This is a genomic window from Sulfitobacter faviae (assembly GCF_029870955.1).
Lineage (GTDB): Bacteria > Pseudomonadota > Alphaproteobacteria > Rhodobacterales > Rhodobacteraceae > Sulfitobacter > Sulfitobacter faviae.
Map to the genome: position 1 here is coordinate 1,357,765 of NZ_PGFQ01000001.1, position 55,389 is coordinate 1,413,153.

The window sequence follows — 55,389 nt, forward strand, 5'->3', positions numbered from 1 at the left end:
CGATATTCTGATCAAGCTCTGACAGTTCCGCAGGTTCAGCTGCCTGATCGGCGGGTAGCGCCTGCATCAGCGCGTCTCTGGTGCGTTTTGCAGCCTTCCATTTATCCAGCAGCTGCATGGCACCTGTTCTTTGGCTGGCATCCTGTTCCGAGCGCCCCCCTCTCAACTCAACCAGTTCAAGGGTGCTGATCAGGTCACCAATCATGTTCCCCGCCAGCTTGACTGTATGCGCTGTTGCCTCTCCGTCTCCCGGCTGTTCTGGTGCATCTCCTTCGAGAGAGCGAACACACACGCGCAGAATGCTGCTGAGGTCATATGCATTTGAGATTGCGGCTGCGAGGTTCGTGTTCATTGGTTCGCCTCCAGTTGCGCCTTCCGTGCGTTAGGGGTGGCATCCACCAGACTGGACAAGTCAGCGGCCAAGCGCTCGCTCTTGCTGATCACCTCTTGTGCCAAGGCATGAGCGGCGTTCGATGCAGGGGAAGACACGCTTTCGGATTCACTGACCAGAAGCTCGAGGCCCTGCAATAAGCCGTGCAAAAAGATTGCGTCGAATTCGACATCGGCCAGCAAGGGGGCTTTGGGCTTGCGATGGGTCGGACCATTCCCCAAGAGCGCCCAGTCGAGCGTCAGGTGGTGCTTGTCGCAGTAATCGATGATTTCCCGGCTTGGTGCGCCATCTGCGCTTAGGATCATCGAAGGCGCGGTATCCCCTGCACTCTCTGCGAATTGGTTGAGCCGGAAGCGGATTGTTTCTAGGTCGTTCATGGTAGTCTCCTTTGGTTTAAGCTGACGAGGCACCAGCCCCGCCAAGCTTGCGTGTTCAGGCGCGGTATTCGTGGACAACACCATCAACCGCGATGCGTGAAATGGTCGCCAGATTCACAGAACGGGGCGCTCGGGCCTTTGCATCCCAAACGGGCAGCAAGTGAGGGTGGCGGGCTTTGCGCGTCTCTACGGCTCGTTTTCCAGCCTCTGTGGCAGCATCGCCTTTCACATGGCGCTGCAACGTCGCTGGCTGCACCTGCATGGTGCGCTCGGTGCCGTCAGCCTTTGTGAAGGTGACCGCGCAGAAGCGGCCACCGGCGGAGGCGATCAGGTCACGCTTGGCGGCATAGTCTGGGGCGGCGGCTTCATGCTCCTGTGCCGCCCTTAGAGCGGCTCGCAGGACGCCAATGCGGGCGTAGTCGGGCTGCTCCCAATGGGTCTTGCTTTCAAGAATGACGATTTCGTTTTGAATGCGGCTCACTTCGGGCGAAGCCTTCGCCTGCTTTGCCTGCCGTGCTTCCATCGCCCGTTCATGCTTGGCATTGGCCCATGCGGCTTTCAGTGCGCGGCGCATGATCACCCGGAACCCATAGAGAGCAACGTTGGCTTTGCGGACGATTTCCCAAGCGGCGTTCATAATGGCTTTGCGGTTGTATGTCATTTGCCGTCCCTTTCTTGCATCAGTAGCGTCGTGTCGATACACTGTATATATGAACCTACACTCTGTAGTCAATACGTCGTATCTACAAAAAGGACAAGGTAGCGATGAATAGCAGTCAGGCACGGATGGCGCGCGCTCTAGTTAAGCTCGGTGTGCGCGAAATTGCGTCATCCGCAGGCGTAACTCCGAACACCATCTCCAGAATTGAAAACGGCTCCGATGCAAAACAGTCGACCATCAACGCTGTTCGGGCGGTCTATGAGAATATGGGCGTCAAATTCTTGGCTGCCGGTGATGTGACGACCTCGGCGTCAATCTGCATGGAGGAACAGGAAAAATGAGGGATGATCGGGTTGGCGGGATACAAGAAGTAAGAAGGCTTGAGCGGGAGCGCGAATGGATTCCCATAATACTCGCGCTGGGGGCTGCTGCTGTTGGCTACTGGCGCAATGAAGGGTTCCAGCCGCCTACGGCTATGGACGCAATTATTGTTGCTGGCATGTTCGGCGTCCTGTGGAGTGTCCTTGACATCAGAGTCATGTTAGCGCGCCACCATTGGGCCACTCTACAGAAGTAGCTTCTGAACATAGTGGGTGGCGATGCAGCCATAAAAAAGGCTCGTGACTAGTCTGTACGGCTTCTCCCCCGTTACTCGCAATGTTGAGTACGACAAGACCGGAGGAATGTAACACAACATCGGAAGCGGAATTTCTCCGATGTTGTGTTACTTTTCTGCGGTATTGATATAACTGGATTCCGATAAAATGTTACTCTTGGCAGATAGCCTCGCATTCATTGGAACTCCGGTGCCTCAACCAGCTTGATGTCTCTCGACCTAATATTACTCATCCTCTAGCATTTTCGGCGACAATCGGTTGATTGCAAGCTGAGCGACTGAGGGCGGAATCTCTCTCTTTCCTTGCAGATATCCAGCAAATTTGCCGCCATTGAGATATTCGCTCTGTAGCCAGCGGCGGTACTCACCTAATGCGTCCAGGGGATAGCAGTTCGCAATCTGCGGATTGGATTTTGCTTGAGGATGATCTTTGGGATACCGATGCGGGAATTTCTCTCGGTCCCCAAAGCGCTCTCCTAGGTTCTGCGCATCCCAGTGCTTTGCCCAATGAATGCCAATTGAAATATCCGGAACCATCTTTTCGCCGATTTGTGCGCCAGCCATGATAAGCTCATAAATTACTGTGTGAGCTTCATTGAATATGCTGAAGTAGCCAGAGGGCGCGCTTTGGTGGTTTAACTCAATTCTTTCGTGCCACTTTCTAAGTGGTTCCGCTATGCTACCAGTCGGGTCGTACCCCACTTGGCTATATATCATCTCTCTGAGCTTTGAACCAGCAAGGACCCGGAAATTCTTGCGCGCTTCAGGCTGAACGTTCGCACCAGCATCAAATGCGTAGTATTCGAGAACAGCAAGGCATACTTCCGCCGGATAACAGTAGTGAACTACCCCCTTATGAGGAACTTCAATGTGGGCGTACTCCACCGTGGCACCAGCAGTCTCAAGGATTTGCTTGATTGACCTTATTCGGGGTTTCTCAACTTCATCACCCCACTGACTGCTGATCGTTCCAATGTGAGCGTTCTGAACGCCGCAGAGAGCGGCAAGACCCCGCTGATTGAGATATGGCGTACCATCGGAAAGGACACCCATTCCTATACCTTCGATATCGCGCTGGCGTTCGATTCCGAGATCAAAACTAGCTTGGGCAGAGGTGATTTCCTCTCTCCCTGCAATCGGTGCTAACTTTTTAGAAACTAAGTGTCCGTTGCGACCAACTCACAATCGAACTACATCAATACGGTGACATGGGACTGTTTTTGGAAGCTACGAGTCAACCCAATTCCCAAATTGGATCAGAATATTACCTAAGATTCCGAGGATTCTATCTATGCGACAGAGGCTTAAGCATTGGGTGCAAGCTAAAGGCATTCCGGACGCTGCCCCGACCTCCTATTGGATCGGGGCATTCTACGTCGTCTGGATCGGGGCTGTTTGGTACTTCGACTGGGGCTGGAACCTTTGGTAAGCTACGCGCTGGGCGGGGAAGCGTTAAACTCTGCCCTGCACACGTCTGTTGCCTCCGTCATGCCGAACTGCACTTCTGCCACCATTGTATCTGGCCCAAGTTCGCCCAGCGCATCATAGATATTCCAAGCCAAGCAGATCATGTATTCCTCGAACGTTTTACAATGTTCCGCAACTGCTCGCCCCACAGGATCGGCAGCAAGTGCCTCTGCGGCCTGTCGAATGGCATCCACCCGATCAGGCCGCATTGGTCGCTCAAAAGGTTCTCTCCCTGTGTGCTTCACTGCGCCACCGCACCAGTCAGGGCGCGAACCACTGCGCTTTGGTCACCTTCCGCGCCAAAGCTAGGCATGAGGGCTTTCTGTGCCAACAGAGCGGCTATAACGCGGCTCTCAAGGGCGCTGGCGGTTTTCTTGGGTAGAGGCTTGCCATTGCGGATTAACTCACCCAGCGCCGCGATTTTCTTGCGGGTGTTACGTTCGCCCAGATATTTCGCGGTCTGACCCGCTATACCGGGTGCGATGAACAGCGGGTTTCCGGTTGCTCCTGCTGCACCTGCTGCACCAGTGAAACCCCCAAGCGATAGAGCACCGGAAGTTGGCGCTAAGCGCCCAATGAGGCGCAAGGCATTCTGCGTGGGCGTCCCGTCTGCAATGTCACGCATGGCTTGCAATTCAGTTTCGCTGAACCCCCTCCGCAGCTTTGGGTTCTCCAGCACCCTGCGCACGTTCTGACGGATTGCGTTAATCTCATTGCCGCCGGTCCCGGTCGTGGCTGCACGGCGCAACCCTTTCGCAACCAAGCCAGTGTCTTCAGCTTCGAATAGCTGCGACTTGTGAACCCGCCTCGCTTTTTCCCGCGCGCCAGTCAATGCCTCAACTACTTCGTTCGCCCTATTGGTCCCGGTAACGTCGCCGGGCTGCAACTGATCTAGGTGGCTATCAATAGCGTCTTTCATCATCACGCCAAGACGGCGCTCGCCCGCCTCATTCGATCCAGCCACGTTGTCGCCAATCCACTGACGTGCCTCATCCACCTCAGCAATTGTTGGCGGACGCTGGCGCATATCTCCGGCCAGTTCCTCTGCGGCAATCGCTGCCTTGGGGTTCATGCGCCGAGTGGCTGGGCGGGTGCCAAACGTCCCTTCAATGCCCCCGGCCAAAGCATCGGCAGATTGGGGGCTGAGCGTTGCACCGGATTCCCGCACAGCGTCATAGCCAGCGCTACTCTGCGCCTGTAGCTCTTCAAGCGTGGGAGCCTTGGGGCTTGGGCGCATTGCCCGACTTGCCGCCACCGGAGACAGGCCACCAGCAAGGGAGGCAATGAAATCGGCAGTATCGTTTTCGGGCGCTATCTCCCGTGAGGTCTGGCCCGCAATCCCCGATCCCACTGCACTCGCTGCCTCCCCACCCGCTACGGCCAGAGGGGCTTTGGCACCGCGAAGCATGATACCACCCGGGACCGCCATCGCGCCAACTTCCATCCCGACCCGCCTTCCGAACCGTTCTGCCGCGTTCTGAGGTTCAACTTCTGAAATTGTGGGAGCAAGCAGGTCTCGGAATGTACCGCTGCCGCCCACCGGGTTTTCGATGGGTTTGAGGTCCGTGCCCGCCAAGGCATTCACACCCTGCTTGCCCATGTTGATCGCGCCGGTCATCAAATCCACAGGTGCGCCAAGAATTCCGGCAATGCCTTCGTTAACGCCGCTCATGGTCTGCCCAACCATGCCCGTCTGCTGCCCGCGATCCTCAGCGTAGCGCGTCCAAGGGCCATCAGTGGCAGGTGACTGGTATTTGTCCCAAGGCCCTGCCATCGCTTCGGCTTCGGCCTCAAGCACAGCAATCAGGTCAGCGTCGCTCATCCCCGACAGCCCCTTTTGCTTAATAAGCAACTGCCGCTTGAGCAATTCCGACTGCAATTCGCTAGGCTTTCCACCCGCGATTGCAGCTCTGCGCCGTTGTTCAGCCAAAGCCCGCGCTCTACGGGTCTCAGCGGCTTTTCTAGCCCGTTCTACGTTGTTCTGATCACTCGCCTGCTCTCTCTCATCCGCTGTCATACGGTTGAGCACCCGGCCAGACCGTGCTGCCGCCAGAAGGGCTGAACCGCCCCTGCTGTCCTCTGAGGTGGCCTCTACGCCGTTGGTCTTGCGCGTATGGTGAACCAGCTCTATCGCGCAGTTACACCGATCCGCCAGACGCGCCCATTCCTTGGCAATGAGATCAATGGCGACATTGTCATTCTCACCGGCCTGATGCGACGACACGAACGGGTCAACGACCATCACGTCAATCTGCCGCTCAGCAATTTCCCGAGCCAGTTCCTCAATCTCTGGCTTTACGATGACGACGCCTTCACGGGTCTGCACCGCAGTGCAAAGCTCGCGTTCGCGCCCGGTGTCTACGAACAACCGTCCTTCGACCTCACCGGACCGAACATCATGGTGCTGCATGGCGGCTGTGATGCGCAGGTTCATCTCGTCGCGAGGGTCTTCGAGATTGTAGAGCCAGACGTTCAAGCCCTTGGCTGTCCACTCCCCCAGCAGTTCCCGCTCAGAGACCATTGCCAGCCCTTCCACGATGGTCAGAGAGGACTTGCCCACCCCACCGGGGGCGACGGTCACGGCGACCTGTTTGCGCAGAAGGTGCCTCCCATAGACCCACGGGCGGCGGGGCAAGCTGTTGGGGTCCTGCCAGATAAAAGGCGTGGGCAAGCGATGAGTGTCGGTCGGATGCTCTGCCCGGTGATGATCCAGTTGCACTGCCATAGCTGTGAAATCGCGCATCAAGCTGCCTGCCTCCCTTGTACGAAGTCGAGGAAGGCCGCTTGGCGCTCGTAGGGCATCGCCTTAAAGCTGGCGAGGCAATAGGCCTCCCGCTCGTCAGGGACCGCCATATCGGCCCAGAATGCTGCCTCGTCCATGTGGTTGAACAGGGGCGCGATGGGTTGCCCTGCTGCCGAGGGCATAACGCCGCCCAGCGCCGCCTCTGCGACAGCCTCCGCATCCTGTGGCAGCAAAGCTTTCAGCGAAACATAGGCCAGCGCGGCCCGCTCTGTCGTGCTGAGACGGGCGCGCAGGATGGCGGGAAGGCTAAGCCACGCGTCAAGGTTATCCAGCAGCAAGCAGTAACCCAGCGACCGGGATACGCTATCGATACGGTGGGCGGTGCGGTTGACCGAGGCGCTATGGCCCCGGTCGTTCGCGGGCATGTGCAACCCGTCCATCAAACGCCCTCCCCGTAGTGCAGGCCAGCGACAAGGCGGGCTTGGGTTGCGGTCAGGCCATAGAGGCGTTGCAAGCGGGCAATCTGTATTTTGAGGGCCATCAGCATGCGCCCCCATTTCCGTTGATCAACTCAACTTTGCTCTTAAGGGTGTAGACCCCAAATTTGGCGCGGTCGGTGTCGCTGTCATTGGCGTAGAGGTCCATTGCGATGTCTACGCCGTAGTCACGCTTGAGGATGTGAACCAAGTCCGAGATGCGAACGGGGCTGGCACAGTACATGGGCGCTTGCATCAGCCCTTCCAGCACCCGACGCTTGTTCTTGGACACTGTGACAGTACGGGTCTCGCCATCTTCATCAGTGACCCGATACTGGGCCGGACTGATGGTGTTCGGGAAGTCGCGCCACCGGTTGTTCCGGCGGGCGTTTGCCGGGGGATTGCCGTTAATCGTTGTGTTGCTGCTCATTTAATCGGTCCTTGAGTTTTGGACCAAGCGCGGCTAAAATTCGGATAGTCCGCCAAGACTGTCGAATGATTAGCGCCCCTGCTTGATCCGTTGGATTCGGCGGGGGTTTGCATTAAGCGGCTTGCGGTTGGGAGGCGGCAATCGCGTCGTCAACTTCGCTTTCCACCCAATACAGGCGGCTCCCGATTTTGATGGGTGCCGGAATGCGGTTTTCGTCGACATCGCGATAGATGGAGGACCGCGAGCGGCCTCCCATTTTGTCAGACAATTGGTTCAGGTTGAGGTATTTCATGCTTCACCTTTTGTTGTCGTGGTGAAGCAAACTTGCGCTTTAGCTAGAGATGCTTGTAGTCAGTTCAGTCATCCGCGCTCAAGGGATGCCCCAGCATGGAAAAAGCATTTTTTATTGGTTCATCAAATTTTGAACTGTCTGCGTCAGCGGTCCAACCCAATAATGCATTCACCACCGGACTGGACGACGTGGGCACCCCCAGAACGTCGGAATGAGCTTCGGAATGAATCCTTAAGCGCTTACTTTCTCTAAGTATTTTTGAAATCTGTGACTTCGTAACGGGAACGCCAAACACTGTACCCGCAGCCCACAAGGCTTCGGCTGCGGAAAATTTTGCATCACTTACCCTGGGAAGACCGCATTTTTCTTTCATCCACTCTGCCATCATCACAAAAAGGATGTTTCGCTCAGCTACGTTCCTCATGCCGCCGTCTGACGGACTAGGCTCAGGACCCATTGATTATCGTGGAGCCGCATGATTCACCGTCCAAAAACGGAGCGGTGATATGTCTGATCTTTTCTGGCTGAGCGATGCGCAGATGGCGCGGCTGGAGCCCTACTTTCCGAAATCCCATGGCAAACCACGTGTCGATGATCGGCGGGTTTTAAGCGGGATTATTTTCATCAATCGCAATGGTTTGCGATGGCGAGATGCGCCTAAGGAGTATGGCCCCCACAAGACGCTCTATAACCGCTGGAAGCGTTGGAGCGATAAAGGCATCTTCGCACAGATGATGGTAGGACTGGCCGCCGAGCACAGCGAAAAGAATACCGTGATGATCGATGCTACCTACCTGAAGGCTCATCGCACAGCGTCCAGTTTGGGCGTCAAAAAGGGGGGCGTGGACGTCTGATTGGACGAACCAAAGGCGGCATGAATACCAAACTTCATGCAATCTGCGATAGCCGGGGGCGCCCACTCAACCTGTTCGTAACGGCAGGACAGGTGAGCGACTACATAGGTGCGCGGGCGCTTTGCGATAGTCTTCCGGATGTCGATTGGCTGCTCGGAGATCGCGGCTACGACGCCGATTGGTTCCGAGAAGCACTAAAAGACAAGGGGATACGCGCCTGCATCCCCGGACGAAAACAGAGAAAGGCGACGGTGAAGTATGACAAGCGCCGCTACAAACGCCGCAACCGGATCGAGATCATGTTCGGTAGACTCAAGGACTGGCGGCGCGTTGCCACCCGCTACGACCGATGCCCAAAGGTCTTCCTCTCAGCCATCGCTCTCGCCGCTACTGTCATCTACTGGCTATGAGTCCTGAGCCTAGCGGCTTCTCCGCTCAGTTTCTCAATGACTAGTTGCCTTAGCACATCCGGGAGTGGATATCCGAGACCAATATTAATTTTGGCAATATGCAAAAGAAACTCATGGGCGCGTAGGTTACCAAAGAAGGAGGATACAATCCTTTCACTATCCACTCCAACGATGTCGTATCCTAGAAGGGTTCTGTCCGATGCACCCCGCTGCTGGTACACAGGTTCAAATGCGGTGACGACTTCTCTGAGGGTGGGGTCAAGCGCCGGAACGCTGATCCTATTGTCACCCGCCCAAGTCCCAACGACACGTACAGAAAACTTCACAGCACTGACTTCGTTCTTCGATAGAATACGCGTCATCTTTGAGCACTCCTCACGTTAGTGGCCACCCGGCATGAGGTGACGTGATTTCGCCCCTGCGTCCTGCCAACAAACGCCTCTAATTGAACCTTTCCGCTTTGAAGCCGCCGCTTGCACTTACTGCTCATGGCACCGCCCCTCAATCCAGTCGGCAACCACGCTCTGACGCCAGCCAATGGCGCGAACTCCCAGCTTCGTAGCCTTTGGGAAGTCGTCCCGATCCATCATCCGGTAAATTGTTGACCTGCTGAGACCAGTCACCTCCTGTACGTCCCGGCAGCGTAGAATTTTATCAGTCATCGTTATCTCTTTGTTAAATGAATGATCCCATTCGTAGCAGAGAGCGATTAAGGGAAAATTTACGAATCTGGGACTACGCAATCTTGATCACCTTGCTGGCGTTCTTGCCAGTTACGTGGTTCGCCCAGCGCGCCATTAGCGGACGGCGGCGCTCTAGCAGGTCAGTACGGCGGTAAGACCGCTTGACCTTGTTGCCATCGACATGCGCCAATGACGTTTCAACAACCACTTCGGGTACGTCGGTAGTTTCTTCGCACCAGGTCTTGAAGCTTGATCGGAACCCATGCGGACGAGCCTCCAACCCCTGCCGCTCCATATGGCGGCTCATCGCAGCATCCGAAATTACAGCCCTCCGAACACCTGGGAACAGGTATCCATCCCGCGCCAGCGGCTTCGCCAGTTCTATGACAGCGAGAGCCTCTTTCGATAGCGGCACTCGGAAGTCGGTTACAGCACCCACCTGCCCCTTCATGTTATCTTCGGGTACGGTCCATACGTCCCCTTCGATTTGATCCAAATGACAGAAACGAATTCCATATGACCGAACCGTGGTGAGGATCAGCAGGCGCAATGCAAGATGGGTCGGCGTCTGCTCAGCAAGGCTTTTGTAGAAGGCTGGCACCTCAGGCCAAGGCATGTAGGGAATGTTCTTTGCCTTGTGACGCGACTTTCCCAGAAGCGCTTTCGCTTTCATGATTGCCTGAAGATCCACATTGAGACCCATCGCTGCTGCATGCTCAAGCGTGATGTTCAGGCGGTTCATTGCTTTGCGGGCCGTGTCCGCCTTCTCGTGCCAGATGGGTTCTAATGCGTTCTTGATATCCTGCTGGTCGATTTCCTCGACAGGAACCTTGCCGATTTTCGGAAGCACATGCAGTTCGAGCGGGGAGAACCAGCGCCCGGCCTTACCGTCACCCTTAAGCTGAGCCTTGCGAGCCTCGAATGCCTCCAGCGCCACTGATGAGAGTGTGTGCTCATCCTTAGCGGCCAATCGCTTTAGCCGGTCACGCTCTTTGATGGGGTCTTTGCCCTCTCGCACCACAGCCCGCCATTTCTCTGCCGCTGCTCTTGCTTCCTTCAACGAAACAGCCTGAAGATTGCCGATACCCATCTCGCGGCGTCGCCCATGAACAGTAACACGCAGCACCCACTGAGCGCCGCCATCTTCGCGCTTTACCAGCCAAAGCCCTCCCCCGTCTGAGTACTTGCCGGGAGGGGCGGTTCTGACCTTGGCCGAAGAAAGCTTGTTCAATGCTGCCAAATTCCTATCCCCCTCTCAATCCACCCCTATATGTAGCATAGCATGGGACCGGATGAAACAGAATGATACAACCAAACTCATTAAAAACAAAGGTTTGGATGTTTTATGAAACAGGCTGACACTAGATGATACGTTAGTTCAAGGCCTCTCCTGGGCACCATATTCCCCGACAAATGATTGACTGTAGATCAGGCATCAAACGGCCCCGACGCCCTACCCCTCGGGGTGCTGCGAGCCGCCGGCCTCGGACGGCCCTATTGGACGCGGACACCCGCATTTTGCAGGCAAAGCTGTAGCCGCGTAGCAAGCTCGTCCAAGCTGAAAGGCTTTTTCAAACAATCGCTTGCCCCCGCCGCCAAAGCGCGGCGCAGCAGATCGGCGTCTTTCCGGGTCGAGATCATGACGACCGGGATGCCCCGATAGAACGGCAAGCCTTTGACCTGGCTACAGAACTCAAGCCCATCCATCGCGGGCATCATGAAATCGGTGATGATCACATCCGTCGCGATCCGCTCCTGCGCCAGCGCGACCAGAGCTTGGGCGGGGCAGCCATAATCTGCCACGCAGGAAAACCCGACCTCGGCGAGGGACGCTTGAATGAACTGTCGTGCGATCTCAGAATCGTCGATAACGATAGCATTCCAGTTCATCGCGCCCCGCCTTACACTTTAATCACGCCCCAAGGGTCACCCTAGTGGTGAGGGACTTAATATGACGTGAATGCTTAAATGCGTTTGCCGACGAACATCGCCGAGTCGGAACGCACGCAGGCGATCTCACCCCTTTGCCAGATAAGCTCCCCCTGTGCGGTCGCGTATTTGCCCATGCTGACGCAGGCGGTGATCGGGGTGATTTCGCTAACGGCTTGGGCGGCGTCGAAACTGTTGCTGAACTGAATGGACATGGCTTGTGCTCCTGAGTTGACTTGTCTCAACCTTCACACATCTCGCCGCGCAATGCCTGCTGGCGTCGGGATAAGCGCCCTATTCTAAGGTATAGAGCGCCCCTCCCTCGGGCTGCGGTCAATGCCTGTTCAGCAGCTTTTGGTACTTCGATACAAAGAGATGCGCGCCCTTCATCTTTTGCGTCACCCAATCGCCCGCGGTGAAGAGCATCAAAAAGCTATTGCCGCGCACCGGCCCCAAGGGCAGCAGAATCGGTGCCTCCGCGCCCCAAGGGCGATAGGTTTTCATATCCGCCAGCTTGCGGCCCGTGATCAGCCCGGTGAGGGTCTTTCTCAGCCATGGCAACTGCCGGCTGACCGCGACGATGGTCATATTGTCGCCGGGGTCCGCCACATCCCCCGCGGCAAAGACATTGGGCAGGGATGAGGGGCGCAGATAGCCATCGGTCTTGATCCGCTCCGCGGCGGTAACCTCGGCCCCGGGCAGGTTCTTCAACAATTCTGACGCGGCGCGCGCGCCCAAAACGGGGAAGATCAGATCGAATGTCCGCTCCGCCCCGCCGTCAAGGGTGAGGCTGCCCGCATGTGGCTCTGTCATGGAGGCGAGCCCTTCGGCCTTCTTGCCGAGGATCAGCTCCACCCCGGCGCGCTTCAGCTTCCTGCTCAGCGAGGCGCCGAGGCTGTCGGGCTTTCCGGCAAAAAGCTTGTCGTCTTTGGTGATCAGGGTGATCTCTTTGTCGGGCATGGCATGGGCGATCTCACCGGCAAGCTCGACCCCGACGGCGCCCGCGCCGATGATGCCCACGGTCTTGGCCGCCAGCAGTTTTTCACGCGTCTCTTGGTTCGCGGCCCGCAGCCCGTCGATATCTGCGCCCTTGGGCTTGAACGGCGTCGCATAGTCCGAACCGGTGGCGACGACGATATAATCCGCCTCGACCCGCGTGCCGTCCTCCAGCGTGACACCCTCGCCATCGACAGCAGTCGCCCGCGCCGCAACAACGCGGCCCCGTTTCAACAAACGGTCATAGGGGATCAGCGATTCCTCAACCAAACTGGGCTGCACCACGGCGCGGATCATCGCGGAGGCATGTACGAAATGACTGCGCGGCTCGATCAAGGTCACCTCGGCGATCTGGTCCATCGCTTTGGCCAGTTCAGCCCCCAGATAGCCGCCCCCTACGATTGCGATACGCTTGCCCATCGGTGCCTCTCCTTTTGATCGGTTTCGCCTGCTGGACAGTCTGCCCGCGTGGTCAGCTTTCTACATAGGTGCTCTACCACCGATTTCTCGCAGAACGTGGCGAAAGCCGCCGATCTTGCCATCACCGGGGGCTAAATGCCCATGCGATAAGCGCCGGGAAGGGCGCGATTCTCTTAAATGGTGCAACATATTGTTTAGAATCATCGCACCTGTTTAACTCCCCCCAGCGACAGGGAGAGCCGCGACACAATGAAAGACACCAAAGCAGAGACTTTTCTGCGTTTCGATAACGTCAAGAAGAGCTACGATCAGGAAAATCTCGTCGTCAAAGGCTTCGACATGGATGTGCAGGAGGGGGAGTTCATTACCCTTCTTGGCCCCTCGGGCTCGGGCAAGACCACCGTATTGATGATGCTGGCAGGGTTTGAGAGCGTCACCTCGGGCGATATCGCGATCAATGGCCGGTCGATCAACAAGACCGCGCCGAACAAGCGCAACATCGGCATGGTGTTCCAGAACTACGCGCTGTTCCCGCATATGACCGTGGCCGAAAACCTCGCCTATCCGCTGAGCGTGCGCAAAATGTCCAAGGCAGATATCCAAGAGCGGGTGGCCGAGTATCTGTCGCTGGTCGAGCTTTCCGCCTTTGGCGACCGTCGCCCCGGGCAACTTTCGGGCGGGCAACGGCAGCGCGTGGCGCTGGCCCGCGCGATGATCTTCCAGCCGACGCTCATTCTGATGGACGAACCTCTCGGCGCGCTCGACAAGAACCTGCGCGAACAGATGCAGTTTGAGATCACCCGCCTGCACAAGCAGATCGGCTTTACCGTCATCTACGTCACCCACGACCAGACCGAGGCGCTGTCGATGTCCGACCGGATCGCCGTCTTCAACGACGGTGTGGTGCAGCAATGCGCCCCGCCCGCGGAATTGTACGAGCGGCCGGTGAATGCCTTCGTGGCCGAATTCATCGGCGAGAACAACTTCGTGCAGGGCCGCGTCACCCGGATCGAAGGCGAGATCGCCAAGGTCGAGACCGATACCGGCACGATCACCACGCAAACCTCCGAAGGGCTGACCGAAGGCGCGCAATGCCGCGTCTCCATCCGGCCCGAGAAACTGTTCATCCATCCCACGACCCACGCCCATGACAACGCGCTGACGGCGACCTTTGTCACGCGCATCTATGTGGGCGATTTCATCCGATATTATTTCCGCCTGCCGGACGGCACCGACATTATCGTCAAAGTGCTCAACGACCTGTCCGCGCCCGAGTTCGAAGAGGGCGCGACGGCGCAGCTGTTGTCCCTTACGAAAGACTGCATCGCCTTTGCCAATTAAGGGCGACCGGGGGCAAACCGGGGCCCCGCATAAAACCTGGACATGACAAGGAGAGACCGATGAAAAAGCATTTGAGTTATCTGGCCACCGCGGCGCTGATCGCCAGCCCCGCCTTGGCCGAGGACCTGACGGTGACGTCCTTTGGCGGGGCCTATGGCGCCGCGCAGATGGAACATATGATCCAGCCCTATATGGATAAATCCGGCACCAACATCCTGTTCGAAGATTACGGCGGTGGCGTGGCCGAGATGAAGGCGCAGGTCGAGGCGGGCAACATCCTGTGGGATGTCGTCGACATCGAAGTGATCGACCTCGAACGCGCCTGTGCCGAAGGCTATCTGGAAGTGATCGACCAATCGGTTCTGCCCGATGGCGACGATGGCACGCCAGCGGCGGATGACTTCATCGATGACGCGCTGGCCAATGAATGCGGCGTGGGCAATATCGTCTGGTCCGTCGTCTTTGCCGTGAACACCGAGAACGGCGAAGGCCCGAAAACCATCGAAGACTTCTTTGATACCGAGGCGTTCCCCGGCAAACGCGGTCTGCGCAAACGGCCGCAGGTCAACATGGAATGGGCGCTGCTGGCCGATGGCGTCGCCCCGGAAGAAGTTTATGAGGTGTTGGCCACCGAAGAGGGGCAGAAACGTGCCTTTGCCAAGCTCGACACCATCAAGGACGACATCACTTGGTACGACAGCTGGTCGCAGGCCCCCGTGCTGCTGAACGACGGTGGGGCGACCATGGTGCAATCCGCCAATGGTCGCATCTTCGCCGCGATCAAAGATGATGGCGCCCCCTTCGAGATCGTCTGGGACAGCCACATCTATGACCTCGACGTTTGGGCCATCATGAAGGGCACCGAGAAGAAAGAAGAGGCGATGGAGTTCATCAAATTCGCCACCGGCACCGTGCCGCTCTCGGGCATGCAGGACGTGGCCTATGGCCCGACCCGCGCCTCTGCCCAAGCGCTGCTGCCCGAGGACGTGAAACAAGATCTGCCCACCGCGCATCTTGACGAAGGCGTCAAAGCCGATGGCATCTTCTGGGCCGACTATGGCGAGACGTTGGGCGAGAAGTTCAACGAATGGCTGCTGCAATAAGCCCCCTGCCCCGCGCCTGACCGGGCGCGGGGCACCCAACCTCTATAGATGAGTAACCGCGTGTCCAGCCTCACTTCCCAAGACGCCGCCAACGCCCGTCGCCAAATGCGCAGACGCCGCCTGCAGGCGTTTCTTTTCGTGGTGCCGCTGCTGCTCTTCATCCTTTTCGCCTTTGTCGCACCGATCACCACGATGCTGTTCCGCAGCGTCTACAACCCCACCGTGGCCGAACTGGTGCCCGAAACGTTGGAGATGCTCGAAGGCTGGGAGGGCGAGAGCCTGCCCGATGCGGCGGTCATCACCCAGATGGCCATCGACATGAAGCGCATGGCAAACAACCGCACCTCCGGCAGGTTCGCCGATGAGATCAACCGCGCCCTGCCGGGCATGTCGAGCGTCATCAAATCCACCGCCCGGGGCCTGCGCCGCGCCGATGATGCCGAGCTTGCGGCCAATGGGGCAGAGATGCTGCTGGAAAAGAACGACCGTTGGGCCAAGCCCGCCACTTGGCGCGCGATCCGCAGCGCCGGGCAGGTCTATACGTCGAGCTACTACCTCACCGCTGTCGATATGGAATACAACTCCGAAGGGGACATCGTCCAACGCGACACACAGATTTACAAACAGCTCTACACTAAAACGCTGAAGATGGCGTTGATCATAACCGGGCTGACGATGCTGCTGGGCTATCCGCTTGCTTTCTACATGTCGCAGGCCAGCCCCGCGACGGCGAACTTCCTGATGGTCTTTGTCCTGCTGCCCTTCTGGACCTCGCTCTTGGTGCGCACCACCGCGTGGATCGCGCTGTTGCAAGCCGGGGGCGTGGTGAACTCGTCCCTCATCTGGGCCGGGCTGATCAACGAGCCCATTGAGCTGCTCTACAACGAGTTCTCCACCATCCTCGCCATGACCCACATCCTGCTGCCCTTCATGGTGCTGCCGCTCTACGCGGTGATGCGCGGGATCGATTCGAGTTTTATGCGCGCGGCGATCTCCATGGGGTCGAACCCCATCGGCGCGTGGTACAAGATCTACCTGCCAATGAGCCTGCCGGGCCTCTCTGCCGGGGCGCTCTTGGTCTTCATCATCTCGGTCGGCTACTACATCACGCCCGCGCTGGTCGGCGGCACCGATGGTCAGATGATCTCCAACATCATCGCTTTTCACATGCAGGTGTCCAACAACTGGGAACTGGCGGCGGCCTTGGGCTCGCTCCTGCTGATCCTGATCCTCGTTCTCTACTGGCTGTTCGACCGTTTTGTCGGCACCGACAACCTTAAGCTGGGATGACGTCATGAGCCAACTGCCCGACTATTACACGATCTGGCACAAGGCGGGGCACTATGGCCTGCGCATCATGGCGGGGCTGGTGCTGGTCTTCCTGATGCTGCCGATCCTCGTCATCATGCCGCTGTCGTTCAATGCCGAGCCCTTCTTTACCTTCACCCAAGGCATGCTGTCGCTCGACCCCGACGCCTATTCAACGCGCTGGTATCAGGAGATCGTCGATGATCAGAAATGGCGCATCGCGATCCGCAACTCCTTCGTCATCGGCATCGCGGCGGCCAGCATCGCCACCGTGCTGGGCACGCTGGCGGCGGTGGGCCTAGCCTCGCCCTGGATGCCGTTCAAACGGGTGATCACGGCGCTGTTGCTGTCGCCCATGATCGTGCCGCTGATCATCATCGCGGCGGGCATGTTCTTCTTCTACACGCAGTTCAACCTCGTGGGCACCTTCACCGGGCTGATCATCGCCCATGCCGCACTTGGCGTGCCTTTTGTCATCATCACCGTCACCGCCACGCTCAGCGGCTTTGACCGGTCACTCTTCGTCGCGGGGCTGAGCCTCGGCGCCTCACCGATCAAAGTGTTCTGGGACGTGGTGATTCCGCTCATTCGCCCCGGCGTGATCTCGGGCGGGCTTTTTGCCTTCGTGACCTCCTTCGACGAGGTGGTGCTCGTGCTCTTCCTCGCGGGGCCAGAGCAGCGCACGATTCCGCGGCAGATGTTCTCGGGCCTGCGCGAGCAGATCAACCCTACGATTCTGGCAGTGGCGACGCTGCTGGTGGTGCTCTCGGCGACGATGCTTTTTGTGCTGGAAGCCCTGCGCCGACGCTCGGCCCGGCTGCGCGGTCAAGAATAAGCAAAACCGCCCGAGGGCGGCACCAAACACCTGATCCATAACCATTTAAGGGGGGTGAGTGGTGAGCCGTGATGGGTTCGAACCATCGACCTACTGATTAAAAGTCAGTTGCTCTACCAACTGAGCTAACGGCCCACTAGGCGGGTAACTAGAAATTACGGGCGGCAGGGTCAAGCCCTTAATTACGAAAATCTTGCGAGATGCTGGATTAGTTTTCATGCCGGGGTTATATGCGCCGAATGTACAGCGATCAGACCCCCGGTTTGCCCTTCATGAAGATGCATGGGCTTGGCAATGATTTCGTCGTGTTCGATGCACGCGCGGAAGGAATCGACGTGACCCCGGCGATGGCGCAGGCCATCGGGCACCGGCAATTTGGCGTGGGATTCGATCAGCTTGCGGTGATCACGCGCGGGACGGGCGACGCGCATCTGACCTTTTACAACAGCGACGGCTCCCTTTCCGCCGCCTGTGGCAACGCCACCCGCTGCATCGCGCGCTATCTGATGGACGACACAGGCCACGATTCGCTGCATCTGACCACCGCGCGTGGCGATCTGGCAGCGAAAGACGCCGGGGGTGGCCTGACCTCCGTCAACATGGGCCATCCGCAGCTAAAGTGGGACGAGGTGCCGCTGGCGCGCGAGATGGACACGCTGCATCTGCCGATCGACGGCGACCCGACAGCCACCGGCATGGGCAATCCGCATTGCACCTTTTTCGTGGAAGACGCTGAGGCGGTGGACCTTTCCGACCTCGGCCCCGCGCCGAGCATGATCCGCTCTACCCTGAGCGCACCAACGTGCAGGTCGCGCAGATCGTCGGGCCGGACCACATCCGCATGCGCGTCTGGGAGCGCGGCGTCGGCGTGACGCTCGCCTCTGGCTCCTCCTCCTGCGCCACCGCCGTGGCCGCCGCGCGTCGGGGCCTCACGGGCCGTGCCGTGCGCATCGATCTCGACGGCGGCACGCTGCATATCGACTGGCGCGAGGATGGCGTCTGGATGACCGGGCCGACGATGCATGTCTTCTCCGGCAGCCTCACCCCCGCATTTCTGGAGAGCCTGACATGAGCGCCCCAATTTTCAGCACCATGGGCTGCCGTCTCAACGCCTATGAGACCGAGGCGATGAAGGAACTCGCCGAACAGGCGGGGCTGGAGAACGCCGTGGTGGTCAATACCTGCGCGGTCACGGCCGAGGCGGTCCGCAAGGCACGGCAGGACATCCGCAAGCTGCGCAAGGCACATCCCGAGGCGCGGTTGATCGTGACCGGCTGCGCGGCGCAGACCGAACCCGAAACCTTTAACGCCATGCCCGAGGTCGATGCCGTGATCGGCAACACCGAGAAGATGCAGGGCGCGACATGGCAGGGCATGGCCGCCGATTTCATCGGTAAGACCGAGAGCGTGCAGGTCGACGACATCATGTCGGTGACCGAGACCGCGGGCCATCTGATCGACGGATTCGGCACCCGCAGCCGCGCCTATGTACAGGTCCAGAACGGCTGCGACCACCGCTGCACCTTCTGCATCATCCCCTACGGCCGCGGCAATTCGCGCTCGGTGCCTGCGGGCGTGGTGGTGGACCAGATCAAGCGGCTGGTAGACAAGGGCTTCAACGAGGTCGTGCTGACCGGGGTCGACCTGACCTCTTGGGGCGCCGATCTGCCGGCGATGCCGAAGCTTGGCGACTTGGTGATGCGCATCCTGAAGCTGGTACCCGACCTGCCGCGTCTGCGGATCTCCTCGATTGATTCGATCGAGGTGGACGAGAACCTGATGCAGGCCATCGCCACTGAGCCGCGTTTAATGCCGCATCTGCACCTATCGTTGCAGCATGGCGACGACATGATCCTCAAGCGCATGAAGCGCCGCCACCTGCGCGACGATGCGATCCGCTTTGCCCAAGAGGCCCGCGCGCTGCGCCCCGACATGACCTTCGGCGCCGACATCATCGCAGGCTTCCCGACCGAGACCGAGGCGATGTTCGACAATTCGCTGAAACTGGTCGAGGAATGCGACCTCACGTGGCTGCATGTCTTCCCCTACTCCGCCCGTCCCGGCACGCCGGCGGCACGGATGCCCGCGGTGAACGGCGCGGCGATCAAGGAGCGTGCGGCACGGTTGCGGGCGGCTGGCGAGCTGCAGGTGCAACGGCATCTTGAGGCGCAGGTCGGGCGCACCCACGACGTGTTGATGGAGAACCCCCACATGGGCCGCACGGCGCAGTTCACCGAGGTGAGCTTTGCCGTGCCACAGGTTGAGGGGGAGATCGTGCAGGCCGAGATCACCGGGATTTCAGGCACGCAGCTGACCGCCTGAAAACGGCTGCTCTGCAGCGCGGAGGGCATTGCCCTCCCTGGGGGCGATGGAACGAGACTGCGGTCGGAATGGCTGCCGTACCCGAGACGACTCCGCATCATGGAACCTCGCAAAATCGCCCTCCGAGAGAGGGAGGGCGATGCCCGCTGTGCCGCCGGGCGGAACCTGTTGAGAGGTTCTAGGTCCAATGGACGCCATCATAACGCATGGCCACGAAAAAGGGCGCCGGTTTCCCGGCGCCCTTCTCATTTACAAAAGCCGTGGCCCGATCAGCCGTCCTTGCGGCGGTTCTTGACCGGCGCCCAAAGCTTCTTGTTGGTCAGATAGAGCAGGACCGAGAGCAGACCCAGCAGAACAACCCCGGCAAAGCCAGCCTGTTTGCGTGCGCCCAGCTTCGGCTCGGCAGTCCACATCAGGAAGGCAGAGACATCCTCGGACATATGCTGCACGTCATTGGCATGCTCATCCGCGAACTCGACCAGCCCATCGGAAAGTGGGGGCGCCATGGCGATCCAGCCGCCGGGGAAAACGGTGTTCTCGTAAAGAACCGTGCCCGCCTGCTCTTTCTCTTTGCCGGTGTAGCTGGTCAGAAGCGCAGTGATATACTCCGGCCCGCCGATCCCTTTGAGGAACTGGTTGATGCCCAGACCATAGGGGCCGTGGAACGCGGCGCGTTTCTTGGCCATCAGCGAGAGGTCAGGTGCGTTCGGCAGGTTGGACCCGGGGAAGTGGTCAACCGGGGTGCCGGGACGGGTGTCGTCCAGCTCGGCGTCATAGACGTCATAGCCTTTGGCGTATTCGATCACCTGCTCTTCGGGCATGTTCGGACCGGTTTCGTCCGACAATGTCCGCATCGCGACATACTCCAGACCGTGGCAGGCCGCGCAAACCTCGGTGTAGATCTGCAGACCGCGCTGGAGCTGGTTTACGTCGTAACCGCCGAACGGACCATCGAAAGAGAAATCGATGTTGTCGATATGCGGTGTGGCGTGGGAATCGTCACCCTGATCGTCGTCACCGGCGTGATCTTCAGCGGCAGTTTCCTCGCCGTGGTCTTCCGCTTCCATGACACCCACGTTGGGGTCATCACTATGCGCCTGACCGGCAACATCGTCTTCGGCGATCACTTCGTTTTCAGCGTTTTCCTCGGCTGTCGATTGCGCTTCGTCCGTGGCTCCGACTTCTTCGGCAGGCGCTTCTTCGGCGTCTTCGGCAGAAACCTCTTCGGGCGCTTCCTCGGTGGCAGCATCCTCAGTGGCGGTTTCTTCGGCCGGGGCCTCTTCCGCTACTGGTGCTTCCTCGGCAGGCGCCGTTTCAGCCGGAGCTTCTTCGGTTGTCGCCTCTTCAGCTGGTGCGTCTTCAACCGGAGCCTCGGCAGCAGGTGCCTCTTCGGTTGCGGTGTCCTCAGCAGGGGCTGCCTCAACCGCGGGTTCGTCAGCCGGGGCCGCGTCGACCTCGGGTTCGGCTGCGGGCGCGTCAGTTTCAGCAGGTGCCTCTTCCGCCGCTGGCGCTTCAGCAGGCGCGGTTTCGGCTTCGGCCTCCGGCGTTTCCGCCGGAGTTGTTAGCAGTTCTTCTTCTGTCGCTGTGTCCTGCGCCAGCACCGCCGTCCCCGGCAGGGCAAGGCCCAGAGTTACCACGGCAGAAAGGAGGTTGGTCTTCATCATGGTCATGATCCTTATTCCGCCGGGTTCACAAGCGTCTTGGTGCCGCCTGCCTTGGGCGCGTAATGCGCGTCAAAGTCGGCTTCGATGGTTTCAGGCTGCGCCAGCGGCTTCTCGATCACGCCCAAGAGGGGCAGAATCACGAGGAAGTAGGCGAACCAATAGGCCGAAGCGATCAGTGAGAAGCTCGCATAGGGCTCTTCTGCGGGCATCGCACCCAGCCACATCAGGGCGAAGAAGTCGATCACCAGCAGAGCGAACCACCATTTGAACATCGGACGATACCGGCCCGAACGTACAGAGGATGTGTCCAGCCATGGCACCAGCGCCATCACGGCAATCGCACCGAACATCGCCAGCACGCCGAAGAACTTGGCGTCGATGATGCCACCGGTCACGAAGGACGCGATCTGCACAACCCAAACCTCAGAGGTGAAGGCCCGCAGGATCGCGTAGAAGGGCAGGAAGTACCATTCCGGCACGATGTGTGCAGGCGTCGCCAGAGCGTTGGCTTCGATGTAGTTGTCCGGGTGGCCCAGATAGTTCGGCATGAAGCCAACAACCGCGAAGAACAGCGTCAGGATCACGGCCAGCGCGAACAAGTCCTTGATCACGAAGTAGGGCCAGAACGGCAGCGTGTCTTTCTTGGCGTCTTCCTTCGAGGTGCGGCGCACTTCGACCCCGGTGGGGTTGTTGTTGCCGGTCGTGTGGAAGGCCCAGATGTGCAGCACCACAAGGCCCGCAATCACGAAGGGCAGCAGATAGTGCAGCGAGAAGAAGCGGTTCAGCGTCGCGTTATCAACCGCAGGTCCACCCAGCAGGAAGGTCTGCAGTGTTTCACCGACAAAGGGAACCGCGCCAAAGAGGCCGGTAATCACGGTCGCGCCCCAGAAGGACATCTGACCCCAAGGCAGAACATAGCCCATAAAGCCGGTGGCCATCATCAGCAGATAGATCAACATGCCGATGATCCATGTGATCTCACGCGGGGCTTTATAGGAGCCATAGTAGAGACCACGGAAAATATGCGCATAGACCGCGATAAAGAACAGCGACGCGCCGTTCATATGCAGATAGCGGATCATATAGCCGCCGTTCACGTTGCGCATGATGTGCTCAACCGACGAGAAGGCCAGATCGACATGCGGCGTGTAGTGCATCACCAGAACGATGCCGGTGATGATCTGCAGTGCCAGACAGAAAGTCAGCACGATGCCCCAGATCCACATCCAGTTCAGGTTCTTGGGCGTGGGGATCATCAATGTGTCGTACAAAAGGCCAACGATGGGAAGGCGGCGGTGCAGCCACTTTTCGCCGTTCGAATTCGGCTCGTAATGGTCGTGAGGAATTCCAGACATCTTTCTTCCGCTCCCTTAACCCAGTTTGATCGTGGACTCGTCCACGAATTCGGCGACAGGCACCGGCAAGTTGCGCGGCGCCGGCCCTTTACGGATGCGGCCCGCCGTATCGTAGTGCGACCCGTGGCAGGGGCAGAACCAGCCGCCAAAGTCGCCAGCATCACCCAAAGGCACGCAGCCAAGGTGCGTGCAGACGCCCATCTGAACCAGCCACTCGCCGTTTTCGTCCAATGCGCGGTTGGCGTCCGTGGCGGGCACGTCGCCGCCCAGGTTGGCATTCTGCGCGATGGGGTCAGGCAGGCTGGACACGTCGACAGCGCTTGCCTCTTCGATCTCGGCCTCGGTGCGGCGGCGAATGAACACCGGCTTGCCCAGCCATTTCACGGTCAGCTGCGTCCCGACTTCGACGCCGGACACATCCACACGAATGGACGACAGCGCCTTTACGTCGGCAGAGGGGTTCATCTGGTTGACCAGCGGCCAGACGGCGGCACCAACGGCGACGGCACCTGTACCGGCTGTCGCGTAATACAGGAAATCCCTCCGGGTGCCTGCGTGTTCTTCTGCTTGGGACACGGGTTTACTCCAATTCTTGGCCAACTTTGGCCGACAGACATAGGGGTGGCGTCACCTTGCCACCTGACTTCTCGCCGCTATCTACCGGGATGGACCGCGCCCGTCCAGATGTCAAAGCCGCGCATCTTGGATCAACCGCGCCACAACGCGGCAAAAATACCGCGATTGTGGCAATATCATTACGGCGCGCTTACTGCGGCGGCGCGGTATGGGTCATCGCGGGGCGCGAATCAAAGGCATCGAACCATGCCGCCAGATCGGGGTTTTCAGCCCGCCAATCCCGCGCACCATGGCGAAAATCGATATATCCCAAGGCGCAGCCAAGCGCGATTTGCCCCATGTCCAAAGGCCCGGCCAAATGCGCAGCCCATTGATTGTTAAGCGTCTTACAGGCCCGGTCGACCTTGCCCCACTGGCCTTCGACCCATTCTGACATGCGTTTGTCTTCGGGGCGCAGCTTGCCCTCATAGACCATAGCGAGCGCGGCATCGAGCATCCCATCCGCCGTGGCCTCCAGCGTCAAAGTGTCCCACCTGCTTGTGCCTTGGGGGTAAAGCCCCGCCCCGGCGCGGTCATCCAAATAGGCGCAGATCACCCGGCTGTCGTACAGCGTGCAGCCGTCTGGCCGCTCCAGCGCGGGCACTTTGGTCAGCGGGTTGCGCGCGGCAAAGCCCTCAGCCGGGGCCAGCGGCGTGCCCGATGTCGGCTCCAGCGCGACATCATCAAGCTGACCGGTCTCATGCAGCAGCACCATGACCTTGCGGACATAGGGCGAGGTTGGAGAATAAAATAGTTTCACGTGAAGTCCCCCCTTGGTTGCCCGCACTATTCAACGGCGCCGCGCCAGACGCAACGGCGATCACACCCCGCGCATCAGAGCCGCCATCACCGCCGGATCCGTACCGAACCCATGCGCCGCCATCTGCTCCGCCGCCGCCAGACGCACAGCCGCATCCTTGTTCTGGCCCAGCTTCCATGTGCCGTCGATCCCGGTGATGCGGATTTGGCAGGGCATGATCATGCGCAGCATCTTGTCCCGCGCCTCTGGGGTCATCTTGTCCATCTTCCACGGGGTCTTTGGGGCCAGCCGCGCCTCATAGATCGCCGATTGCCGTGCCAGCAGATCGGGCAGTTCCTCTGCCGGGCGAAGCTCTAGCGTGCCGGTCAGATGCACGGCCACATAGTTCCATGTCGGCACCTGATCCTCGATCCCGTACCAGTCGGGCGAGACATAGCTGTCGGCCCCCGTTACCGCCAAACGCACCGGCTGCGCGGTTTTCAGCGCCCGCGCGATGGGGTTTGAGCGCACCAGATGCAACTCGGCCAAATCCCCGGCGTCGTTCAGGATGAACGGCACATGCGCCATCAACGGCCCTTCCGCCCCATTGATCGCCAACACGCCAAAACCGACGTCACGGGCAAAGGCGAGGTTCCGGTCGCGGCCCTCTTTGCGGTAGATCGGATTGGGGTGCATGGTGCCTCCTATGCGTTTCTTTTGGTATTGCAGAGCCTTGCGCAACTTGGCAACCTGACATCATTCTCAGGGCGGGGCGAAATTCCCCACCGGCGGTAAGCGGTCTCCGCAAGCCCGCGAGCGGCCTTTTCGAAGGTGTCAGCAGATCTGGTGCGACTCCAGAGCCGACGGTCACAGTCCGGATGAAAGAGAATGCGAACAACGACGGGGGCGAAGCCCCGGTCTTTGCGCGTGATCGCCTTGGGTGGACGTGTCTGAACCTAAAGGAGATCACCATGACACAAGAACGTTCCGCCCGTTTCGCCTTTGTGCGTGCAAGCTGGCATGCGGATATCGTCGACCGCGCCTATGACGGGTTTACCGAAGTTATTGACGCCGCGCAGGTGGAAAGCTTTGCCGTTCCCGGTGCCTTTGAACTGCCGCTCATGGCGCAGCGTCTGGCCAAGACCGGGCGCTACGACGCCGTGATCTGCGCGGCCTTCGTGGTGGATGGCGGCATTTACCGGCATGACTTCGTAGCGCAGACGGTGGTCGATGGGCTGATGCGCGTGGGGCTCGACTGCGACCTGCCGGTGCTGTCGGTCTCGCTCACACCGCACCACTATCAGGAAACGGATCATCACAACGCGATCTACCGCGATCATTTCGTCACCAAGGGCCGCGAGGCTGCGCAGGCCGCCCTTGGCATGACCCAGGCGCTTGAGACGTTTTCTTCAAAAGAAAACGCCCCGGAAATTTCAAAAATTTCCGCCGCCTAGCCGAGATAGGCGCGCAGGGCCGGGGGCGGGTTGTCGAGCAATTCCGCCGCCGGTCCCGGCGCATGAGCGCGCCCGCCTTCGACAAAGATCACCTCATCCGCGATGCGGCGCACGTCATCGGGCGCATGGGTCACCATGATCAGTCCCGCCCCCGTCTCTCGGGCGAGGTCTTGGACCAAATCCAACATCTCGACTCGCAGCGCCGGGCCGAGCGCGGCGAAGGGCTCGTCCAACAGCACCCAAGGCCGCGCCTGCACCAGCACCCGCGCCAGCGCCACGCGGCTTTGCTGCCCACCCGAGAGCGCGCCGGGGCGTTTGGCGGCGTGATCGCTGAGCCCCACCCGCGCGAGGGCCGCATCGACGGCCTCCCGATCCGCCGCTTTCAACCGCAGGTCGGGGCGCAGGCCAAGGCCGACGTTCTGCCGCACGGTGAGATGTGGGAACAGGTTATTATCCTGAAACAGCATCGTCATGCCGCGCTGGCCGGGATGTTGATCCGTGATCTCCTCCCCCTCCCGCAGCAGCCGCCCCGCCGCCACCGGCACGAACCCACAGATTGCCGCCAGCAAGGTCGACTTGCCCGACCCCGAGGGGCCGATTACCGCGTAGTTGCGCCCCTGCGCCAGTGTCATATCGGCCACGAGGCTGAAATCGCCCCGCTCAATGCGCATTTCCTCAAGCGTCAGCATGCCAGCGCCCCCATTTGTCGCAGATGAAAAACACCGCCAGTGCCAAGACCAGCAAAAGCAGCGCCGCGCCCGCCGCGGCCTCCATCCGGTAGGCGCCCATCAGACGATACATCTGCAAAGGCAGCGTCGCACGTTCCTGATCGGCGAAAAGCGCGATCACGCCGAGATCCCCCACCGAGAGCGCCCCCGTCAGCCCGGCGGCAAAGCCCAGTTGCGGGCGCAGACGCGGCAGGACCAGCAGCCGCCACAGCGCCCAGCCCGTCATGCCGAGGGTCTGGGTCAGGGGGCCATAATCCTGCAAGGTCTCGCGCAGGCGCGGCACCAGAATGCGCAGCACGAAAGGCAGCGCCATCAGCGCGTTGACCAAGGCGGTGACCGGCAGGCTCAGCCGTGCCGGGTCCAGCACAGGGTTGATCAGGATGAACCACCCCGTGCCGATCATCAGCGGAGAGGCCGCAAGCCCCATCAGGCCAATCGCCTCCACCCCGCCGCGCCGCCGGGTGGCGATCCAGCCTGCCATCGGCAGCGCCAGCAGGGCCAGCACCGCCACGCTCAACCCCGCCACCAGAATGCTATTCCCGGTGGCCTGCCAGACCGAGGCAGGCAGTTCCGCGACCCCCGCCAGCCCGCGCAGCACCACGGCCCCAGCGGCAGCAGCAAAAACAGCGCGGCGAGCGCGATCACCACCCCGTCCAACGCCCGCTGCGCGCCGCCCCGCGCATCCCAGCGGCGCAGGGGGCGGTCCAACCCGCCGCCCAAGCTGATCGGCGGGATCAACCAAAGCGCCGCCACCGCCGCAGCGCCAGCCAGAACAAGCTGCACCACGGACAGAAGCGCGGCGCGCCCCAGATCAAAGTCAAACCGAAAGGCCTGATAGATCGCCAATTCAATCGTCGTCGCCCGCGGCCCACCGCCCAGCGTCAGGGCCACGGCGAAGCTGGTCAGGCAAATCACGAAAATCAGCGCCGCCACACCGGGCAGCACCTGGCGCAGCATTGGCCATTCCAGCGCCAGAAACAGCGCCCGCGGCGTCATCTGGAGTTGCCCCGCGAGCCGAAACCGCTCGGACGGGATGCTCTGCCAGCCTTGCAGCAAAAGCCGCGTCGCCAGCGGCAGATTGAAGAAGACATGCGCCAGAACCACACCATGCAGCCCGTAGATCGACACCGGCGGCAGGCCCAGAGCCGCGCCAAATTGGTTCAGTACCCCCGAACGGCCAAAGACCGTCAGCAGCCCCAGCACCGCCACGATCACCGGCAGAATGAAGGGCGCGCCCAGCAGCGTGATCAGCGCCCCGCGCCCCCAGAACCGCCGCCGCGCCAATGCCCGCGCCACCGGCACGGCCAGCAACACCGAAAGCACCGCCGACCAAACCGCCTGTGTCGCGGTAAACCGCACCGCCGCCCAATCTGCCGGGCCGAGCCCTGCGCCCACATCGGCCGCCGCGAAAACGGCGACCAAAGCGGCAAGGATCAGCCCCGCCACCAGCGCGGCGGCGAAAAGCCCCGACTTGCCGCTTAACGCGACAGCGCGGTCAGCCATTCGTCCAAAGCCTCATCACGGAGCGCGGGGACATCGCCGTTCGGCACCAACAGCGCCTTGCCGGGCTGGATCATGCCTTCGAACCCTGCGGGCAGACCGCCTTCGGGCGTCACGGCGGGATACATCCAGTTGGTCGTCGGCAGCACCGATTGCGCGGCATCAGAGACGAGGTATTGCAAGAACCGATCCGCCAGTTCCGGCTGATCCGACCCGGCAAGCTTCCCCGCCACTTCGATCTGCATGTAATGACCCTCGTCGAACAGCGCCGCGGTCTTGCTGTCATCCTCCTCCGCGATCAGGTGATAGGCCGGAGAGGTGGTGTAGCTCAGCACCATGTCGGCCTCGCCTCCGAGGAAGAGACCGTAGGCTTCGGACCACCCTTTGGTCACGGTCACGACGTTGTCGGCCAGCCCCGCCCAAACCTCGGGCGCGTCCTCGCCGTAGGCCGCTTTGACCCACATCAGCAGCCCCAAACCCGGCGTCGAAGAGCGCGGGTCTTGGATCACGATTTTCAGATCGCTCTCGGCCAGCGCTTTGAAATTGCCGGGCGCGTCCAGATCGGTGCCGTGGACAAAGGCGAAATAGCCCCAGTCATAGGGCACGAAAACTTCGTCTTCCCAAGTGATCGGCAGGTCATAGTCGGCCTGCAACCCGCTCGGCGCGAACAACCCGGTCTCTTTCGCGGCGGCGATCAGGCTGGTGTCCAGCCCCAGCACGATATCCGCGTCGGACCGTGCGCCTTCAAGCTTGAGCCGCGCCAAAAGGGCCGCACCGTCGCCCATGCCGACGAATTTCAGGTCGCAGCCGCATTCGGCCTCGAACCCCTCTTCGATGGCCGGACCCGGCCCCCATTCGGTGACGAAACTGTCGTAGGTATAGACCGTCAGTTCAGGCGTCTCGGCCCATGCGGCCGATGCGCCCAAGACGCCCGCAGCAAGTGTAAGATACTTCATCGCATCCTCCTTTTGCGGCGAAAGGTAAAAGGTGGATGTCTGTCCTGACCTTCCCTCCGCCGGTGTTAACCGGTTCAGGTTCAACGGGTCCGCACAACATGCACATCTCAGCCCAAAGGCCCCCGAGGTAGCGTCAGGGGTAGATCGGACCTGCACAATTGGCAAGGCAAATCCCCTTGAGGCAGGGCGCTGCCCCGGCTAAGGGTTTGACAACAGGAGGTCCGCCCATGTCGATCAACAGCTTTGGCCATCTTTACCGGGTCACCACATGGGGCGAGAGCCACGGGCCCGCCCTTGGGGCGACCATCGACGGCTGCCCCCCTGGCGTGCCGATTGACGAGGGCATGATCCAACAGTGGCTCGACAAGCGCAAACCGGGCCAGAACAAATACACCACACAGCGGCGCGAAGCGGATGAGGTGCGGATCCTGTCGGGCACCTTTGAAGGGGTCACCACCGGCACGCCGATCCAGTTGATGATCGAGAACACCGATCAACGCTCGAAAGACTACGGCGACATCAAGGACAAGTTCCGCCCCGGTCACGCCGATATCACCTATTTCCAGAAATACGGCATCCGCGACTATCGCGGGGGTGGCCGTTCCTCGGCCCGGGAGACCGCCGCGCGGGTGGCGGCGGGCGGTCTGGCGCGTGAGGCGATCAAAGCGCTGGTGCCGGCGCTTCAGATCACCGGCTACATGGTGCAGATGGGGCCGCATAAGATCGACCGCGAAGCGTTCGATTGGGACCAGATCGACCAAAACCCCTTTTGGGTGCCGGATGCCAAAGCAGCGGCGGACTGGGCCGACTACCTCGACGGGCTGCGCAAATCGGGCAGCAGCGTCGGCGCGATCATCGAAGTGACGGCGCGCGGCGTGCCTGCGGGCCTCGGCGCGCCGGTCTATGGTAAGCTCGACACCGATCTGGCCGCCGCGATGATGAGCATCAATGCCGTCAAAGGCGTGGAGATCGGCGAGGGCATGTCGGCGGCGATGCTGACGGGCGAATTGAACGCCGATGAGATCACCATGGGGCCCGATGGGCCGGAATATTCCTCGAACCACGCGGGCGGCATCTTGGGCGGGATCAGCACCGGGCAGGATGTGGTGCTGCGTTTCGCGGTGAAGCCGACCTCCAGCATCCTGACCACGCGGCGCACGATCACGAAACAGGGCGAAGAGACCGAGATCATCACCAAGGGCCGCCACGATCCCTGCGTCGGCATCCGCGCAGTGCCGGTGGGCGAGGCGATGATGGCCTGCGTGCTGCTGGATCACCTGCTGCTGCATCGCGGACAGATTGGCCAGAACCGCGGCATAATCGGCCCTGAGGCGTGAGGATCAAAGCATGAAAGTCGATGATTTCTCCGCCCGCCCCGCCCTTGGTGTCGGACTGAAAATCACGGCGATCCTGCTTTTCACCTGCATGTCCGCGATCATCAAATCGCTGGCCGACGAGGTCCCCGCCGGGGAGTCGGTCTTCTTCCGCTCCTTCTTTGCCATTCCGGTGATCCTGATCTGGCTGGCGCAGCGCGGCAAATTGAAAAGCGGGCTAAAGACGCAAAACCCGATGGGCCATGTTTGGCGCGGGCTCTTCGGCACCACGGCGATGGGGCTGACCTTTACCGGCCTCGGCCTGCTGCCCCTGCCCGAGGTCACGGCCATCGGCTTTGCCACACCGATTTTCACCGTCATCCTCGCTGCCGTATTGCTGGGCGAGAAAATCCGGCTGATCCGCGTGAGTGCCGTGGCGATTGGGTTGGTGGGGGTGATGATCATCCTTTGGCCGCGATTCACCAGCATCGGCACGATGGAGCAGACAGCCACCATCGGCGCGTTGCTGATCCTGATGGCGACAATGGTGCGCAGCCTCGTGCAGATCCACATTCGCCAATTGGTGCAGAACGAAGATACCGCCGCGATCGTCTTTTACTTCTCCTGCACCGCCTCCTTGCTGGCGCTCTGCACCCTGCCCTTCGGCTGGGTCATCCCCGATCTGCAAACCTTTGGCCTGCTGGTCCTCGCCGGGCTGATCGGCGGGGTGGCGCAAATCCTGATCACCTCGGCCTACCGCTTTGGCTCAGCCTCGATGCTGGCCCCCTATGACTATACCTCGATGCTTTTCGCCATCTTGCTGGGCTATGTCTTCTTTGCCGAACTGCCTACGATGATGATGCTGGCGGGCGCGGCGCTGGTGATCAGCGCGGGCGCGTTGGTGATCTGGCGCGAGCGGCAGTTGGGGATGGAACGGGGCAAGGCGCGGTCTGTCACCGATCCCAAAGCGTGATCGAATGCGGGCTTTCGCCCGGCCCGGCCTCTCCCTATGGTGCCCCAAAACCGGATAGAGGAGATGACCGATGAGCGACGCGGATCCGAAAGATCACAAGGAAAAGATGCAGCAGCGTCAGGCCGAGCAGCGCGCCAAGGTGGCCGAGTTGCAAGACCCGGACAAGGGTCTGGTGCTGGTCCATACCGGGCCGGGCAAGGGCAAATCCTCTTCTGCTTTCGGCGTGGTGGTGCGCGCGCTTGGCTGGAAACAGCGCGTCGGCGTGGTGCAGTTCATCAAGGGCAAATGGAAAACCGGCGAACGATTGTTCTTTGAACGGTTGGATGAGGTGACATGGCACACGATGGGCGAAGGTTTCACTTGGGACACCCAAGACCGCAACCGCGACATCGCCGCCGCCGAGGCCGCATTCGGCAAGGCGCGCGAGATGATGGAGAGCGGCGACTATGACCTTGTGGTGATGGATGAGATCAACATCGCCATCCGCTATGAATACCTCAAGATCGAAGATGTGATCGCCGGGCTCGACGCGCGCGACAAGCGCACCGCCGTGGTGCTGACAGGCCGTGACGCCCGGCCCGAGCTTTGCGACTATGCCGATCTGGTGACCGAAATGTCCGAGGTCAAACACCCGTTCAAAGCGGGCATCAAAGCACAGCGCGGCGTCGACTACTGAAACGAAAAGGATCGCCCGCTTCCGGGCGATCCTCTCACTGTGCCATGCGGAGGGCGCTTAGATCGTCGCGCCCTTGGGGTCGAGCGTCACCGAGTAAAGCTCGGTATCGGCGCGGTCCATCAGACGCACTTTCATCTGCTGGGTCTTGGCGTCGATATCGACCAAGCCAAAGAATTGCAGACCGGCGGAGGGCGGCAGGTTCACCTGACCTTCTTCGGGGGCTTTGACGTATTTCAACTCGGGGCCAAAGGTGCCGTCCAATTCGTTCGGGCCAAAGGTGCCCGCGTGCAGCGGGCCCGACACAAACTCCCAGAACGGGTCAAAGTCCTGAAACTGCGCTTTGTCGGGGTTGTAGTAATGCGCGGCGGTGTAATGCACATCCGCCGTGAACCAGACCACGTTGTCGACCTGCGCGGTCTTGATGAAACGCAGCAGCCCCGCGATCTCTTGCTCGCGGCCCTTGGCGGCGCCATTGTCGCCATTGGCAACCGCCTCGGCCCCGCCGCCGACGACCAGACCGATGGGCATGTCGCAGGCGATGACCTTCCATGTGGCCGCCGAATTGGTCAGCTCACGCTTGAGCCATGCCATCTGCTCGGCCCCGAGGATATCGGTGGCCTGCGACATCTCGGTCTGCATGTTCTCGCTGTTCGGCCCCGGTAGCTGCGCAGGTCGAGGAAGAAGACATCCAGAATCGGACCGTAGTTGATCTTGCGGTAGACCCGGCCCGGCTCGGCGGGGGTGATGCGCAGCGGGGTCATCTCATGGAAGGCCTGCGAAGCGCGGGCGGCAAGGACATGGATCGACTTCTCGCTATAGCGGTCGTCTTCCATCAGGCTGCGCGAGGAGGACCAGTTGTTCACGACCTCATGGTCGTCCCACTGCATGAAGGTCGGCACATGGGCGTTCATCTCGCGCACATGGTCGTCCATCAGGTTGTATTTCCACTGACCGCGGTATTCGTCCAGCGTCTCAGCCACCTTGCGTTTCTCGTCGATGATGGTGGTGTTCTTCCACATCGTGCCGTCGTCAAGCTGCACCTCATCCTCAAGCGGGCCATCGGCATAGATGGTGTCACCGGAATGCAGGAAGAAGTCGGGCGGTGTTTGGCCATGGTCGCATAGGTGCGCATGCCCTCATCGTCGATGCCCCAGCCCTGACCAGCGGTGTCACCGGACCAAGCAAAGCGCACGTCGCGGCGCGCGGTGGGCGCGGTGCGAAACTGGCCGATGATCGGCTCGGAAGTGGCATTGATGTCGCTCAGGTCCGCAGCGGTGAAGCGGTAAAAGATATCCTGATCCGAGGGCAGCCCTTCGACCAGACGTTTCACCGCCAGATCGTGGTTCGGCAACGCGTTCATCGGCGCAAGCTGGCGCGCGTTATCAAAGCTCTCGGTGGTGGAGATTTCGACCTGCACCCGTGCCGGGCGGTCGGTGCGGGTCCAGATCATGCCGGACTGCGTGTCGACATCGCCCGATTGCACCCCATGGGTAAACACCGGGCGTGAGGCTGCACGGCTGAGGCTGGGCATGGCAAGGCTTGCGGCAAAGGCGGTGGAGCCCGCCAGCACAGCGCGACGGGTCGGGCGGATCAGTTTGGTCATCGTGAGCTTCCTCTGAGGGTGGCGATGGCGGCACAGAACCCCCGGCGCGTGACAGATGGCCGACAGCTGCGTGACTCTTTGGCAAAGCTTTGGTGACAGCGCGATGACGTGTTACCAAAATCCGTACCCCATTTTCATTCCGTAACATTTTGATTGAACCGAATCGCCCCGATGTGTAGATTGCGGTGCAACAACAGGAGACCCCATGCAGGCATTCATCTGCGACGCGCAGCGCACCCCCATTGGCCGTTACGGCGGCGCCCTCTCTTCGGTTCGCGCCGATGATCTGGCCGCCGTGCCGCTGAAAGCGCTGATGGAGCGGAACCCTTCCGTCGACTGGGCGCGCGTCGATGACGTGATCATGGGCTGCGCCAATCAGGCAGGCGAAGATAACCGTAACGTGGCGCGTATGGCGTCGCTATTGGCTGGCCTGCCGGTCGAGGTGCCGGGTGCGACGATCAACCGTCTCTGCGCCAGCGGGATGGACGCCGTGGGCGCTGCCGCCCGGGCGATCCGCGCGGGCGACATGGACCTCGCCATCGCGGGCGGGATTGAGAGCATGTCGCGCGCGCCCTTCGTGATGCCCAAGGCCGAAACCGCCTTTTCGCGCAACAACGCCGTCTATGACACCACCATCGGCTGGCGCTTTGTGAACCCGAAGATGAAGGCTGAGTTCGGCGTCGACTCGATGCCCGAGACCGCCGACAACGTCGCCGCCGACCATGACGTGTCGCGCGAAGATCAAGACGCCTTCGCCGCACGTAGCCAGGAACGCTATGCCGCCGCAGCCGAGAAGGGCGTCTTCGCCGAGGAGATCGCCCCGGTCACCATTCCGCAGCGCAAGGGCGAGGACGTGGTCATCGACAGCGACGAACACCCCCGCCCCGGCACCACGTTGGAGAAACTGGGCAAGCTGCGCGGCATCAATGGCGCCGACCTGACCGTGACCGCGGGCAATGCCTCGGGCGTGAACGACGGTGCCGCGGCGATGCTGCTGGCCTCCGAGGCGGGCGTGAAGGACCACGGCCTGGCCCCCATCGCCCGCGTCGTGGCCATGTCGGCGGCGGGCGTCGAGCCGCGCGTCATGGGCATCGGCCCGATCCCGGCGGTGCGCAAGGTGCTGGACCGCGCGGGCCTGACGATCGAGCAGATGGACGTGATCGAGCTTAACGAAGCCTTCGCGAGCCAAGGCCTCGCCACGCTGCGCGCGCTTGGCGTGCCGGATGACGCACCCCATGTAAATGCCAACGGCGGCGCCATCGCCATCGGCCACCCGCTTGGCATGTCCGGCGCACGTCTGGTGATGACGGCGGCGCTGCAGCTCAAGCGGACGGGCGGCAAATACGCGCTATGTACCATGTGTGTGGGCGTGGGTCAGGGCGTTGCCCTGATCCTCGAAAACGCAGGCTGACACTTCTTTCCTCGAAAGGAACGGACCGATGTATGCACAGATGATCAAATCCACCGGCAAGGGCGTCAAATCCCTCGACGAGATGGACCCCGACGAGCGCGCCTTTCAGGAACGCATCGACGCGGGCGGCAAGATCGAGCCCAAGGACTGGATGCCCGACGGCTATCGCAAGAACCTGATCCGCCAGATCGGACAGCATGCGCATTCCGAGATCGTGGGCCAGTTGCCGGAAGGCAACTGGATCACCCGCGCCCCGACGTTGGAGCGCAAGGCGATCCTTCTGGCCAAGGTGCAGGACGAGGCCGGGCACGGCCTCTACCTCTACTGCGCGGCGGAAACGCTGGGCGTGACCCGAGACCAGATGACCCGCGACCTCCTTTCGGGGAAGATGAAGTACTCCTCGATCTTCAACTATCCGACCCTGACATGGGCCGACATGGGTGCCGTCGGCTGGCTCGTCGATGGTGCCGCGATCATGAATCAGGTGCCGCTGCAGCGCACCTCCTACGGGCCCTACGCCCGCGCCATGGTCCGCATCTGCAAGGAAGAAAGCTTCCACCAGCGCCAAGGCTTCGACATCATGATGAAGATGGCCAATGGCACGCCCGCCCAGCGCAAGATGGCGCAAGACGCGCTCAACCGCTTCTGGTTCCCGGCGCTGATGATGTTCGGCCCCTCGGACAAGGACTCGGTCCATTCCGCGCAGTCGATGGCGTGGAAGATCAAGATGAACACCAATGATGAGTTGCGTCAGAAGTTCGTCGACGAGACGGTGCCGCAGGCCGAATACCTTGGCCTCACGATCCCCGACGAGACACTGAAGTTCAACGAAGAGACTGGCCACTACGACTTTGCCGAGCCGGATTGGGAAGAGTTCTTTCAGGTGCTCAAGGGCAATGGCCCGTGCAACACCGAACGGCTGGCGGCGCGCAACATGGCTTGGGACGAAGGCCGCTGGGTGCGCGAGGGGCTTTTGGCCCACGCCGAGAAAAAGCGCAGCAGACAAATGGCAGCGGAGTAAGCGACATGAGCAGCCCTGAATCCAGCGAATACAAAGGCACCGAAGCCGCCCCCCACGGCGACGCACGGCCCACCGAATGGCCCCTGTGGGAAATCTTCATCCGCGGCCAGCACGGGCTGAGCCATCGCCATGTCGGCAGCCTGCATGCGGCGGACGCGGAAATGGCGATCAAGAACGCCCGCGACGTCTATACCCGCCGCAACGAAGGCGTGAGCATCTGGGCGGTCGAAGCCAGCGCCATCGCCGCCTCCTCGCCCGAGGAGAAAGGCGCGCTTTACGAGCCCGCCAACGACAAGGTTTACCGCCACCCGACCTTCTACGACATTCCCGACGAAGTGGGGGCGATGTGAGCGGCACCGATCCCAAGTTCGAATTCCTCTGCCGGATGGGCGACAACGCGCTGGTGCTTGGCCACCGCGTCTCGGAATGGTGCGGCGTGGCGCCGGTGCTGGAAGAGGACATCGCGCTGGCCAACGTGGCGCTCGACCTGATCGGTCAGACGCAGCTTTGGCTCGGTCTGGCGGGCGAGGTCGAAGGCGAAGGCCGCGATGCGGACAAGCTCGCCTTTCACCGCGATGTCTGGGACTTCCGCAATGTCCTGCTGGTGGAACAGCCCAACGGCGATTTCGGCCAGACCATGATGCGGCAGTTCCTCTTTGACGCCTGGCATCTGGCACAGCTCACCGCGCTGATCGATTCCAGCGACAAGCAGATCGCCGCCATCGCCGAGAAGTCCGCGAAGGAAGTGACCTATCACCTCGAACGCTCCTCCGACACGGTGATCGGCCTTGGCGACGGGACCGAGGAAAGCCACCGCCGAATGCAGGCGGCGCTCGACCTGCTTTGGCCCTATGTGGGCGAGATGTTCATTGGCGATGATGTCGACGCCGCCATGGCCGAAGCCGGCATCGCACCCGATCCGGCGAGCATGCGCAAAAGCTATGACCAACTGGTCGGCGACACGCTGCAGGCGGCGACGCTGACCAAGCCCGAGGATGACTTTGCCCATAGGGGCGGGAAAAGCGGCGCGCGGCACAGCGAACATCTGGGCCATATGCTGACCCAGATGCAGTGGCTGCAACGCGCCTACCCGGACGCCACATGGTGAAACCCGCCCCCCACAGCCGGCCCGCCCCCGCGCCGGTGCCGGGGTGGTGCGCCGGCCCGCTTCGCGCGGCCCCGCCCGCGGCGAAAAGCCATCGGTCGAGACGGTCTGGGCGTGGCTCTCCGCGATCCCGGACCCCGAGATCCCCGCGATTTCGCTCACCGATCTGGGCATCATCCGCGATGTGGCATGGCACGGCGACACGCTGGTCGTCACCATCACGCCGACCTATTCAGGCTGCCCCGCCACCAGCATCATCAACCTCGACATCGAGACGGCGCTGCACGGCCACGGGATCGAAAAGCTGGAGCTGAAGCGCCAACTCTCCCCGCCTTGGACCACCGAATGGATGAGTGACACCGGCCGCGCCAAGCTTGAAGCCTACGGCATCGCGCCGCCGCGCCCCGCCGGCGGGCCGCAGCACTGCCCGCACTGCCAATCGAAAGCGGTGGAGCGGATCAGCCAGTTCGGCTCGACCCCCTGCAAGGCGCAATGGCGGTGCTTGGACTGCCTTGAACCCTTTGACTATTTCAAATGTATCTGAGGCCCCGATGAGCCAGTTTCACCCCCTCACCGTCACCGACATCCACCACACCATCCGCGATGCCGTGGTGCTGACGCTGAAGCCGGAAGACCCCGACGCCTTCGCCTTCACCCAAGGCCAGTACCTGACCTTCAAACAGGATTTTGACGGCACCGAGCTGCGCCGCAACTATTCGATCTGCGCAGGGTTGGACGACGGCGAGTTGAAGGTAGGGATCAAACGCGTCGATGGCGGGGCCTTCTCGACCTATGCCAATACCGAGCTCAAGGTCGGCGACGTGCTGCACGCCATGCCGCCGCAGGGCAAGTTCTTCACCCCGATCGAACCTGAGGTGGCCAAGAACTACCTCGGCTTCGCGGGCGGCTCGGGCATCACCCCGGTGCTGTCGATCCTGAAGACGGTGCTGAAACGCGAGCCGAAGTCGACCTTCACACTGGTCTATGCCAACCGCGCGGTGAACACGATCATGTTCCGCGAGGAACTCGAAGACCTCAAGAACCGATACATGGGCCGCCTGACGGTGATCCACATCCTCGAATCCGGGCAGGACATGGAGCTTTTCGAGGGCCGGGTCGATCAGGACAAATGCAACGCGCTGTTCAAGCACTGGATCCAGATCGACACCATCGACACCGCCTTCATCTGCGGACCGGAACCGATGATGCTGGCCATCGCCGAGGCGCTGAAGACCAATGGGCTGGGCGAAGAGCAGATCAAGTTCGAACTGTTCAGCGAAAGCCAGCAGGGCCGTTTGGCGAAACAGGAAATGGCCAAGCGCAGCGAGGGCCAGAAGGGCACCGAGATCACCGTCATCATCGACGGCGCGCGGCGCAGCTTCACCATGCAGAAGGGGCAATCGGTCCTCGAAGCGGCGCTGGAGAACGGGCAGGAGGCGCCGTTCTCCTGCAAGGCCGGGGTCTGTTCGACCTGCATGGGCAAGGTGCTGGAAGGCGAGGTCGAGATGATCTCGAACCACGCGCTGGAGGATTACGAAGTCGAACGCGGCTACGTGCTGACCTGCCAAAGCTACCCGCTGAGCGACAAACTCACCATCGACTACGACACCCACTGAAGGAGCCGACATGCGCGATATCCACAGTTACGCCGCCGGCGAATGGCTGGCCCCCGGGGCCGGCGCCCGCAACATCGCCAGCGCCATCACCGGCGAGGTGATCGCGCAGGCCGGCAACGACGCACTGGACGCGGGCGCCATGCTGGGCTTTGCCCGCGAACACGGCGGCCCTGCCCTGCGCGCCATGACCTTCCACGACCGCGCGCGCATGTTAAAGGCGCTGGCGCTGCATCTGATGGAGCATAAACAGGCGCTTTATGATCTGAGCTACGACACCGGGGCCACGCTGTCGGACCACAAGATCGACGTCGACGGCGGCATCGGCACCATGCTGGTCTTCGCCTCCAAGGGCCGGCGCGAGATGCCAGACGCCCATGTCTACCTCGACGGCGCACCCGAGCAACTGGGCCGCGAGGGTCAGTTCATGGGCCGCCACATCTGCAGCCCGCTACAGGGCGTCGCCGTGCATATCAACGCCTTCAACTTCCCGGTCTGGGGTATGTTGGAGAAGCTCGCCCCCACCCTGCTTGCCGGCGTGCCGGCGATCGTGAAACCGGCCACCGCCACCTGCTATGTGACCGAACTTTGCGTGCGGCTGATGCTGGACAGCGGGCTGCTGCCGAAGGGTGCTTTGCAATTCGTGAGCGGCGGCTTGGGCGATATGCTCGACCTGCTCGGCTGTCAGGATGCCGTGGCCTTCACCGGCTCCGCCGACACCGCGCTGAAGCTGCGCGGCAATCCGAAGCTCATGGAAAACTCCGTGCGCTTCACCTCCGAGCAAGACAGCCTGAATGCCTCCGTCCTCGGCCCCGATGCGGTGCCGGGCACGCCAGAGTTCGACCTTTTCGTCAAGGAAGTGCAGCGCGAGATGACCGCCAAGGCGGGGCAGAAATGCACCGCCATCCGCCGGATCATGGTGCCGCACGCGCAGATCGACGCGGTGATTTCGGCCCTGTCCGAGCGCCTCGCCAAGACCACCATCGGCGATCCCCGCGCCGAGGACACCCGCATGGGCGCGCTGGTCTCGGGCAGCCAGAAACGCGATGTGTTGGAGAAGGTCGGGCTGCTAAGCGCCGAGGCCGAGCGCGTTTTCGGCGACCCCGACAACTTCACCGTGAAGGGTGCCGACCGCGACAAGGGCGCCTTCCTGCCGCCGATGCTGTTCCACTGCGCCGACCCCGATGCCGCCGAGCGCGTGCATGACACCGAGGCTTTCGGCCCCGTCTCCACCCTCATGCCCTACCGCGATCTCGCACACGCCACACAGCTTCTGAACCGCGGCCAAGGCTCGCTGGTGGCGTCGATCATCACCAATGACGGCGAGGTGGCGCGCGAGTTGACGATGGGCTCCGCGGCCTTCCACGGACGGCTCTACTTTAACAACCGCAAATCTATGGCTGAGGCCACGGGCCACGGCTCCCCGCTGCCGCATATGGTGCATGGCGGACCGGGCCGCGCGGGCGGCGGCGAGGAGCTGGGCGGCGTGCGCGGCGTGATGCATTACATGCAGCGCACCGCGGTGCAGGGCAGCCCCGACATCCTCACCGCCATCGGCAAGCAATGGGTGCCGGGCGCCGAGGAGATCACCGACCGCGCCCATCCCTTCACCCGCCGCTTCACCGAGCTTGATCTGGGCGAGACTTTCCATTCGCCCACCCGCGAGGTCACGCTCGAGGATATCGAGACCTTCGCCCATTTCACCGGCGACACCTTCTATGCCCACATGGATGACGAGGCCGCCGCCGCGAACCCCTTCTTCCCGGGGCGCGTGGCCCATGGCTACCTGCTCTTGAGCTTTGCCGCGGGCCTCTTCGTGCAGCCCGACCCCGGTCCGGTGCTGGCCAACACCGGCCTCGACAACCTGCGCTTCCTCGAACCGGTCTCGGCGGGCGACAGCATCAAGGTGCGGCTCTCGGTCAAGCACAAGACGCCGCGCAACGCGGAATATGGCGAGGTGCGCTGGCATGTGACCCTGACCAACCAGCGTGAGGAGGCGGTCGCAGAATACGACCTGCTGACGATGAATGCCGTCTGACCACGCGCCCTCGGTCGTCGCGGCACTCGCTGGCCTTGGCGGTCAGCGGGTCTGGTCGCTGATGGTCAGCCTCTTCGGCGATCTGGCACAGGGACAGGGCGACGCAATCGAAGGGCCGGTGCTGTCGCAGATCATGGCCGCGCTCGACGTGCGGCCCGAGGCAAGCCGCGTGGCACTGCACCGGCTGCGCAATGACGGCTGGCTACAATCGGTCAAGGCCGGGCGCATCAGCCAGCACAGCCTGACCGCCCAAGGCCGCGCGGAAAGCGCTGCCGCCAGTCCGCGCATCTACGCCGCGCCGCCGGACCTGTCGGAACCTTGGCAGATGGTCGTGACCGAGGAGAACGGGCGCGAGACCGACAACGCCCTGCGAGAGGCGGGGTTCATCGCCGTCCTGCCCCGCGCTTACGTCGGGCGCGCCGAGAGCGCAGCCCCCACGGGATGCCTTACCCTGCCCGGCACGCCGCCGCCCGAGTGGCTGCGCCGCGCAGTGGAACCCGCCGAGCTTGAGGGTGACTATGACGCGCTCTTGGCCGCGCTTACGGCCTTGGATGCCGAGCTTCCCGCGCCAGAGCAACTCACCCCCTTGGACGTCGCGGTCTTGCGCTGCCTGATCGTGCACAATTGGCGGCGATTGGTGCTAAAGCATCCCGCCCTGCCCGGCGGGCTGATCCGCCCCGAATGGTCCGGCTACCGCTGCCATTTGCTGGTCGACCGCCTGCTGCGCCGCTACCCGCGCCCCGCATTGCAGGATCTGGCCACCGCCTGACGCGGCGCAAAGCCCCGCTTTCCCATGCCGGACAAGCACGATATAGACGTGCTCATGACAAATTTCCTCTATCAGAACGACCTGCCGGATGACCTCGACCTTGGGCCGATGGTCGCGATTGATTGCGAAACGATGGGGCTGCATCCGCATCGCGACCGGCTTTGTGTCGTGCAGCTTTCGGGCGGCGATGGTCACGCGCATCTGGTGCAGGTCGCCAAGGGCCAGACCGAGGCACCGAACCTCTGCGCGCTGCTGGAAAATCCTCATGTGCTGAAGCTGTTCCACTATGGCCGCTTCGACATTGCCGCGATGCTCAACACCTTTGGCGCCACCGCGACGCCGGTCTATTGCACCAAGATCGCCAGCCGACTGGTGCGCACCTATACCGACCGGCACGGGCTGGCGAAGCTTTGCCAAGAACTTCTGAGCGTCGATATCTCGAAACAGCAGCAATCCAGCGATTGGGGGGCCGAAGAGCTGACCCAAGCGCAGATCGACTATGCCGCCTCTGACGTGCTTTACCTGCACCGGCTGCGCGATGAACTTAACAAACGCCTGATACGCGAAGGCCGGATGGACATGGCGCAGGCCTGTTTCGATTTCCTGCCCATGCGCGCCCGGCTGGATCTGGAGGGATGGCCGGACACGGACATCTTCGCACACGCATGAACACACCTTTCCTCGACACCGCCCGCCGGGTGATCCGCTGCGAAGCCGAGGCGCTGACCCTGCTGGCCGACAGCCTTGATGACCGCTTTCGCGCCGCGGTTGACCTGATGCGCACCTGCAAGGGCCGCGTGATCGTCACCGGCATCGGCAAGTCGGGCCATATCGGCAATAAGATCGCGGCGACACTAGCCTCCACCGGCACGCCCGCGCAATTCGTCCACCCGGCCGAGGCGAGCCACGGCGATCTGGGCATGATCACCGCCGCCGATGTGGTGCTGGCGATTTCCAACTCCGGCGAAGCGCCGGAGCTTGCCAACCTCATCGCCTATTCGCGTCGCTATGCCATTCCGCTCATCGGCATCACCAGCCGCGCCGAGAGCAGCCTTGGCCGCCATAGCGACGTGGTGCTGGAACTACCCCGCACGGCAGAGGCTTGCGGCACCGGCGTGGTGCCCACCACCTCGACCACGCTGACGCTGGCGATGGGCGATGCCGTGGCCGTGGCGCTGATGGAGAACCGCGCCTTCACCGCCGAGCATTTCCGCGACTTCCACCCCGGCGGCAAGCTGGGTGCAAGGCTGAGCCGCGTGGCCGATCTGATGCATGTGGGTGACAAGCTGCCGCTGGTCACCGCCGACGCCCCGATGCCCGAGGCGCTGAGCGAGATCAGCCGCAAGGGCTTTGGCGTGGTCTGCGTCATCGATGCGGAAGGCGCGCTGGCCGGGATCATCACCATGGGTGACCTCGCCCGGCATCTGGATGGCTTGATGACCATGACCGCCCGCGACGTCATGACCCCCGCGCCCGTGACCATCACCCCCGACGAACTGGCCGAAAAGGCCGTGGGCGTGATGAACAGCCGCAAGATCACCTGCCTTATCGTGACCGACCCCGCGCAGAACGACGGCAAATCGCCCATCGGGCTGCTGCATATCCACGACTGCCTGCGCGTCGGACTGGGGTGACGCCGGATGAAGGGGGATCGCCACTCTCGCGTCGTGTCGTGGCTGAAAGTGCTCTTTCCGCTGATCGCGCTGGCGCTGCTATCGACCCTATTCCTGCTGTCGCGGGCGATTGAACCGCAAGCCGTGATCCCCTTCGCGGACAAAGAGGTCCAAGAACGGCTGCGCGACCAGCAGATCACCGGCCCTTTCTATTCCGGCACCACGGCGGATGGCGATCTGATCTCATTCTCTGCCGAGAAACTGACCACCCCGGCGGGGAGACCGGCACCAATGAAGCCGAGGAGATCGAGGCCACGCTAGACTTGGAGGGCGGCGCCCAGATCAAGCTCCACTCCGACAGAGGGCGGTTCGACACCGGCGCAGAGGCGGCGGAACTGGCGGGCGATGTGCGGGTTAGCACCTCAACCGGCTACGAAATCCTGTCCGAGCGGATGATCTCGAACCTCACCACGCTGGACCTGCAATCGCCTGGCCCGGTCCAAGCCACCAGCCCCGCGGGCGAGATCACCGCCGGCAGCATGGCCATCACCAACCGGCAGAACAGCGCCGGATCGCAATTGCTTTTCACAAAGGGTGTGAAACTGATATACACGCCGCAAGCAACGAAAGAGTAACTGCCTTGAGACACTTGTTTATTTTGATGCTGCCGCTGTTTTTCGCGCTGCAGGCCGCCCCTGTCTCTGCACAGTCTGCCAATGTCGCCTTCGGCGCGCTTGAGCAAGACACCAGCCAACCCGTCGAGGTGACCGCCGATAACCTGTCGGTCGACAATGCCACGGGCACCGCCGTCTTCACGGGCAATGTATTGATTTCTCAGGGTGAAATGACCCTTTCCGCCGGTAAGGTCGAGGTCGTCTATCGCGCCTCGGATCAGGGCATCGCCAAGCTGGAGGCCACCGGCGGCGTGGTCTTGGTCGCGGGGGAGGACGCCGCTGAATCGCAGCGCGCCGATTACGACATCGACGCTGGCACCTTGGTAATGCGCGGCGACGTGCTGATGACCCAGGGCCCCAGTGCACTGAGCGCGCAGGAAATGACAGTGAACCTGGACGACGGCACGGCGCAGATGTCGGGCGGCGTGAAGACCATTTTGCAGCCCGGCAGCGACAACTGATGCCGCCCGAGCTGAAAGTCGCCGGGGGCGATTCCGGCCTGCGCATTCAGCATCTGCGCAAGTCTTACCGCAAGAAAGCGGTGATCCGCGACTTTTCGATGGCGCTCGACCGGGGGGAGGTCGTGGCGCTTTTGGGGCCGAACGGCTCGGGCAAGACGACCACTTTCTACGCGGTGGCCGGTCTGGTCACGCCCGAAGGCGGGCGTGTCACCGTGGACGGCAAAGACGTGACCACCCTGCCCATGTACCGCCGCGCGCAGCTTGGCATCGGCTATCTGCCGCAGGAGATGAGCATTTTTCGCGGGCTGTCGGTGCAGGACAACATCAGCGCGATCCTCGATATTAGGGTCAAACACCGCCACCAGCGCCGCGAACGGCTGGAAGAGTTGCTGACCGAATTTTCCATCGAACACCTGCGCCGCGCACCTGCCCTGGCGCTATCAGGCGGGGAGCGGCGCCGGGTGGAAATCGCCCGCTGTCTGGCCGCTAACCCGAACTATCTGCTGCTTGATGAACCCTTTGCCGGGGTCGATCCGATCTCGGTCGGGGACATTCGGCAACTGGTTGCCGACCTCAAGAAGCGCGGCATCGGGGTGCTGATCACCGACCACAATGTGCGCGAAACCCTAGAGATCGTGGACCGTGCCTATATCCTGCATGAGGGCAAAGTTCTGATGTCTGGAACGCCCGAAGAAGTTGTGCAAAACGAGAATGTGCGCCGTGTCTACCTTGGCGATAATTTCCGTATTTCCTAAGACTTAGCGCGTTTTTCCGGGTCTTCCAGCCCTCGGCAAAGCCTTGCTCGCACGATGCGGAAAACCGCTCTGATTGTAGCGATAAAAGGATAGCACGCGCATCGGCGGCATTGACTTTCAAACCGAAACGCGGCCTCATTGAGCTATGGTGACATCGCGTTCCTGTTTGATCCTGCATCGCCCTTCCCGCGAAGGAACGGTCAAAATCATCCTGGTCGCAGCGCCATTCCTCCATATCTGAAAGTTGTCGCGCTCCACGCATGTGGACCGTTTGGCAATGTTCGGAACAAGAAAGACAAGGAGACGATATGCGGTATCAGATCAGTGGCAAACAGATCGACATTGGCGACGCGCTTCGGACACATGTCCGGACCGAACTGGACGAGGCGGTCAGCAAATATGCCGAACGCCCGACAGATGCGATGGTGGTGTTTTCCAAAACGGGCCACGAATTTGCCTGCGAGGCGACCGTGCATCTTTCCACCGGTCTTAATGCGTCGGCCAAGGCCAAGGCGACAGAGATCTATGCCGCCTTCGACAGCTGCTGCGAAAAGATGGAAAAACAGCTGCGCCGCTATAAGCGCCGCCTGAAGGACCATCACAAAGAACGCGCCGAACCGGTTGAACTTCTGGGGGCGTCCTCCTATATCCTCGCGTCAGACAGCGATTCAGATGCGCAGGAACCTGATACCCTCCAACCCATGATCATTGCAGAGATGCAGACGAAGGTGCCAACTTTGTCTGTCGGCGAAGCGGTGATGCAGATGGAATTGTCGGGCGATCCGGTGCTATTGTTTCGCAAGGAAGGCCAGGAAGGGATGAATGTCGTGTACCGCCGCGAAGACGGCAACATCGGCTGGATCGACCCTTCGTAACCCACGGCGGTAACTTCCGCCACAGAGCAGGGCGAGCGGAATGGATTTCGGCAAACTCCTCAAGCCAGAGGCCGTGAAGGTTTTGACTTCGGCTTCGAGCAAGAAGCGTCTGATGCAGGATATCGGCGAACTCGCCCAGCAAGCCTATGGGCTGCCGGCCGGCCAAGTGGTAGACGCGCTGATGACGCGCGAAACCCTTGGGCCGACCGGCGTGGGCCACGGTGTCGCCCTGCCCCACGCGCGGATTGACGGGATCGACAAGGTCGTCGGTGCCTTCGTGCTACTGGACAAACCGATTGATTTTTCCTCGGTCGACCGGCAACCGGTCGACGTGGCCTTTGCCCTCTTCGCCCCCGAAGATGCGGGGGTGGAGCATCTCAAAGCGCTGGCACTGGTGGCCCGCACACTGCGCGACACCAGCATCTGCACCAAGCTGCGGTCGAACCCCGACCCGGCCACGCTTTACACCATCCTGACCGAAGACAAGGCCGATAAGGCCGCCTGATCCTAGGCCGCCTGACCTTCGGCCACCTGACCCTGCGCTAGACAGCGACCGGTTCCGGCTCTGGCGGGGTCGGCTTTGCGCGTTTCGCTTTCTTCTCTCCCAGCATCAACATCGCCGGGGTCACCACCAGCGTCAGCACGGTGGCCACCACCAGACCGCCCGCGATGGCCGAGCTCAGCTCGGTCCACCATTGGGTGGAAGGCGCGCCATAGACGATCTCGCGCGTGAAGAAGTTGATGTTGAGGCCAATCACCATGGGCATCAGGCCAAGCGCCGTGGTGACCGAGGTCAGCACCACGGGCCGCAAACGCTGCGCCCCGGTGCGCAGCGCAGCCTCTAGCGGCGACAGCCCGAGTTTCTTGAGGTCGTTATAGGTGTCAATCAGAACGATATTGTTGTTCACCACGATCCCCGCCAGCGCGATGACCCCGATGCCGCCCATGACCACCCCGAAGGGCCGTCCGGTAATCAGCAGGCCAAAGAGCACCCCGGCAATCGAAAAGACGATGGCCGACATGACGACGAAGGCTTGGTAAAAGCTGTTGAATTGGATCACGAGGATCACGAACATCAGGAAAATCGCGGTGATGAAGGCGCCGACGAGGAAGATCATCGATTCCTGCTGGTCCTCCGCCTCCCCGGCGAAGGAGGCTTCGACACCCGGCGGCAAGTCCATCGCGTCAATCGCGCTGCGCAGCGCGACGGTCTGGTCGTTCACCAAGACACCCGGCGCGACATTGGCCTCGATCGTGACCACCCGCTCTTGATCCACCCGCGTGATCGTGCCGGTCCGCGGACTCGGCTCGAAAGTCACGAAGTTCGAGATCGGCACCAGCCCTGCGGAGGTCGGCACGCGCAGCGATTGCAACTCTTCCAGCGTGCGCTCATCCGACGGGAAGCGCACATTGATGTCGATGGAGCCTTCGGCGTCGTCAGGCCGGTAATCCGCGACCGTGATGCCCCGCGTGAGCAGTTGCACCGCCTGCCCCAGCGTCGAGATATCGGCCCCGAACCGCGCGGCCTCGGACCGGTTCACGGCGATGCGCCATTCCACCCCCGGCAGGGGCGCGAGTCGGTCACATCGGTGAAACCGCCGATATCGGCCATCTTCTCGCGGATCTGATCCACCACCTGCTGCTGCACCTGCGGGTCATGCGCCTCGATCCGCAGATTGACGGGTTTGCCCGCCGAGGGGCCGTTCGATGCGGTCTGCACCTGCACGTCGATCCCCGGAATGGCCGCCATCTCGGTCCGGATTTCCTCGCCAATGATGGCGGCGGGGCGGCGTTCGTCCCACTCGGTGAACTCCACCTGAATGGTGCCGATCAGATCGGCACTGTCGCGGTTGCTGCTGCCGGTGCGGGCATAGACGCTGGCGATCTCGTCATAGGCAAAGAGGCGCTGCTCGACCTGCCGCACCAGCGCGTCTTGTTCGTAGATCGAGAAATTGTCCCGCGCACGCACCTGCACCTGCGCAAAATCAGGCTCTACATCGGGGAAAAAGGTGATCCCATTGCCGAATTGCGCATAGGCCGTGAAGCCGCCCATCAGCATGGAAATGGCAAGGATCAGGGTCATCCACGGGCGCAGGATGGCGAATTGCAGCAGTTTGACATAGCCACCGGTAAAGCCTTTCAGGTCACGCGGGTCGCCCTGTTCAGCGGCATGGAGCGTCGCCTTGTCCTTAGCCGATTGCGGCGGGCGCTTGCCGATAATCCCGCCGACGACGGGGATAAAGACCAGCGCCATGAAAAGGGATGCGGTCAGGGTCAGGATCACCGTAATGGGCAGGAATTTCATGAACTCCCCCACCGTGCCGGTCCAGAACAGCAGCGGGAAAAACACGCTGAGCGTCGTCGCCGTTGAGGCGATGATCGGCCATGCCATGCGTTTGGCGGCATGGGCATAGGCGGCGCGGGGCGAATGCCCCTCTTGCAGGCGGCGGTCGGCAAGTTCGGTGGTCACGATGGCCCCGTCCACCAGCATCCCCACCACGAGGATGAGCGAAAAGAGCACGACGAGGTTCATCGTATAGCCCATGACCCAAAGCGCCGTGACCCCGGCCAAGAAGGCCCCCGGAATGGCCAAGCCCACCAGCAGGGCCGAGCGGACGCCCAAGGCCCAGACAATCACGATCATCACAAGGATTACCGCCGCGATGACATTGGCCTCGAGATCGCTGAGCATGTCTTGGACCTGCTCGGATTCGTCTTGGGTGTATTTGACGGTGATGCTGTCGGGCCATTCCGCGCGCATCTCGTCAATCAATTCGCGCACCGCCGCGACTGTCTCGATGATATTCGCGCCCGAGCGTTTCTTGATCTCAAGCGCCAGCGCGGGCTGGCCGTCGATCCGGGCGAAGCCAGTCGGGTCTTTGAAGGTTCGGCGGATCGTGGCTACATCGGCAAAGGTCACCACCGTATCGCCGCGTACCTTGATCGGCAGCGACATGACATCTTCGACATTCTCGATCAGCCCCGGCACCTTGAGCACCAGCCGCCCCGCGCCGCTTTCAATCGCCCCCGCCGCGATCAGGCGGTTGTTGCGGTTGATCTGGCTGATCAGCTCTTCGAAAGAGATATTATAGGTCTCAAAGACCGTAGGGTCGATCAGCACCTCCAAAAGCTCGGTCCGCTCCCCCCGACATCGACTTCAAGCACGCCGGACAGCCCTTCGATCGCGTCCTTCAACTCTTCGGAAATGGAGTTGAGCGTCCTTTCCGGCACCGGGCCCGAGAGGATCGCGGTCAGGATCGGGAAGAGCGCCGTGTTGATCTCGGTCACGACCGGGTCGGTGGCGTCTTCGGGCAGGTCCGACTTGGCCCGGTCCACGCCCTCGCGCACCTTGTCGAGCGCCTCATCGGAATCGAACCCCGGCTCGAACTCCAATTGCACCGAGGCATGGCCCTCGGCCCCGTTCGAGGTGATCTGTTTCAACCCGGTGATGGCGCTGAGTTCGGTCTCAAGCGGCTCAACGAGCAGCCGCTCGCTGTCCTCGGGCGAGATGCCTTCGAGAGAGGTGGAGACATAGAGCGTCGGGATCGGAATCTCGGGCGAGCTTTCCTTGGGGATGCCAACATAGGCATAGGCCCCGACCGCCAAGATCATCACCAAGCTCAGGATCACCACGCGGGCGCGGCTGAAAGCGGCGTCGATCAGCGTGTTCATTCCACTTGCTCCGGCTGGGCGGCTTCGGCGCTGCCGGTGATCTGGCCGTTGCCGGTTGGCTGGTCTTCCAACTCGTCAATCTCGGGCACACCCGTCATGGGCTGCGCTTCCCCTTCATTGTCGCCGCCGGTTTCGGGCTGCGGATTGACCGTTTCCCCGTTGTTGACGAAGCCCTGCCCGATGGTGATGATCTGGGCCTCATCCGGCAGGCCCGCGATCCAGATGCCATCGGTCTGCGCGCGCACAATGGCGATCTTGTTAAAGACAACCTTATCGTCATCATTAACGGTTTTGACGCCCAAGGTGCCATTGGTGTCCAAGGACAGGATCGCCGGAGAGACGAAATGCGCGCGGGTCTCGCCCGTGGGGATGCGCACGCGGGCCGAAATGCCCGCGGGGATCGCTCCATCCGCGTTTTCGACCCTGACTTCGGCGGTAAAGGTCCGGGTTTCGGCGCTGGCACTGCTTGAGACGAATTGCACCTTGCCCTGCGCCTCTGTCCCGGTGATGAAGACGACCTCGGCCTCTTGCCCCTCTTCAATATCTTTGAGCGACTGCTGGGGCACCTGCACTTGGATCGTCAGTGGCGTGTTGTCGACCAGACGCGCGATTTCTTCACCGGTAGAGACGAACTCTCCCGCCGAGATATCGAGCATCTCTAACCGCCCGGGAAAGGGGGCGCGGATTTCGGTGTTGTTCAGCGCCTCTTCGGCGGCGGTGACCGAGGCCTGAGCGGCGGCCAACGTCGCGCGGGCTTGGCTCACGCGGTCCACGGTCGAGACGCCCCGGTCCAGCAGGGCTTGGGCGTTGTCGTATTCGCGCTGTGCGCGGCTCAATTCCTCACGCGCGCGGGCCAAATCGGAATCGCGCGCCGTGGTGCTGAGCCGCGCGATCAACGCGCCCGCTTCGACCGCATCGCCCTTGGCGACCAAAACTTCGGCAATCTCACCACCCGCTTCGGCGCGGACCATCGTATCGCGATCCGGCAGGGCCTGCCCTTCGGCCACGAAGACCTGCGTCACGCTTTCAGCTTGAGAGCCGCGCACCGCCACTGTCACCGCTTCGGGAGCAATGGGCGCAGGCGCGGCCTCCTCGGTCTCTTCGGAGGGGATGATATAGCCGCTGCCCATCCAAAGAGCGATCAACAGCGCTATCCCACCGGCGATGAACTTCGACCGTTTCGAGCCGGCATCGCTGTCGAATGAAAGCGTCTGGCGCTCTTGAGATGTGTCACTCATTGATCGAACTCCATCACCGCGACCCCGTGATCGGGCCGCGCGTCAATTCTTGGGCTTGCTCACCCGGGTTGCTACGTCATCAAGCGCGGCGCTGATCGTGTCATAGAAGGCGGCGAAATTATCGAGCCTTCGGCGCACCCCTTCGGCCTCTTCGGGCAGCTTGCGGATCGTATCGTTAATCTCGGATTTGGCGTGGCGGGTCCCTGCCAGCGCATATTTCGTCATCGCGGCATAGGCGTCATCGGCGAGTTGGAAGTAATCCTGCCGGTCGCCCGTCTTGTTCACACGCCGGATCAACCCCCGCTCTTCGAGCAGACGAATGGAGGTGCTGATCGTGGCGCGGCTGACGGAAAGGCGGCGCGACAGCGCGCCAAAGGCGATCGGCTCGCCCTCGAAAACCAGCATGGCAAAGACCTGCCCCGCCATGCGCGGCAACCCCTCGCCCATGGCAACGACGCCCATGCGGGTGATGAAGTCATCGCGGACTTGGTCGATTTGGTCAGTGCTATCCATCATTCCCCGTCCACGGCAGGCGCGTTGACGGTAGATAGACAAGGCGAGGCACAAATCAAGACTATTCAGAATTTTCCGAACAGACGGAACAACGCGCGTCGCCGGTAGACTTCCGGCGCTCGACCCTACTTCAACCCGTTCTGGGCGATATAGTGGGCCAGATCAAGGACGAGTTGCCCCCGCGCCGCGGCGATGGCGTTTGCGCCACCTTCGGGATTGAACGGCACGCTGAGGTCGAACAGGCCCGACCGCTCCCGCCGGTCATCGGGGACGGCCACGAAATACTGACCGGAGGCGCGGAACTCCCCCGCTTCTGTGGCCACCAGTTCGGCAAAGCGCACTTCGAGGCTGGCATCGGGGAAAGCCTCGAACGGCCAAGGCTCAGACGCGATGCGCCGCTCCGTCATCCGCGCAAGGTTCTGGCTAAGCTCCAGCGCCACGGCCCGTTCGGGCGCATCGGCCCAAAGCACATCGGTCGAACTGACCAGACGGCCATCGGCCAGTTGCACCGAAATCTCTTCGGCGGCGGCGTAGGTCGGCAAAGACACGTCGCGCACTTCGACAGAACTGAAGGCGATGGAGGTCTTCTCTGTCACCGCCGGGGCGCGGACGGGGAAACGTTCAGCCGTGCCGCCACAGGCGGCCAAGGCTGCCAGCAGGCCGAGGGTGATCAAGGGTCTTGCAAATGTCATCCGTTACCGTCCCAGCAATAGAGAATTGGGGTTACGTTCGATTGTCCGCGCCAAAGATGCAAGGGCATCGGCGGCTTTCTGAATGTCGCGCAGGGTGCGTTCGGCGCTGCGGCTGAGTTGTTCACCTTGGTTATAGCCTTCGATGGTGCGGCTGGCTTGGGCAAAAAGGGCGGTCAAACGCTCGACCACCTGCGGCAGGTCTTGGGCCGAGAGGGCGATATTATCCGCCGCGTTGCGGGCCGAGGCCAAGGTGCGGTTCACATTCTCGACCGCGCCGCCTTCGCGCAGTTCTTCCAACGTGGCGTTCAATTCGTCCAAGGCGCGTTTCAATGCGCCCGGCAGGGCCACCGCATCTTCGGTGCCGATCACCGCATCGGCGGATTCGGTGAGGTCGGTGAGTGCGACGACCAGTTCTTCGACCTCAAGCGTTTCGGCCTTGGCCGCCACCGCTTGAATGCGCTCCACCAACTCCGGCACGCCTTCGACCGAGGAGGACACCGCATTGGCCGCATCCGATGCGCCCTCAAGCGCGGCGGAAAGCCGTTCGGCAATCCGCTCTTCCTCAAGCTGGGCCACCAATTCTTCGATCCGCACCAGCGTGCCGTTCAGGGCGACAGGCACGTTCTTGACCTCTTCGGAAGAGACCAGCCCGGTCAACTCGCCCAAAAGGGTGCGCACGTCCTGCGGGGTTTCGCGTAGGTCTTCGTCCGATACGAAAGCCTCTGCCGAATTGAGGAAGGTGATCGCGCTGTTGAGCAACTCTTCAATCGGCAGGCTGTTAATGCGGGTAAAGACCCCTTCGACCGTGGCCGCCGCATCAGAGACATCGCTTTCCGTGGTCGGCATCAGCGCAAGGCCATTCTCCATCTCGTTCAACGAGGCCTCGGGCGCGTCTTCGACGGCCACGAATTCAACCTTCAAACCACCCGTCAACAGGCTGGCCGAGGCCAGCCGCGCGCGCAGGCCGTTTTCCACACGTTCTTTCAAGAACGCCAGCGCGGCTTCGGCGGTGACGTCATCCTGCATCCCCAGATGCGCCGGTTGGATCGACAGGATGGCGTTCAGCCGGACGCGGCTGTCGCCGAACCGTTCGAAGTCTACCAGCCCCGAGAGGGTCTCGACCTCACCGATCTCCAGCCCGCTCATCTCAACCGGGGCGCCGACGATCAGACCCGAGATATTGTCGTCGAACACGACGCTCAGCTTCAGCGGATCGACCTCGGAGGCGTTAAAGACAGAGTTCCGCGCGGTTTCCTTGTCGGGGTAAATCTCAAACACCGTCCCGTCAGACACCTGCGCCCCGCCCGAGACGAAAGTGTCAAAGGTGATGCCGCCGCCGACGAGGGTCGCCAACGAGGAAAAGTCGATCTCGGCCCCCGCGGGGCCAATGTTGACGCTAAAGCCCGATGCGTCCCAAAAGCGGGTGGATTCATTGATCAACTGACGGTGCTCTTCGAAAATCAGCGCCTCGACAATGGCGTAGTTGCCGCGCGGGGCGATCTTGGCATAGCCGACGCGGCCCACCTCGATGCCCTTGTAAAGGATCGGCGCATTGTCGGTCAGATGCCCGTTCGCGGTGGAGCGGAAGGCAATCTCAAGCCCGCCTTGGCCGCCGCGGATCAACGGCTCGGTCGACGATCCCTGAAAGCGCTCTGCCGCGGGGCCGACCTGTTGGTCCCACGACCCTTCGATATAGACACCGCTCAGCACCGTGCTGAGACCGGTGATGCCCTGTGCGGTGACTTCGGGCTGCACGACCCAGAAGACCGCGCCATTGTCGATGTAAGGGGCCACGTCCTTGTCGACGCGGATATGCGCCGTCACCCGGTCCAAACCCGAGGTAAAGCCGACCTTCTCGACCACCCCGACCGTCACATCGCGAAAGCGCAATTCGGTCTCTCCGGCAGAGATGCCCGCGCCCTCTTCGAATTCCACGACGATCACCGGGCCGCGCTCGCTGTAAGACCGATAGGCCACGAAAAGCGCCACGATCAGGGCGAGGATCGGGATGATCCAGATCACCGAGGCCCCGCTGAGAAACATCTTGCGGGTCGGGGAAATCGGTACGTCGGGAGGCGTCTTAGTCATTGGTTTTCAGGCCCTCGTCCTTGGTCTGAGCGTCCCAGATCATGCGGGTGTCGAACGCTTGTGCCGCCAGCATGGTAAAGATCACGGAGAGGGCAAAAAAGATGCTCGCGGTACCGGGATTGATGGCGGCCAGTGTCTTGAGTTGCACCAGAGCAGACAAAATCGCAACCACAAAGATATCGATCATCGACCAGCGTCCGATGTACTCAACCACTTCGTAAAGGTAATGCCGCTGGCGCTGCGAGGTGACAGAGCGCCGTTTGACGCTGATCGCAAGAAAGGCCACGGCCATGAATTTGGCCACCGGAATGGCGACAGAGGCGAAGAGGATGATCAAGGCGATCCCCCAGTTGCCATATTGCGCCAGTTCCACCGCGCCGCCGATGATCGTGCTTTCCTCGACCTGAAACAGCGTGCGGGTCTTGAGCATCGGATAGGTATTCGCGGGGATGTAGCACATCAGCCCCACCGTCCAGAATGCCCAGACACGCTGAAGGCTCATCCGATCGCGCGAGACCAGCTTGCTGCCACAACGGCTGCAAATCTCCGTGCCCATCGGCGCGGGCTTGTTACAGCGGGTGCAGGCCACGATGCCCAACTCCCGTGCGCTCACGATGTCTTGGGATGTTCCAGAGAGTTCCATACGGACCATTTGCATAAGAATCTGTCCTGCGCGATGACGAGGATCACCAGCGCGCCGAACATGTAAAACGCGGGGCCAAAGCCCACATCGGCCAGATCGGCCACTTTGACCAGCGCCACGGCACAGCCGATGGCAAAAACCTCGGCCATCGACCAAGGGCGCAGTTCCTCCGACAGGCGAAAGGCGGCGACGGCATGGCGCGCGGGCGGGCGATCCAGCACCACGGGGATCAGCACATAGAGCGTCAGCAGCACTCGCAAGAGCGGGATGAAAAAGATCAGCGCCGCCGTGGCCAGCGACAAGAGGATCATCGGCCCGCCGGAAAAGGCAAGTGCTGCATCCAGCACCGACACCGCGTTGCTGGCCCCCGCCGCGTCGATGGTGAGAAAAGGAAAGACCGCCGCCCCGATGATCAAGACCATGACCGCCACCGCCACGGCGATGATCTGCAACCCGGCGTTTCTGCGGGGCGTGATCAGGGCGGTATGGCACCGCTCACAACTCGCCCGCTCCCCATGCGCGGGGCGGCGCAGCCGATAGACGGCGTCGCATTGCGGACAGACGATCAATTCGTCCATGGGCAATTCGGCAAGGGGGTGTCGGGGCGATCCATTCTGAACGCATATATGACGCCGCCCTTTGACGTATCAACAAATATTCACCGCCCTGTGGCGCATCTGCACCGGCGGATCATCGCCCTCGCGCGAATGTGAGGGGAACAGGCGGCCATGCAGACCGTTGGTCTAGCAGAAATGACAAAGGAGAAAGCAATGACCGATATCACCAATGCAAAGATCCTGATCCTCGCCACCAATGGCTTTGAGCAGTCCGAACTGGAAAAACCCCTGAACGATCTGCGCGACCGCGGCGCCACCGTCCATGTGGCCACGCCCGACGGCAATGAGATCAAGGGTTGGGACGAAGATGACTGGGGCAACACCGTGCCCGCAGACCTCGCCCTTCGGGACGTGAATGTCG

General features: G+C 61.6%; 57 protein-coding genes, 1 tRNA gene, 4 pseudogenes and 2 riboswitches (2 of these 64 cut by a window edge). Of the genes and pseudogenes, 30 read left to right on the forward strand and 32 right to left on the reverse strand.

The features are described from left to right. The 3 genes in view from CUR85_RS07040 to CUR85_RS07050 are tightly spaced (at most 55 nt apart) and all read right to left on the reverse strand, a layout consistent with a single transcriptional unit that may run on beyond the window. Positions 1–352, reverse strand: partial view of a hypothetical protein gene (locus CUR85_RS07040; RefSeq protein WP_067263886.1) — the 5' portion only. The gene continues 161 nt to the left of window position 1, outside the view; 352 of the gene's 513 nt are visible here — the first part of the coding sequence; the start codon lies at positions 350–352; its stop codon lies off the left edge, out of view. Then, entirely contained in the window at positions 349–768 is a 420-nt protein-coding gene (locus CUR85_RS07045) for a hypothetical protein (protein ID WP_067263889.1), read from the reverse strand. Before CUR85_RS07045 ends, CUR85_RS07040 begins: the two co-directional genes overlap by 4 nt. A 55-nt stretch (positions 769–823) precedes the next feature. After that, positions 824–1,429: a hypothetical protein gene (locus CUR85_RS07050; protein WP_067263892.1), complete on the reverse strand. Its 606-nt coding sequence runs from the start codon at positions 1,427–1,429 to the stop codon at positions 824–826. Between the two features lie 104 nt (positions 1,430–1,533). Here CUR85_RS07050 and CUR85_RS07055 point away from each other — a divergent pair, with 104 nt between their 5' ends. Further along, a complete protein-coding gene (locus tag CUR85_RS07055) occupies positions 1,534–1,770 on the forward strand; it encodes a helix-turn-helix domain-containing protein (protein ID WP_067263895.1) in 237 nt (78 codons plus the stop codon). A gap of 500 nt (positions 1,771–2,270) precedes the next feature. Here the strand turns inward: CUR85_RS07055 and CUR85_RS07060 are convergent, their stop codons facing one another. Further along, positions 2,271–3,098 (reverse strand): BstA C-terminal domain-containing protein, encoded by an 828-nt coding sequence (locus CUR85_RS07060; protein ID WP_082852050.1) that lies wholly within the window; start codon positions 3,096–3,098, stop codon positions 2,271–2,273. Positions 3,099–3,336: 238 nt separating this feature from the next. On the opposite strand from CUR85_RS07060, the gene CUR85_RS07065 reads away from it, so the two are divergent. After that, a complete protein-coding gene (locus CUR85_RS07065) occupies positions 3,337–3,474 on the forward strand; it encodes a hypothetical protein (RefSeq protein ID WP_156505683.1) in 138 nt (45 codons plus the stop codon). Between the two features lie 279 nt (positions 3,475–3,753). On the opposite strand, the gene CUR85_RS07070 is transcribed toward CUR85_RS07065, so the two are convergent. From CUR85_RS07070 to CUR85_RS07090, 5 genes are all read right to left on the reverse strand, one after another. Continuing rightward, a complete protein-coding gene (locus CUR85_RS07070) occupies positions 3,754–6,255 on the reverse strand; it encodes an AAA family ATPase (protein ID WP_280322868.1) in 2,502 nt (833 codons plus the stop codon). Then, positions 6,255–6,695, reverse strand: coding sequence for a hypothetical protein (locus CUR85_RS07075; RefSeq protein WP_067265740.1), 441 nt, complete (start codon positions 6,693–6,695; stop codon positions 6,255–6,257). Before CUR85_RS07075 ends, CUR85_RS07070 begins: the two co-directional genes overlap by 1 nt. Positions 6,696–6,795: 100 nt before the next feature. Further along, positions 6,796–7,161 carry a hypothetical protein gene (locus CUR85_RS07080; protein ID WP_067265742.1) on the reverse strand — a complete coding sequence of 122 codons (366 nt, stop codon included), beginning with the start codon at positions 7,159–7,161 and terminating at the stop codon, positions 6,796–6,798. Positions 7,162–7,273: 112 nt separating this feature from the next. Continuing rightward, positions 7,274–7,453, reverse strand: a complete 180-nt coding sequence (locus CUR85_RS07085; RefSeq protein WP_067265745.1) for a helix-turn-helix transcriptional regulator — start codon at positions 7,451–7,453, stop codon at positions 7,274–7,276. Between the two features lie 64 nt (positions 7,454–7,517). Beyond that, complete coding sequence (locus CUR85_RS07090; RefSeq protein ID WP_280322456.1) at positions 7,518–7,841, reverse strand: hypothetical protein; 324 nt, start codon at positions 7,839–7,841, stop codon at positions 7,518–7,520. A gap of 118 nt (positions 7,842–7,959) precedes the next feature. Here CUR85_RS07090 and CUR85_RS07095 point away from each other — a divergent pair. After that, positions 7,960–8,717, forward strand: a protein-coding gene (locus CUR85_RS07095; protein ID WP_280321503.1) for an IS5 family transposase whose coding sequence is annotated in 2 segments (ribosomal slippage) — positions 7,960–8,281 and positions 8,281–8,717 — 759 coding nt in all. Because the reading frame shifts where the segments join, the coding sequence is not laid out codon by codon here. A gap of 479 nt (positions 8,718–9,196) precedes the next feature. Here CUR85_RS07095 and CUR85_RS07100 read toward each other — a convergent pair. From CUR85_RS07100 to CUR85_RS07120, 5 genes are all read right to left on the reverse strand, one after another. Beyond that, positions 9,197–9,379, reverse strand: coding sequence for a helix-turn-helix transcriptional regulator (locus CUR85_RS07100; protein ID WP_067265748.1), 183 nt, complete (start codon positions 9,377–9,379; stop codon positions 9,197–9,199). A gap of 73 nt (positions 9,380–9,452) precedes the next feature. Continuing rightward, positions 9,453–10,640, reverse strand: a complete 1,188-nt coding sequence (locus CUR85_RS07105) for a tyrosine-type recombinase/integrase (protein ID WP_067265749.1) — start codon at positions 10,638–10,640, stop codon at positions 9,453–9,455. 254 nt (positions 10,641–10,894) lie between these two features. Then, complete coding sequence (locus CUR85_RS07110) at positions 10,895–11,290, reverse strand: response regulator (RefSeq protein ID WP_067265751.1); 396 nt, start codon at positions 11,288–11,290, stop codon at positions 10,895–10,897. A 74-nt stretch (positions 11,291–11,364) separates the two neighbouring features. Next, positions 11,365–11,544 (reverse strand): hypothetical protein, encoded by a 180-nt coding sequence (locus CUR85_RS07115; protein WP_067265753.1) that lies wholly within the window; start codon positions 11,542–11,544, stop codon positions 11,365–11,367. Between the two features lie 118 nt (positions 11,545–11,662). Then, a complete protein-coding gene (locus CUR85_RS07120; protein WP_269451597.1) occupies positions 11,663–12,784 on the reverse strand; it encodes an NAD(P)/FAD-dependent oxidoreductase in 1,122 nt (373 codons plus the stop codon). A 210-nt stretch (positions 12,785–12,994) separates the two neighbouring features. On the opposite strand from CUR85_RS07120, the gene CUR85_RS07125 reads away from it, so the two are divergent. From CUR85_RS07125 to CUR85_RS07140, 4 genes are all read left to right on the forward strand, one after another. Then, a complete protein-coding gene (locus CUR85_RS07125) occupies positions 12,995–14,086 on the forward strand; it encodes an ABC transporter ATP-binding protein (RefSeq protein WP_067265756.1) in 1,092 nt (363 codons plus the stop codon). Between the two features lie 59 nt (positions 14,087–14,145). Then, on the forward strand, positions 14,146–15,189 hold the full coding sequence (locus tag CUR85_RS07130; RefSeq protein WP_067265759.1) for an ABC transporter substrate-binding protein: 1,044 nt from the start codon (positions 14,146–14,148) through the stop codon (positions 15,187–15,189). Positions 15,190–15,294: 105 nt separating this feature from the next. Continuing rightward, a complete protein-coding gene (locus CUR85_RS07135; protein ID WP_247738281.1) occupies positions 15,295–16,479 on the forward strand; it encodes an ABC transporter permease in 1,185 nt (394 codons plus the stop codon). 4 nt (positions 16,480–16,483) lie between these two features. Continuing rightward, positions 16,484–17,332 carry an ABC transporter permease gene (locus CUR85_RS07140; protein ID WP_067265764.1) on the forward strand — a complete coding sequence of 283 codons (849 nt, stop codon included), beginning with the start codon at positions 16,484–16,486 and terminating at the stop codon, positions 17,330–17,332. Positions 17,333–17,391: 59 nt separating this feature from the next. Here CUR85_RS07140 and CUR85_RS07145 read toward each other — a convergent pair. After that, positions 17,392–17,467 (reverse strand) — tRNA-Lys (locus CUR85_RS07145). A 104-nt stretch (positions 17,468–17,571) separates the two neighbouring features. On the opposite strand from CUR85_RS07145, the pseudogene dapF reads away from it, so the two are divergent. Both dapF and mtaB read left to right on the forward strand, forming a co-directional pair. Next, a pseudogene (gene dapF, locus CUR85_RS07150) lies at positions 17,572–18,404 on the forward strand (diaminopimelate epimerase). Further along, the gene (gene mtaB, locus CUR85_RS07155) at positions 18,401–19,654 is read left to right on the forward strand and encodes a tRNA (N(6)-L-threonylcarbamoyladenosine(37)-C(2))-methylthiotransferase MtaB (RefSeq protein WP_067265769.1); all 1,254 of its coding nucleotides are present in this window, start codon (positions 18,401–18,403) and stop codon (positions 19,652–19,654) included. The pseudogene dapF and the gene mtaB overlap by 4 nt, the downstream one beginning before the upstream one ends. A 269-nt stretch (positions 19,655–19,923) precedes the next feature. Here the strand turns inward: mtaB and CUR85_RS20110 are convergent, their stop codons facing one another. The 5 genes from CUR85_RS20110 to CUR85_RS07180 all read right to left on the reverse strand — a co-directional run bounded on the left by CUR85_RS20110 (position 19,924) and on the right by CUR85_RS07180 (position 24,723). Continuing rightward, positions 19,924–21,318, reverse strand: a complete 1,395-nt coding sequence (locus tag CUR85_RS20110; protein WP_331711022.1) for a cytochrome c1 — start codon at positions 21,316–21,318, stop codon at positions 19,924–19,926. Positions 21,319–21,329: 11 nt separating this feature from the next. Next, positions 21,330–22,673 (reverse strand): cytochrome b, encoded by a 1,344-nt coding sequence (petB, locus tag CUR85_RS07165; protein WP_067265773.1) that lies wholly within the window; start codon positions 22,671–22,673, stop codon positions 21,330–21,332. 15 nt (positions 22,674–22,688) lie between these two features. Beyond that, positions 22,689–23,249, reverse strand: a complete 561-nt coding sequence (gene petA, locus CUR85_RS07170; protein WP_067265776.1) for a ubiquinol-cytochrome c reductase iron-sulfur subunit — start codon at positions 23,247–23,249, stop codon at positions 22,689–22,691. A 190-nt stretch (positions 23,250–23,439) separates the two neighbouring features. Continuing rightward, on the reverse strand, positions 23,440–24,048 hold the full coding sequence (locus CUR85_RS07175; protein WP_067265778.1) for a glutathione S-transferase: 609 nt from the start codon (positions 24,046–24,048) through the stop codon (positions 23,440–23,442). Positions 24,049–24,108: 60 nt separating this feature from the next. After that, positions 24,109–24,723: an FMN-binding negative transcriptional regulator gene (locus CUR85_RS07180; RefSeq protein WP_067265779.1), complete on the reverse strand. Its 615-nt coding sequence runs from the start codon at positions 24,721–24,723 to the stop codon at positions 24,109–24,111. A gap of 58 nt (positions 24,724–24,781) precedes the next feature. Continuing rightward, positions 24,782–24,921, forward strand: a riboswitch (FMN riboswitch). A gap of 77 nt (positions 24,922–24,998) precedes the next feature. Between CUR85_RS07180 and CUR85_RS07185 the strand changes: the two genes are divergently transcribed. Beyond that, a complete protein-coding gene (locus CUR85_RS07185; RefSeq protein WP_067265801.1) occupies positions 24,999–25,481 on the forward strand; it encodes a 6,7-dimethyl-8-ribityllumazine synthase in 483 nt (160 codons plus the stop codon). Here CUR85_RS07185 and CUR85_RS07190 read toward each other — a convergent pair. The 3 genes and pseudogenes from CUR85_RS07190 to thiB all read right to left on the reverse strand — a co-directional run bounded on the left by CUR85_RS07190 (position 25,478) and on the right by thiB (position 28,665). Next, entirely contained in the window at positions 25,478–26,170 is a 693-nt protein-coding gene (locus tag CUR85_RS07190; RefSeq protein WP_067265780.1) for a thiamine ABC transporter ATP-binding protein, read from the reverse strand. The genes CUR85_RS07185 and CUR85_RS07190 overlap by 4 nt on opposite strands. After that, a pseudogene (locus CUR85_RS07195) lies at positions 26,157–27,712 on the reverse strand (thiamine/thiamine pyrophosphate ABC transporter permease ThiP). Before CUR85_RS07195 ends, CUR85_RS07190 begins: the two are co-directional and overlap by 14 nt. Continuing rightward, complete coding sequence (gene thiB, locus CUR85_RS07200) at positions 27,688–28,665, reverse strand: thiamine ABC transporter substrate binding subunit (RefSeq protein ID WP_067265784.1); 978 nt, start codon at positions 28,663–28,665, stop codon at positions 27,688–27,690. The pseudogene CUR85_RS07195 and the gene thiB overlap by 25 nt, the downstream one beginning before the upstream one ends. Before the next feature lie 34 nt (positions 28,666–28,699). After that, positions 28,700–28,800, reverse strand: a riboswitch (TPP riboswitch). A 92-nt stretch (positions 28,801–28,892) separates the two neighbouring features. Between thiB and aroC the strand changes: the two genes are divergently transcribed. From aroC to cobO, 3 genes are all read left to right on the forward strand, one after another. Beyond that, positions 28,893–30,002 carry a chorismate synthase gene (aroC, locus tag CUR85_RS07205; RefSeq protein ID WP_067265786.1) on the forward strand — a complete coding sequence of 370 codons (1,110 nt, stop codon included), beginning with the start codon at positions 28,893–28,895 and terminating at the stop codon, positions 30,000–30,002. A 10-nt stretch (positions 30,003–30,012) separates the two neighbouring features. Beyond that, the gene (locus CUR85_RS07210) at positions 30,013–30,951 is read left to right on the forward strand and encodes a DMT family transporter (RefSeq protein WP_067265788.1); all 939 of its coding nucleotides are present in this window, start codon (positions 30,013–30,015) and stop codon (positions 30,949–30,951) included. A 70-nt stretch (positions 30,952–31,021) separates the two neighbouring features. Next, entirely contained in the window at positions 31,022–31,627 is a 606-nt protein-coding gene (gene cobO / locus CUR85_RS07215; RefSeq protein WP_067265789.1) for a cob(I)yrinic acid a,c-diamide adenosyltransferase, read from the forward strand. Between the two features lie 57 nt (positions 31,628–31,684). Here cobO and CUR85_RS07220 read toward each other — a convergent pair. Beyond that, a pseudogene (locus CUR85_RS07220) lies at positions 31,685–32,673 on the reverse strand (alkaline phosphatase D family protein); the annotation flags it as partial. Beyond that, a complete protein-coding gene (locus CUR85_RS07225; protein ID WP_343245417.1) occupies positions 32,559–33,230 on the reverse strand; it encodes a PhoD-like phosphatase N-terminal domain-containing protein in 672 nt (223 codons plus the stop codon). The gene CUR85_RS07225 and the pseudogene CUR85_RS07220, both read right to left, overlap by 115 nt. Before the next feature lie 205 nt (positions 33,231–33,435). Here CUR85_RS07225 and pcaF point away from each other — a divergent pair, with 205 nt between their 5' ends. The 16 genes from pcaF to CUR85_RS07305 all read left to right on the forward strand — a co-directional run bounded on the left by pcaF (position 33,436) and on the right by CUR85_RS07305 (position 46,070). Then, positions 33,436–34,641, forward strand: a complete 1,206-nt coding sequence (gene pcaF / locus CUR85_RS07230; RefSeq protein ID WP_067265794.1) for a 3-oxoadipyl-CoA thiolase — start codon at positions 33,436–33,438, stop codon at positions 34,639–34,641. Positions 34,642–34,669: 28 nt separating this feature from the next. After that, complete coding sequence (gene paaA, locus CUR85_RS07235) at positions 34,670–35,662, forward strand: 1,2-phenylacetyl-CoA epoxidase subunit PaaA (RefSeq protein WP_067265797.1); 993 nt, start codon at positions 34,670–34,672, stop codon at positions 35,660–35,662. 5 nt (positions 35,663–35,667) lie between these two features. Beyond that, positions 35,668–36,012: a 1,2-phenylacetyl-CoA epoxidase subunit PaaB gene (gene paaB / locus CUR85_RS07240; RefSeq protein WP_231886377.1), complete on the forward strand. Its 345-nt coding sequence runs from the start codon at positions 35,668–35,670 to the stop codon at positions 36,010–36,012. Between the two features lie 35 nt (positions 36,013–36,047). Then, the gene (gene paaC / locus CUR85_RS07245; protein WP_067265812.1) at positions 36,048–36,770 is read left to right on the forward strand and encodes a 1,2-phenylacetyl-CoA epoxidase subunit PaaC; all 723 of its coding nucleotides are present in this window, start codon (positions 36,048–36,050) and stop codon (positions 36,768–36,770) included. Positions 36,771–36,816: 46 nt separating this feature from the next. Continuing rightward, positions 36,817–37,311, forward strand: coding sequence for a 1,2-phenylacetyl-CoA epoxidase subunit PaaD (paaD, locus tag CUR85_RS07250; protein ID WP_209273846.1), 495 nt, complete (start codon positions 36,817–36,819; stop codon positions 37,309–37,311). A gap of 7 nt (positions 37,312–37,318) precedes the next feature. After that, positions 37,319–38,383 carry a 2Fe-2S iron-sulfur cluster-binding protein gene (locus tag CUR85_RS07255; RefSeq protein WP_067267638.1) on the forward strand — a complete coding sequence of 355 codons (1,065 nt, stop codon included), beginning with the start codon at positions 37,319–37,321 and terminating at the stop codon, positions 38,381–38,383. Between the two features lie 10 nt (positions 38,384–38,393). After that, positions 38,394–40,418: a phenylacetic acid degradation bifunctional protein PaaZ gene (paaZ, locus tag CUR85_RS07260; protein WP_067267640.1), complete on the forward strand. Its 2,025-nt coding sequence runs from the start codon at positions 38,394–38,396 to the stop codon at positions 40,416–40,418. Then, the gene (locus tag CUR85_RS07265) at positions 40,408–41,187 is read left to right on the forward strand and encodes a PaaX family transcriptional regulator C-terminal domain-containing protein (protein WP_067267642.1); all 780 of its coding nucleotides are present in this window, start codon (positions 40,408–40,410) and stop codon (positions 41,185–41,187) included. The genes paaZ and CUR85_RS07265 overlap by 11 nt, the downstream gene beginning before the upstream one ends. Positions 41,188–41,241: 54 nt before the next feature. Beyond that, positions 41,242–41,856 (forward strand): ribonuclease D, encoded by a 615-nt coding sequence (locus CUR85_RS07270; protein ID WP_067267658.1) that lies wholly within the window; start codon positions 41,242–41,244, stop codon positions 41,854–41,856. After that, complete coding sequence (locus tag CUR85_RS07275) at positions 41,853–42,821, forward strand: KpsF/GutQ family sugar-phosphate isomerase (protein ID WP_067267643.1); 969 nt, start codon at positions 41,853–41,855, stop codon at positions 42,819–42,821. Before CUR85_RS07270 ends, CUR85_RS07275 begins: the two co-directional genes overlap by 4 nt. A 33-nt stretch (positions 42,822–42,854) precedes the next feature. Next, positions 42,855–43,121, forward strand: a complete 267-nt coding sequence (locus CUR85_RS07280) for a hypothetical protein (protein ID WP_280322485.1) — start codon at positions 42,855–42,857, stop codon at positions 43,119–43,121. A gap of 2 nt (positions 43,122–43,123) precedes the next feature. Further along, complete coding sequence (lptC, locus tag CUR85_RS07285) at positions 43,124–43,435, forward strand: LPS export ABC transporter periplasmic protein LptC (protein ID WP_280322488.1); 312 nt, start codon at positions 43,124–43,126, stop codon at positions 43,433–43,435. Between the two features lie 26 nt (positions 43,436–43,461). Beyond that, the gene (gene lptA / locus CUR85_RS07290) at positions 43,462–43,935 is read left to right on the forward strand and encodes a lipopolysaccharide transport periplasmic protein LptA (protein ID WP_280322490.1); all 474 of its coding nucleotides are present in this window, start codon (positions 43,462–43,464) and stop codon (positions 43,933–43,935) included. Then, positions 43,932–44,690: an LPS export ABC transporter ATP-binding protein gene (gene lptB / locus CUR85_RS07295; protein WP_136720275.1), complete on the forward strand. Its 759-nt coding sequence runs from the start codon at positions 43,932–43,934 to the stop codon at positions 44,688–44,690. Before lptA ends, lptB begins: the two co-directional genes overlap by 4 nt. 308 nt (positions 44,691–44,998) lie before the next feature. Beyond that, a complete protein-coding gene (gene hpf / locus CUR85_RS07300; protein WP_067267651.1) occupies positions 44,999–45,565 on the forward strand; it encodes a ribosome hibernation-promoting factor, HPF/YfiA family in 567 nt (188 codons plus the stop codon). Positions 45,566–45,605: 40 nt separating this feature from the next. Then, on the forward strand, positions 45,606–46,070 hold the full coding sequence (locus tag CUR85_RS07305; RefSeq protein WP_067267653.1) for a PTS sugar transporter subunit IIA: 465 nt from the start codon (positions 45,606–45,608) through the stop codon (positions 46,068–46,070). A 37-nt stretch (positions 46,071–46,107) separates the two neighbouring features. Here CUR85_RS07305 and CUR85_RS07310 read toward each other — a convergent pair. The 7 genes and pseudogenes from CUR85_RS07310 to CUR85_RS07340 all read right to left on the reverse strand — a co-directional run bounded on the left by CUR85_RS07310 (position 46,108) and on the right by CUR85_RS07340 (position 54,989). Then, positions 46,108–49,237, reverse strand: a pseudogene (locus tag CUR85_RS07310) (efflux RND transporter permease subunit). After that, on the reverse strand, positions 49,234–50,475 hold the full coding sequence (locus CUR85_RS07315) for an efflux RND transporter periplasmic adaptor subunit (RefSeq protein WP_067268183.1): 1,242 nt from the start codon (positions 50,473–50,475) through the stop codon (positions 49,234–49,236). Before CUR85_RS07315 ends, CUR85_RS07310 begins: the two are co-directional and overlap by 4 nt. A gap of 42 nt (positions 50,476–50,517) precedes the next feature. Then, a complete protein-coding gene (locus CUR85_RS07320) occupies positions 50,518–50,991 on the reverse strand; it encodes a GbsR/MarR family transcriptional regulator (RefSeq protein WP_082852168.1) in 474 nt (157 codons plus the stop codon). A 122-nt stretch (positions 50,992–51,113) separates the two neighbouring features. Then, positions 51,114–51,680: a PqiC family protein gene (locus tag CUR85_RS07325; RefSeq protein WP_067268186.1), complete on the reverse strand. Its 567-nt coding sequence runs from the start codon at positions 51,678–51,680 to the stop codon at positions 51,114–51,116. Positions 51,681–51,683: 3 nt separating this feature from the next. Continuing rightward, positions 51,684–53,768: an MlaD family protein gene (locus tag CUR85_RS07330; RefSeq protein WP_067268188.1), complete on the reverse strand. Its 2,085-nt coding sequence runs from the start codon at positions 53,766–53,768 to the stop codon at positions 51,684–51,686. Then, positions 53,761–54,420: a paraquat-inducible protein A gene (locus tag CUR85_RS07335; RefSeq protein ID WP_197471026.1), complete on the reverse strand. Its 660-nt coding sequence runs from the start codon at positions 54,418–54,420 to the stop codon at positions 53,761–53,763. Before CUR85_RS07335 ends, CUR85_RS07330 begins: the two co-directional genes overlap by 8 nt. Then, entirely contained in the window at positions 54,378–54,989 is a 612-nt protein-coding gene (locus CUR85_RS07340) for a paraquat-inducible protein A (protein ID WP_280322496.1), read from the reverse strand. Before CUR85_RS07340 ends, CUR85_RS07335 begins: the two co-directional genes overlap by 43 nt. A gap of 192 nt (positions 54,990–55,181) precedes the next feature. Between CUR85_RS07340 and CUR85_RS07345 the strand changes: the two genes are divergently transcribed. Beyond that, positions 55,182–55,389: the beginning of a type 1 glutamine amidotransferase domain-containing protein gene (locus CUR85_RS07345; protein ID WP_067268192.1), read on the forward strand. The gene runs 353 nt beyond the window's last position; 208 of the gene's 561 nt are visible here — the first part of the coding sequence; the start codon lies at positions 55,182–55,184; the stop codon falls past the right edge of the window.

What these genes read in the sequence shown, in the direction of transcription:
- CUR85_RS07045 (WP_067263889.1), bottom strand. Translation starts at nt 768, where the DNA reads ATGAACGACCTAGAAACAATCCGCTTCCGGCTCAACCAATTCGCAGAG.
- CUR85_RS07050 (WP_067263892.1), bottom strand. Translation starts at nt 1,429, where the DNA reads ATGACATACAACCGCAAAGCCATTATGAACGCCGCTTGGGAAATCGTC.
- CUR85_RS07055 (WP_067263895.1), top strand. Translation starts at nt 1,534, where the DNA reads ATGAATAGCAGTCAGGCACGGATGGCGCGCGCTCTAGTTAAGCTCGGT.
- CUR85_RS07060 (WP_082852050.1), bottom strand. Translation starts at nt 3,098, where the DNA reads ATGGGTGTCCTTTCCGATGGTACGCCATATCTCAATCAGCGGGGTCTT.
- CUR85_RS07065 (WP_156505683.1), top strand. Translation starts at nt 3,337, where the DNA reads ATGCGACAGAGGCTTAAGCATTGGGTGCAAGCTAAAGGCATTCCGGAC.
- CUR85_RS07070 (WP_280322868.1), bottom strand. Translation starts at nt 6,255, where the DNA reads ATGCGCGATTTCACAGCTATGGCAGTGCAACTGGATCATCACCGGGCA.
- CUR85_RS07075 (WP_067265740.1), bottom strand. Translation starts at nt 6,695, where the DNA reads ATGGACGGGTTGCACATGCCCGCGAACGACCGGGGCCATAGCGCCTCG.
- CUR85_RS07080 (WP_067265742.1), bottom strand. Translation starts at nt 7,161, where the DNA reads ATGAGCAGCAACACAACGATTAACGGCAATCCCCCGGCAAACGCCCGC.
- CUR85_RS07085 (WP_067265745.1), bottom strand. Translation starts at nt 7,453, where the DNA reads ATGAAATACCTCAACCTGAACCAATTGTCTGACAAAATGGGAGGCCGC.
- CUR85_RS07090 (WP_280322456.1), bottom strand. Translation starts at nt 7,841, where the DNA reads ATGATGGCAGAGTGGATGAAAGAAAAATGCGGTCTTCCCAGGGTAAGT.
- CUR85_RS07100 (WP_067265748.1), bottom strand. Translation starts at nt 9,379, where the DNA reads ATGACTGATAAAATTCTACGCTGCCGGGACGTACAGGAGGTGACTGGT.
- CUR85_RS07110 (WP_067265751.1), bottom strand. Translation starts at nt 11,290, where the DNA reads ATGAACTGGAATGCTATCGTTATCGACGATTCTGAGATCGCACGACAG.
- CUR85_RS07115 (WP_067265753.1), bottom strand. Translation starts at nt 11,544, where the DNA reads ATGTCCATTCAGTTCAGCAACAGTTTCGACGCCGCCCAAGCCGTTAGC.
- CUR85_RS07125 (WP_067265756.1), top strand. Translation starts at nt 12,995, where the DNA reads ATGAAAGACACCAAAGCAGAGACTTTTCTGCGTTTCGATAACGTCAAG.
- CUR85_RS07130 (WP_067265759.1), top strand. Translation starts at nt 14,146, where the DNA reads ATGAAAAAGCATTTGAGTTATCTGGCCACCGCGGCGCTGATCGCCAGC.
- CUR85_RS07135 (WP_247738281.1), top strand. Translation starts at nt 15,295, where the DNA reads ATGCGCAGACGCCGCCTGCAGGCGTTTCTTTTCGTGGTGCCGCTGCTG.
- CUR85_RS07140 (WP_067265764.1), top strand. Translation starts at nt 16,484, where the DNA reads ATGAGCCAACTGCCCGACTATTACACGATCTGGCACAAGGCGGGGCAC.
- mtaB (WP_067265769.1), top strand. Translation starts at nt 18,401, where the DNA reads ATGAGCGCCCCAATTTTCAGCACCATGGGCTGCCGTCTCAACGCCTAT.
- CUR85_RS20110 (WP_331711022.1), bottom strand. Translation starts at nt 21,318, where the DNA reads ATGATGAAGACCAACCTCCTTTCTGCCGTGGTAACTCTGGGCCTTGCC.
- petB (WP_067265773.1), bottom strand. Translation starts at nt 22,673, where the DNA reads ATGTCTGGAATTCCTCACGACCATTACGAGCCGAATTCGAACGGCGAA.
- CUR85_RS07180 (WP_067265779.1), bottom strand. Translation starts at nt 24,723, where the DNA reads ATGCACCCCAATCCGATCTACCGCAAAGAGGGCCGCGACCGGAACCTC.
- CUR85_RS07185 (WP_067265801.1), top strand. Translation starts at nt 24,999, where the DNA reads ATGACACAAGAACGTTCCGCCCGTTTCGCCTTTGTGCGTGCAAGCTGG.
- CUR85_RS07190 (WP_067265780.1), bottom strand. Translation starts at nt 26,170, where the DNA reads ATGCTGACGCTTGAGGAAATGCGCATTGAGCGGGGCGATTTCAGCCTC.
- thiB (WP_067265784.1), bottom strand. Translation starts at nt 28,665, where the DNA reads ATGAAGTATCTTACACTTGCTGCGGGCGTCTTGGGCGCATCGGCCGCA.
- aroC (WP_067265786.1), top strand. Translation starts at nt 28,893, where the DNA reads ATGTCGATCAACAGCTTTGGCCATCTTTACCGGGTCACCACATGGGGC.
- CUR85_RS07210 (WP_067265788.1), top strand. Translation starts at nt 30,013, where the DNA reads ATGAAAGTCGATGATTTCTCCGCCCGCCCCGCCCTTGGTGTCGGACTG.
- cobO (WP_067265789.1), top strand. Translation starts at nt 31,022, where the DNA reads ATGAGCGACGCGGATCCGAAAGATCACAAGGAAAAGATGCAGCAGCGT.
- CUR85_RS07225 (WP_343245417.1), bottom strand. Translation starts at nt 33,230, where the DNA reads ATGACCAAACTGATCCGCCCGACCCGTCGCGCTGTGCTGGCGGGCTCC.
- pcaF (WP_067265794.1), top strand. Translation starts at nt 33,436, where the DNA reads ATGCAGGCATTCATCTGCGACGCGCAGCGCACCCCCATTGGCCGTTAC.
- paaA (WP_067265797.1), top strand. Translation starts at nt 34,670, where the DNA reads ATGTATGCACAGATGATCAAATCCACCGGCAAGGGCGTCAAATCCCTC.
- paaB (WP_231886377.1), top strand. Translation starts at nt 35,668, where the DNA reads ATGAGCAGCCCTGAATCCAGCGAATACAAAGGCACCGAAGCCGCCCCC.
- paaC (WP_067265812.1), top strand. Translation starts at nt 36,048, where the DNA reads ATGGGCGACAACGCGCTGGTGCTTGGCCACCGCGTCTCGGAATGGTGC.
- CUR85_RS07255 (WP_067267638.1), top strand. Translation starts at nt 37,319, where the DNA reads ATGAGCCAGTTTCACCCCCTCACCGTCACCGACATCCACCACACCATC.
- paaZ (WP_067267640.1), top strand. Translation starts at nt 38,394, where the DNA reads ATGCGCGATATCCACAGTTACGCCGCCGGCGAATGGCTGGCCCCCGGG.
- CUR85_RS07265 (WP_067267642.1), top strand. Translation starts at nt 40,408, where the DNA reads ATGCCGTCTGACCACGCGCCCTCGGTCGTCGCGGCACTCGCTGGCCTT.
- CUR85_RS07270 (WP_067267658.1), top strand. Translation starts at nt 41,242, where the DNA reads ATGACAAATTTCCTCTATCAGAACGACCTGCCGGATGACCTCGACCTT.
- CUR85_RS07275 (WP_067267643.1), top strand. Translation starts at nt 41,853, where the DNA reads ATGAACACACCTTTCCTCGACACCGCCCGCCGGGTGATCCGCTGCGAA.
- lptA (WP_280322490.1), top strand. Translation starts at nt 43,462, where the DNA reads ATGCTGCCGCTGTTTTTCGCGCTGCAGGCCGCCCCTGTCTCTGCACAG.
- hpf (WP_067267651.1), top strand. Translation starts at nt 44,999, where the DNA reads ATGCGGTATCAGATCAGTGGCAAACAGATCGACATTGGCGACGCGCTT.
- CUR85_RS07305 (WP_067267653.1), top strand. Translation starts at nt 45,606, where the DNA reads ATGGATTTCGGCAAACTCCTCAAGCCAGAGGCCGTGAAGGTTTTGACT.
- CUR85_RS07315 (WP_067268183.1), bottom strand. Translation starts at nt 50,475, where the DNA reads ATGAGTGACACATCTCAAGAGCGCCAGACGCTTTCATTCGACAGCGAT.
- CUR85_RS07320 (WP_082852168.1), bottom strand. Translation starts at nt 50,991, where the DNA reads ATGATGGATAGCACTGACCAAATCGACCAAGTCCGCGATGACTTCATC.
- CUR85_RS07325 (WP_067268186.1), bottom strand. Translation starts at nt 51,680, where the DNA reads ATGACATTTGCAAGACCCTTGATCACCCTCGGCCTGCTGGCAGCCTTG.
- CUR85_RS07330 (WP_067268188.1), bottom strand. Translation starts at nt 53,768, where the DNA reads ATGACTAAGACGCCTCCCGACGTACCGATTTCCCCGACCCGCAAGATG.
- CUR85_RS07335 (WP_197471026.1), bottom strand. Translation starts at nt 54,420, where the DNA reads ATGGTCCGTATGGAACTCTCTGGAACATCCCAAGACATCGTGAGCGCA.
- CUR85_RS07340 (WP_280322496.1), bottom strand. Translation starts at nt 54,989, where the DNA reads ATGGACGAATTGATCGTCTGTCCGCAATGCGACGCCGTCTATCGGCTG.